The sequence below is a fragment of the Ekhidna sp. ABH4_415 genome (assembly GCF_056161305.1).
In genome coordinates, this window is sequence record NZ_JBSWYW010000006.1 from 1 (window position 1) to 57,671 (window position 57,671).

General features: G+C 41.7%; 46 protein-coding genes (1 of these 46 running past the window's edge). 29 read left to right on the forward strand and 17 right to left on the reverse strand.

Features of this window, described 5'->3' with window-relative positions; all coding sequences use genetic code 11:
- The 3 genes from ACXAH9_RS11190 to ACXAH9_RS11200 form a co-directional block, all read left to right on the forward strand.
- The coding region (locus ACXAH9_RS11190) for a C1q-like domain-containing protein (protein ID WP_474894950.1) at positions 1-1,050 on the forward strand (1,050 nt) is incomplete at its 5' end.
- A gap of 2 nt (positions 1,051-1,052) precedes the next feature.
- A complete protein-coding gene (locus ACXAH9_RS11195; protein ID WP_474894951.1) occupies positions 1,053-2,270 on the forward strand; it encodes a T9SS type B sorting domain-containing protein in 1,218 nt (405 codons plus the stop codon).
- Complete coding sequence (locus ACXAH9_RS11200; RefSeq protein WP_474894952.1) at positions 2,267-3,304, forward strand: PorP/SprF family type IX secretion system membrane protein; 1,038 nt, start codon at positions 2,267-2,269, stop codon at positions 3,302-3,304. The genes ACXAH9_RS11195 and ACXAH9_RS11200 overlap by 4 nt, the downstream gene beginning before the upstream one ends.
- Here ACXAH9_RS11200 and ACXAH9_RS11205 read toward each other — a convergent pair.
- Together ACXAH9_RS11205 and ACXAH9_RS11210 are read right to left on the reverse strand one after the other, a co-directional pair.
- Positions 3,301-7,356 (reverse strand): OmpA family protein, encoded by a 4,056-nt coding sequence (locus ACXAH9_RS11205; RefSeq protein ID WP_474894953.1) that lies wholly within the window; start codon positions 7,354-7,356, stop codon positions 3,301-3,303. The genes ACXAH9_RS11200 and ACXAH9_RS11205 overlap by 4 nt on opposite strands.
- A gap of 10 nt (positions 7,357-7,366) precedes the next feature.
- Positions 7,367-10,339 (reverse strand): CHAT domain-containing protein, encoded by a 2,973-nt coding sequence (locus ACXAH9_RS11210; RefSeq protein WP_474894954.1) that lies wholly within the window; start codon positions 10,337-10,339, stop codon positions 7,367-7,369.
- 161 nt (positions 10,340-10,500) lie between these two features.
- Between ACXAH9_RS11210 and cysS the strand changes: the two genes are divergently transcribed.
- Positions 10,501-11,985, forward strand: coding sequence for a cysteine--tRNA ligase (gene cysS / locus ACXAH9_RS11215; protein WP_474894955.1), 1,485 nt, complete (start codon positions 10,501-10,503; stop codon positions 11,983-11,985).
- 12 nt (positions 11,986-11,997) lie between these two features.
- Here cysS and ACXAH9_RS11220 read toward each other — a convergent pair whose 3' ends face one another.
- Positions 11,998-15,594, reverse strand: coding sequence for a BamA/TamA family outer membrane protein (locus ACXAH9_RS11220; protein WP_474894956.1), 3,597 nt, complete (start codon positions 15,592-15,594; stop codon positions 11,998-12,000).
- Complete coding sequence (locus ACXAH9_RS11225; protein WP_474894957.1) at positions 15,591-16,502, reverse strand: SdiA-regulated domain-containing protein; 912 nt, start codon at positions 16,500-16,502, stop codon at positions 15,591-15,593. The genes ACXAH9_RS11220 and ACXAH9_RS11225 overlap by 4 nt, the downstream gene beginning before the upstream one ends.
- Positions 16,503-16,579: 77 nt before the next feature.
- Between ACXAH9_RS11225 and ACXAH9_RS11230 the strand changes: the two genes are divergently transcribed.
- Both ACXAH9_RS11230 and ACXAH9_RS11235 read left to right on the forward strand, forming a co-directional pair.
- Positions 16,580-17,197 carry an HD domain-containing protein gene (locus tag ACXAH9_RS11230; RefSeq protein WP_474894958.1) on the forward strand — a complete coding sequence of 206 codons (618 nt, stop codon included), beginning with the start codon at positions 16,580-16,582 and terminating at the stop codon, positions 17,195-17,197.
- Positions 17,176-17,799: a Pycsar system effector family protein gene (locus ACXAH9_RS11235; protein WP_474894959.1), complete on the forward strand. Its 624-nt coding sequence runs from the start codon at positions 17,176-17,178 to the stop codon at positions 17,797-17,799. The genes ACXAH9_RS11230 and ACXAH9_RS11235 overlap by 22 nt, the downstream gene beginning before the upstream one ends.
- Here ACXAH9_RS11235 and ppk1 read toward each other — a convergent pair.
- Together ppk1 and ACXAH9_RS11245 are read right to left on the reverse strand one after the other, a co-directional pair.
- Entirely contained in the window at positions 17,793-19,769 is a 1,977-nt protein-coding gene (gene ppk1 / locus ACXAH9_RS11240; RefSeq protein WP_474894960.1) for a polyphosphate kinase 1, read from the reverse strand. The genes ACXAH9_RS11235 and ppk1 overlap by 7 nt on opposite strands.
- A gap of 2 nt (positions 19,770-19,771) precedes the next feature.
- The gene (locus ACXAH9_RS11245) at positions 19,772-21,034 is read right to left on the reverse strand and encodes an adenylate/guanylate cyclase domain-containing protein (protein ID WP_474894961.1); all 1,263 of its coding nucleotides are present in this window, start codon (positions 21,032-21,034) and stop codon (positions 19,772-19,774) included.
- A gap of 101 nt (positions 21,035-21,135) precedes the next feature.
- Here ACXAH9_RS11245 and ACXAH9_RS11250 point away from each other — a divergent pair, with 101 nt between their 5' ends.
- The 3 genes from ACXAH9_RS11250 to ACXAH9_RS11260 are packed head-to-tail and all read left to right on the forward strand — an operon-like array spanning position 21,136 to position 24,987.
- Entirely contained in the window at positions 21,136-21,966 is an 831-nt protein-coding gene (locus ACXAH9_RS11250) for an N-acetyltransferase family protein (protein WP_474894962.1), read from the forward strand.
- 3 nt (positions 21,967-21,969) lie between these two features.
- The gene (locus ACXAH9_RS11255; protein WP_474894963.1) at positions 21,970-24,354 is read left to right on the forward strand and encodes a bifunctional UDP-N-acetylmuramoyl-tripeptide:D-alanyl-D-alanine ligase/alanine racemase; all 2,385 of its coding nucleotides are present in this window, start codon (positions 21,970-21,972) and stop codon (positions 24,352-24,354) included.
- A gap of 9 nt (positions 24,355-24,363) precedes the next feature.
- The gene (locus ACXAH9_RS11260; RefSeq protein ID WP_474894964.1) at positions 24,364-24,987 is read left to right on the forward strand and encodes a DUF2306 domain-containing protein; all 624 of its coding nucleotides are present in this window, start codon (positions 24,364-24,366) and stop codon (positions 24,985-24,987) included.
- On the opposite strand, the gene ACXAH9_RS11265 is transcribed toward ACXAH9_RS11260, so the two are convergent.
- Positions 24,970-25,098, reverse strand: coding sequence for a hypothetical protein (locus ACXAH9_RS11265; protein WP_474894965.1), 129 nt, complete (start codon positions 25,096-25,098; stop codon positions 24,970-24,972). The two genes, ACXAH9_RS11260 and ACXAH9_RS11265, sit on opposite strands and share 18 nt — an antisense overlap.
- Before the next feature lie 58 nt (positions 25,099-25,156).
- Here ACXAH9_RS11265 and ACXAH9_RS11270 point away from each other — a divergent pair, with 58 nt between their 5' ends.
- Both ACXAH9_RS11270 and purE read left to right on the forward strand, forming a co-directional pair.
- Positions 25,157-26,299, forward strand: a complete 1,143-nt coding sequence (locus tag ACXAH9_RS11270) for a 5-(carboxyamino)imidazole ribonucleotide synthase (RefSeq protein ID WP_474894966.1) — start codon at positions 25,157-25,159, stop codon at positions 26,297-26,299.
- Positions 26,299-26,790 (forward strand): 5-(carboxyamino)imidazole ribonucleotide mutase, encoded by a 492-nt coding sequence (purE, locus tag ACXAH9_RS11275; RefSeq protein ID WP_474894967.1) that lies wholly within the window; start codon positions 26,299-26,301, stop codon positions 26,788-26,790. The genes ACXAH9_RS11270 and purE overlap by 1 nt, the downstream gene beginning before the upstream one ends.
- 1 nt (position 26,791) lies before the next feature.
- Here purE and ACXAH9_RS11280 read toward each other — a convergent pair whose 3' ends face one another.
- The 4 genes from ACXAH9_RS11280 to ACXAH9_RS11295 all read right to left on the reverse strand — a co-directional run bounded on the left by ACXAH9_RS11280 (position 26,792) and on the right by ACXAH9_RS11295 (position 31,766).
- Complete coding sequence (locus ACXAH9_RS11280) at positions 26,792-27,778, reverse strand: TerC family protein (RefSeq protein WP_474894968.1); 987 nt, start codon at positions 27,776-27,778, stop codon at positions 26,792-26,794.
- 105 nt (positions 27,779-27,883) lie between these two features.
- Entirely contained in the window at positions 27,884-29,392 is a 1,509-nt protein-coding gene (locus ACXAH9_RS11285) for a sodium:proton antiporter (protein ID WP_474894969.1), read from the reverse strand.
- A gap of 65 nt (positions 29,393-29,457) precedes the next feature.
- A complete protein-coding gene (locus tag ACXAH9_RS11290) occupies positions 29,458-30,690 on the reverse strand; it encodes a Glu/Leu/Phe/Val dehydrogenase dimerization domain-containing protein (protein ID WP_474894970.1) in 1,233 nt (410 codons plus the stop codon).
- Positions 30,691-30,725: 35 nt separating this feature from the next.
- Positions 30,726-31,766, reverse strand: coding sequence for an anhydro-N-acetylmuramic acid kinase (locus tag ACXAH9_RS11295; RefSeq protein ID WP_474894971.1), 1,041 nt, complete (start codon positions 31,764-31,766; stop codon positions 30,726-30,728).
- Positions 31,767-31,791: 25 nt separating this feature from the next.
- Between ACXAH9_RS11295 and ACXAH9_RS11300 the strand changes: the two genes are divergently transcribed.
- From ACXAH9_RS11300 to ACXAH9_RS11335, 8 genes are read left to right on the forward strand one after another with little or no spacing between them, the layout of a single operon-like run.
- The gene (locus tag ACXAH9_RS11300) at positions 31,792-32,511 is read left to right on the forward strand and encodes a type III pantothenate kinase (RefSeq protein WP_474894972.1); all 720 of its coding nucleotides are present in this window, start codon (positions 31,792-31,794) and stop codon (positions 32,509-32,511) included.
- Positions 32,511-33,755: a BamG family beta-barrel-assembly machinery protein gene (gene bamG / locus ACXAH9_RS11305; protein WP_474894973.1), complete on the forward strand. Its 1,245-nt coding sequence runs from the start codon at positions 32,511-32,513 to the stop codon at positions 33,753-33,755. The genes ACXAH9_RS11300 and bamG overlap by 1 nt, the downstream gene beginning before the upstream one ends.
- Before the next feature lie 13 nt (positions 33,756-33,768).
- Positions 33,769-35,088 carry a tetratricopeptide repeat protein gene (locus ACXAH9_RS11310; protein ID WP_474894974.1) on the forward strand — a complete coding sequence of 440 codons (1,320 nt, stop codon included), beginning with the start codon at positions 33,769-33,771 and terminating at the stop codon, positions 35,086-35,088.
- Entirely contained in the window at positions 35,066-35,710 is a 645-nt protein-coding gene (gene lptC, locus ACXAH9_RS11315) for an LPS export ABC transporter periplasmic protein LptC (protein ID WP_474894975.1), read from the forward strand. Before ACXAH9_RS11310 ends, lptC begins: the two co-directional genes overlap by 23 nt.
- Complete coding sequence (locus tag ACXAH9_RS11320) at positions 35,707-35,934, forward strand: hypothetical protein (RefSeq protein WP_349564101.1); 228 nt, start codon at positions 35,707-35,709, stop codon at positions 35,932-35,934. Before lptC ends, ACXAH9_RS11320 begins: the two co-directional genes overlap by 4 nt.
- A complete protein-coding gene (locus tag ACXAH9_RS11325; protein WP_474894976.1) occupies positions 35,927-37,210 on the forward strand; it encodes a hemolysin family protein in 1,284 nt (427 codons plus the stop codon). The genes ACXAH9_RS11320 and ACXAH9_RS11325 overlap by 8 nt, the downstream gene beginning before the upstream one ends.
- On the forward strand, positions 37,211-38,215 hold the full coding sequence (locus ACXAH9_RS11330) for a 1-acyl-sn-glycerol-3-phosphate acyltransferase (RefSeq protein ID WP_474894977.1): 1,005 nt from the start codon (positions 37,211-37,213) through the stop codon (positions 38,213-38,215).
- Positions 38,212-38,667, forward strand: a complete 456-nt coding sequence (locus ACXAH9_RS11335) for a GNAT family N-acetyltransferase (RefSeq protein WP_474894978.1) — start codon at positions 38,212-38,214, stop codon at positions 38,665-38,667. The genes ACXAH9_RS11330 and ACXAH9_RS11335 overlap by 4 nt, the downstream gene beginning before the upstream one ends.
- On the opposite strand, the gene ACXAH9_RS11340 is transcribed toward ACXAH9_RS11335, so the two are convergent.
- From ACXAH9_RS11340 to ACXAH9_RS11355, 4 genes are all read right to left on the reverse strand, one after another.
- Positions 38,664-39,515 carry a toxin-antitoxin system YwqK family antitoxin gene (locus ACXAH9_RS11340; RefSeq protein WP_474894979.1) on the reverse strand — a complete coding sequence of 284 codons (852 nt, stop codon included), beginning with the start codon at positions 39,513-39,515 and terminating at the stop codon, positions 38,664-38,666. The genes ACXAH9_RS11335 and ACXAH9_RS11340 overlap by 4 nt on opposite strands.
- 18 nt (positions 39,516-39,533) lie before the next feature.
- Entirely contained in the window at positions 39,534-42,098 is a 2,565-nt protein-coding gene (locus tag ACXAH9_RS11345) for a M14 family zinc carboxypeptidase (RefSeq protein WP_474894980.1), read from the reverse strand.
- 177 nt (positions 42,099-42,275) lie between these two features.
- A complete protein-coding gene (gene htpG, locus ACXAH9_RS11350; RefSeq protein ID WP_474894981.1) occupies positions 42,276-44,165 on the reverse strand; it encodes a molecular chaperone HtpG in 1,890 nt (629 codons plus the stop codon).
- A gap of 109 nt (positions 44,166-44,274) precedes the next feature.
- Positions 44,275-44,778, reverse strand: coding sequence for a DUF4293 domain-containing protein (locus ACXAH9_RS11355; protein ID WP_474894982.1), 504 nt, complete (start codon positions 44,776-44,778; stop codon positions 44,275-44,277).
- A gap of 143 nt (positions 44,779-44,921) precedes the next feature.
- Between ACXAH9_RS11355 and truA the strand changes: the two genes are divergently transcribed.
- The 3 genes from truA to ACXAH9_RS11370 are packed head-to-tail and all read left to right on the forward strand — an operon-like array spanning position 44,922 to position 48,042.
- Complete coding sequence (gene truA, locus ACXAH9_RS11360; protein WP_474894983.1) at positions 44,922-45,710, forward strand: tRNA pseudouridine(38-40) synthase TruA; 789 nt, start codon at positions 44,922-44,924, stop codon at positions 45,708-45,710.
- Between the two features lies 1 nt (position 45,711).
- Entirely contained in the window at positions 45,712-47,481 is a 1,770-nt protein-coding gene (locus tag ACXAH9_RS11365) for an ABC transporter ATP-binding protein (protein WP_474894984.1), read from the forward strand.
- Positions 47,482-47,502: 21 nt separating this feature from the next.
- Positions 47,503-48,042, forward strand: coding sequence for a hypothetical protein (locus ACXAH9_RS11370; RefSeq protein WP_474894985.1), 540 nt, complete (start codon positions 47,503-47,505; stop codon positions 48,040-48,042).
- Here the strand turns inward: ACXAH9_RS11370 and ACXAH9_RS11375 are convergent, their stop codons facing one another.
- Complete coding sequence (locus ACXAH9_RS11375; protein WP_474894986.1) at positions 48,043-49,827, reverse strand: ABC transporter ATP-binding protein; 1,785 nt, start codon at positions 49,825-49,827, stop codon at positions 48,043-48,045.
- 127 nt (positions 49,828-49,954) lie between these two features.
- On the opposite strand from ACXAH9_RS11375, the gene ACXAH9_RS11380 reads away from it, so the two are divergent.
- From ACXAH9_RS11380 to coaE, 7 genes are all read left to right on the forward strand, one after another.
- Positions 49,955-51,055, forward strand: coding sequence for a Glu/Leu/Phe/Val family dehydrogenase (locus tag ACXAH9_RS11380; RefSeq protein ID WP_474894987.1), 1,101 nt, complete (start codon positions 49,955-49,957; stop codon positions 51,053-51,055).
- 88 nt (positions 51,056-51,143) lie between these two features.
- Positions 51,144-52,310 carry a transcription antitermination factor NusB gene (gene nusB, locus ACXAH9_RS11385; RefSeq protein ID WP_474894988.1) on the forward strand — a complete coding sequence of 389 codons (1,167 nt, stop codon included), beginning with the start codon at positions 51,144-51,146 and terminating at the stop codon, positions 52,308-52,310.
- A gap of 12 nt (positions 52,311-52,322) precedes the next feature.
- On the forward strand, positions 52,323-52,619 hold the full coding sequence (locus tag ACXAH9_RS11390) for a YtxH domain-containing protein (protein ID WP_474894989.1): 297 nt from the start codon (positions 52,323-52,325) through the stop codon (positions 52,617-52,619).
- Between the two features lie 97 nt (positions 52,620-52,716).
- Positions 52,717-53,250, forward strand: coding sequence for a DUF1573 domain-containing protein (locus ACXAH9_RS11395; protein ID WP_474894990.1), 534 nt, complete (start codon positions 52,717-52,719; stop codon positions 53,248-53,250).
- A gap of 82 nt (positions 53,251-53,332) precedes the next feature.
- On the forward strand, positions 53,333-53,659 hold the full coding sequence (yajC, locus tag ACXAH9_RS11400; RefSeq protein WP_474894991.1) for a preprotein translocase subunit YajC: 327 nt from the start codon (positions 53,333-53,335) through the stop codon (positions 53,657-53,659).
- A 13-nt stretch (positions 53,660-53,672) separates the two neighbouring features.
- Positions 53,673-54,605 carry a YbbR-like domain-containing protein gene (locus ACXAH9_RS11405; protein ID WP_474894992.1) on the forward strand — a complete coding sequence of 311 codons (933 nt, stop codon included), beginning with the start codon at positions 53,673-53,675 and terminating at the stop codon, positions 54,603-54,605.
- Positions 54,595-55,194, forward strand: a complete 600-nt coding sequence (gene coaE / locus ACXAH9_RS11410; RefSeq protein ID WP_474894993.1) for a dephospho-CoA kinase — start codon at positions 54,595-54,597, stop codon at positions 55,192-55,194. Before ACXAH9_RS11405 ends, coaE begins: the two co-directional genes overlap by 11 nt.
- On the opposite strand, the gene ACXAH9_RS11415 is transcribed toward coaE, so the two are convergent.
- Positions 55,180-57,671: the 3' portion of a WG repeat-containing protein gene (locus ACXAH9_RS11415; RefSeq protein ID WP_474894994.1), read on the reverse strand. Its footprint extends 70 nt past the window's final position; the window shows 2,492 of its 2,562 coding nt (coding positions 71-2,562); its start codon lies off the right edge, out of view — the gene reads right to left on this strand; the stop codon is at positions 55,180-55,182. The two genes, coaE and ACXAH9_RS11415, sit on opposite strands and share 15 nt — an antisense overlap.

The window sequence follows — 57,671 nt, forward strand, 5'->3', positions numbered from 1 at the left end:
AACGTAACGGATCCTGTTGGCAACCAGGATGCAGCGACGAAGGCATATGTAGACACGCAGGTAGGGAACCAGACGTTAAATGAGGCGTACATCGATGGCAACACGATCACCACTTCACTCGCTGAAGGGGATGTAGTGATCACGGGAACCGAGCAACTGGTGGTATCTACTACCAATGGAGTGGATGTAACGAACAATGCAACTGTGGGCGGTACCCTTGGAGTGACGGGTGTAACCACATTGAATGGCAATGTAACATTAGGTTCGGATAATCTGGATGATATCACTTTGAATGGAGAATTTGTAAACAATCCGGTCTTCAATAGAGGTACGGCAAGCACAACCCTAGATTTTGGTACTCCGACAGTTGCTAATACGATCAATATCCCAACATTTGATGATGCTGATGATATTACCACTATGGTAGGAACAGATTTAGCTCAAACACTAACCAATAAAACCATTGACGCAGACAACAATACCATCACGAATATTGGATCTGCTGAGATCACTAACTCATCTATAGCAACAGCTGATATCGGTGATGATCAAGTAACGGCAGCAAAGATTGGAACTGCAGGAGCAGGTGATGCAAATAAAGTTCTGGCAACAGATGCTTCAGGTAATCCTTCTTTTGTTGGACCGGTTGCGTTTGAAGCATATTTAACTGCAGGATATACACCTGGCGCCTCTTCAACAATCACTTTTGACAATGAAGTAACAGATACAGGAGCAGATTTTGACCCATCTACCTACACGTTCACAGCTCCGGTGACAGGATTATATCATTTTGAAGTACAGGTAGATATCATCTACAATAGCGCAGCACCTATAGATGGATCATATTCCTTAATGGTGAATGCTGCTGAAGTTGCAAGAGCAAATGCGATTGGGGCAAATTCTGGAACTGGCTCATATCCGGCAACATTAGTTTTATCAAAAACGATTTTATTGAACGCTAATGATGCTGTAACAGTCCAAATGAATATTTCTAGGGGTGTTAACGGAACAAGGCCAAGAACATTCTTCTCAGGTTATTTAATTCGTTAATGATGAAATGTCTTAGATACATATCACTTTTCTTTCCACTGACCCTTTTCGGGCAGATGCATATCCAAGGTAATGCCCTTGTTCATGTAACTGAAGGCGCCAACCTGGAGGTAGGGGGAGACCTGAACAATGAAGGCGTAATTCAGAATGTTGGAAGAATTACACTTTATAAAAATTGGATTACTAACGGAAACTTCAATGGAATAGGGGGCAGTATACAGTTCATTGGATTATCTGACCAGTTAGCTCCAACAGGTGAGTTGACCACCAGTGAACTGATTATTAACTCCCTGGGAAATGTAAGTTTTCCCGGATCGGAATATACAGTGTTGGATCGTTTAGACCTTCAATTTGGTAATATCATACCAAATGAAAATACTCGGTTTGTACTTGATCAGAATGCGCAGGTTTTTGGGGGTTCTATTGATTCATATTTTGAAGGACCCCTGATAAACAAAGGAAGTGGAATTAAAATATTTCCGCTTGGATTTAACGGCATTTACGCACCACTCACTTTGCTGGATGTTTTTGGGGTTGATACAGAAATACAAGCTTCATATTCTCGTGATAATCCGGTGGATCCTATTCCAGGAGATAGTGTTCTTGGTGTTTCGCACCGAGGGCTTTGGGAGGTAGAATTGTTAAATGGTGGAACTGACGCTACACAGGTTGAATTACAGTTTAGTGAAGAAGACTTAAGCGATTTCAGGCTTACTAACAACATTAGGCATAGGGTAAACTCACCTGTTATTGCTTATTCCGCCAGTCAGGAAGGAGCCTATGAATCTCTTGGGCAAGAGTCATTACTTAATTCTGATACGCTTACGTTCGGAACGATAATTGGAAAGGAGCCTCTGGCGTTGAGCCTTGGTCAAAAACTGTATCTTGCCATGGCGTTAGCGCCACGGATTCCAGATGTAGGCCTTTATTATATCCCCGAAGCTTTTTCACCACAAGCCAGTGACTCAAGGAATCAGACTTTCCGTGTGTTTGGGGAGGGAATTCAAGAAGATGGGTTTGACCTGCAAATTTTCAATCGTTATGGAGTTAATGTTTTTTCCACTCAGTCATTTGCTGAAGCAAATCAGGTTGGATGGGATGGAGAAAATCAAAAAACAGGAGCTGACGAACCAACTGGGATCTATTACTATACTGTCAAATTTAGATTTAGGACGGGTCGACCTGTTCAAAAGTCAGGGATCTTTTACTTGATAAGATGAAACGAATTGCCACCATATTCTTTTTGATCTCTGCCTTTCTTTTGAATGGACAAGATGCTCAATTTTCACAGTACTATGCTGCATCTCTGTATCTGAACCCTGGATTCAGTGGGATATACAATGACGCATCTATTCACATGAACCACAAAAGACAGCTACAAAGTGTTGATGTAATCAATGAGTTGACACAGGTATCATTCATTTTTCCAATTAAACCTAATGGACCCTATGAAAGGTCAATTGGAGGAGCAGGGATCATGGCCTTCAATGAGAAAAGTGGGTTTCGTGGAGTATACGAGAAAAGCTCGATTTTTGCCAACTACGCACATAATATCAAGTTCGGGTTGTTAAGTACTTATCTGGTTTCTGTTGGTGTTCAGGTGGGTTATGAATTGAGGAAACTAGATTTTAGCAACCTCTCCTGGGGCTCTCAATACAACCCATTTTTTGGTTACGACAACACATTACCTATTCCGGTCACAGAGTTTAATGATCAGCAAAACAACATTGTGGTGAATGCTGGTGTCATGTATTATTTTAATCCGGAACGAAATTATCTACTTCATACTTACAGTGGGTTTTTGGGAATATCTGCCACGAACTTAAACAGGCCAAACACATCATTTACTACGGACATTGAAAGTGATGCCCCAATGCTTTTTAAGTATAATGGTGGTATTGAGTTTAAGTTCGACAAGTATTTTATTATGCCCAGCTTACTCTACCTGAACCTAAGAAACAACCATCAATTTAACGCTGGGTTGAACGTGGCATACTCCCCCAGCGCGGGTCGGTATCGCGCTAAGGGCAGCCAGTTACTTTTTGGTGTCTGGTATCGGTTGAGAGACTCATTTATTTTCATGGGTGGCGTCAAGCTGCAGTCACTCGTTGTTAGAGTGAGCTACGACATGAACAGCACTTTGTTTGATCCGAACAGAGACATTGATCTTGCTCAGAACTCAATGGAGATATCGATTCAATACTCATTGTCAAAAAATGCTAATTCAAGAAGAGCGTCAAACCCACTCTTCTAATTCTTCTTATAGATAATCAACCTTTGACCAGGTGTTAAACTTGATGAGTTTAGTCTATTCTGCTCCATAATTATTTCTTCGGGAACGTTGAATTTTTTTGATACACTCTCCAGTGTCTCACCTTTTTGTACGAAATAAACAAAATCACTATCGTTTTCTATGTCTGCAGGTACGAGCAAATCGTAGTTTGGTGTTACTTCCTGCTTAATTCGAATCGGTTTGTATGCCTGAAGGTCTCCACCCTCAAGTCCGTTTATCCTTCTGATATCAGCATCTGAAATATCCATTGAACCTGCTAAGCTTGCTATGGTGGCACCTGGTCTCACCAGGAAGAATTTGCCAAAATCTTTACGACCTTTACTAATAAGTCTCACATCTATCCGCCTATTTAGCTGTCTTCCGAATGGACTGTTATTATCAGCGATCGGATTTTCAGAACCGTGCCATATAACAGAAATATCAGATTTATCTATTCCCTTTGAAATGAGATAATCCCTTGCAGAATATCCACGATCCTTACTTAACCCAAGGTTGTATTCTGCCGATCCTGTGGCATCTGTATGAGATTCAATTTCAATTTTAGACCCCCCGTTTTCGAAAGCCGCCGCAACGTCATCCAAAAGAATTTTTACTTCAGGTCTAAGTTCTGATGCATCCACATCGAAGAATGCTCTAGTAGCATTGGTAACAAGGGTAGCGGTTTTGGTTCTCCTGCCTTCCACTACGAAATCTTCAAGGGATACAGATTCTGCATTATTGGCTTTTTTGAAGGTTAAATCATACTTAGCCGGATGTACTGTGAATTGAAATTCGCCGGCTTTATTTGTATACCCTTCAATCACAGTCTTGTCACTATCAAAAGATATAAGTGTGATAGAATAGGAAGAAAGCGGACTGCCTGAATTACTACCAACAAGACGGCCATTAATTATGATTTCATCATAGCCTTCAATTTTATTGATAGGTAGTCCAATCCGGATCTCATCCATTTCTTCAGAAGCCAGAATGTCTTCTGCACCAAGAATTTTTTCTGCACCTGTATGCTCGATATTTTCTGAGGCAGCCAGGGCCATTATATCCACAGGGGCTGTGTCCACATCTTTGGCATCTACAGCGAGATTGTCAGTTAGGATTCGTTGGTTGTTGAATCTGAACTTTTTAATCTTTTCCAGAAGGTCATTCTCACTAGCGGATAACCTGCCCCGCGCATTCGCATCTTGCGGTGGAAGAACATATTTACCATTTCTTTTTGGGAGACCTTTGTCCAGCACTATTCTACTGATAAAGCCTTTTCTATCCTCGGCCAAATTATCGTAATAGACAAATGCATCACGTACATAAGCCTGCTCATTTGGCTTGATCTCCTTACCAGAGATTTTCTTAGCCAATGCTGCGGTATAAACCCGCTCTTTGCTCGATAGTTCAGACATTCTAAATTCATCTCTTAATCTCAGTGATCTGTCTGAGTATTTGAGTGTGATGTAATCCAAGGCGATTGTGTTATCAATGGCTCTCTTTTTAGCATCACTCAAAGATTCATATTGATTAATATCAGCTTGTGTAAGGGTAGCAGATGGGTCTCCTGTGATAGGTTGTCCGCTTTGAGTAACAACTGGAGTTGCCGGGTTCATGAATACAGGCTCAGGCTGTGTCATATAAGAGTCATAAGCAGACCTCACAAATCGTTCTACCGCTCTTCTCTGATCCTCATTCAATTCAGGACGCATCTCTAACAGCTTGCTAATCGTTTCATCAGCATTGTCTCCAATCGCAGACTGAATTTCCGATTGGGAGAAGGTAGTTTCTGTTAAGTAGATACTCGAATTCGCAAGGTTCGAAATCTGTTTAAGAAGGAGTTTATCCAATCTGTTCTGATCAGCAGAGTTCTTATTTTTGAAAACCTCCAGATCTGAATTTTTGATGTTTTTATCAAAACTCTCAAGATCTGACACCATAAAAGTGCTAGCAATTGACTTTAATCTTTCCTTGTCAATATCATCAAGAGATTCGTAATAGTCACGGTCTTCCTGAAGGAGCTTATATTTTTCCTCGTTGCTCAATCCAATCAATCGCTCTCTAACTGCCGCATTCACATCTTCCACAGCATCCTGATTGTCTCTTAGGAAAACTTTCTCATTCATATCTAATGAGATGGCTCCAAGGTTTCTTTTTTGCTTAAGATATTTAATAGCAATACCATCGATGCTTTTTTGCTCCTTTGGAGCGAATGAGTTGTAGGTAGGAGTAGCAGGCCTAAAAGCCTGAGCATTTTTCAATCGATCTGAAATAAGCACATCGATTTTCTCCCTTTCATCCGAACTAACTGAGCTATAGAAACCAAACACGTCGTTGGACATGCTCACACTGTTACCCATACCTTGTTGTTCCAGATAAGTGGTCACGATGTTATCCACCTTTCTTCTCTTGTCCACACTTAATTGCTGGTAATAATAGTCATCTTCCGTGCGAATGGACCGAATCATATTGCTGGTCATTTTTCGCACTCGAGCTTTCACAATTCGATCAATTCTTTCCTTATCGTCTTTGCTAAGTGCATTATATACCGCAAGCTGCCTGTCTGTTAAGATCAGATCAACATCTGAAACAGATGAGGAGAGCATTCGAGATATGATTTGATTGATTATCTCCGTTTCGTTGCTATCAAAATTATAGTCGTCAGTAAACAGGGAGTTTCTTCCTGCGATTGTTCCCTCACTTGATACCTGCGAAATGATGTTTCTTTTAGATTCGATATTAAAACCGTAAATATCAAACTGGCCTACACCTTCTTCTCTGTTGGAGGATAAGTATCCCTTGTTATTACCTAAGAAAAAGAAAATATCATCCCGGAATGAGTTGAAAGGGATACCTGCATTGTAAATTTCTGCTGATTCAAACTTTGATCCGCGAGCGACAAAGATGTCATATCCACCAAATCCCCTGTGTCCATCAGACGCAAAAAAGAGCACTCGTTCTTCAGCATCGTAGAATGGTGAGATCTCATTAAATGGTGTGTTTATTTGATTGCCCAGGTGCATTGGGGGCCCCCAATTATCACCTCCTGAATTGATACTCATATATAAGTCTAATTTACCCAAACCACCATCTCTATCTGAGGCGTAGAATAGTGTGTCTCCACCTGGTGTTAGACTAGGGTGTTTGGAGTTAAACTTATATTCATTGATGTTATGATTTAACGGTTGTGGCTCTGACCACCTGTCGCCCTCTAATCGGGACATATAAATGTGGCACACTCCACCCTCTTCGTCACAATTAGTATAGTAGAACTTATTCCTTTCTCTATTGAAAGTGCCTGATCCGTCTCCATATTTGGTATTAATGATTTTCTCGAATCTGTCTTTGGGGTCATATTCTTCCCAGCTTCCATTCCTATTCGTAAACCTAAATATGTCAGCGAATGCTTCTCCAAATTGGTTGTCTACCAGACTTCCTTTCCCGCTGCTTCTGGCGGATGTAAGACATACTACTCCATCATCTCCGATGCTAAATGCAGCATAGTCGTTGTACTCGGAGTTTAGCGGTGCACTTAAAGGTTGAAATTGATAATCTGGATGCACCATGGTAATTTGATTAAGTGCAAGTTGGCAACCATCTATTTCAATTTTCGCTTGTTTATAGAAATAGCGATATTTTTCAGATTCGTGATCTCCATTCGCAACCAAAAGTCTTCGGAATTCCTTGAAGTTTTTAAGAGCCGCATCATATTGCCCTTTGAGTTTTTGCATCTGAGCATGGTAATAACCTGCAAGCGGGTAGCGGGAATCTTGACCGTCTGAGGTAACCATCTCATAGTAATACTCTGCATTTTCATATTGCTGAGTTAATCGATAGCACTCTGCTAGCTGGTACTGCGCTTTTATATTTTCCGCATTTTCATCTAAAGCTGCTTTGTAATAGCGAATGGCTCCCATATAATATCCATCCCGAAAATCTTCATCACCCGAAATGGTTAGAACTTGAGATCTGCGCTGATCTTGAGCTATAGCTCCAGAGGCAATCAATAGTGCGAATAGAAAAACAATCTTTTTCATTTCTTTAAGTTTATTCAATACCTGTAATCATAAAACCACCCCATATCCTGGGGTCAGGATATTTAGCTCGTAATTCAAGTTGTGCATGTTTTAACGAACTTCCGATCTTTTTGGTCTCATTGTATTTTTTATAGAAGAGTGTTAATATCTCCTTAGTAACATCTTGTTCTGACTTTAATACCCTCATCAGTAAGTTATGGGCACCTGCTACCATGAATGCTCTTTGTAATCCGTATGATGCGTTAGCAGTGCTTGAGTTTGTCTGGTTAACGATATCAGAAACTACCACTAGCTTAGTTTTTGTTAAATCAAGATTCATGATTTCATGTGTACTTAGAATCCCATCATTTTCTGAAATCGTACGAATTCCCTCCAAAAACCTGGAATAAGATTCTGAGGCACCTGAAAGATAGATTCCGGATTGAAACAATTTACTAGTCAATGGGCTTTTCGTTCTGATGTATTTGAATTTGTCTTCAAAAAAACCATACGCATCAATGTGGAGTACCGTTGGATTAAATGCTGATCTAATTCTTAATTCATTGGCATTTTCTCCTTCATAAGACCTTACACTCCAACCCACAGGATCAAAAACTTCTTCACTTAAACCTGAAATAACAGGCAGCTCTCCAAGATCAGCCGGATCGCTGATTTCACTGCTTACGTAATCTGGGTTGGAGAAAATGTATGCGCGTTGGCTGTACACGACTGCATTTTCCCGAAACAGATCGTGTGGACTGGAAAGGTTTGTAACCAGGTAGTCATCTATCACATGGTTTTTACCTGAAGTTTTAAAAACGTTTGGGTTGATTCCGTGAAAAATACCATCTGATCCCAGTCGTACAAAATCTACATCTTTAACACGGTCATGAATGGGCTTCCAAAGGAGCTCAAAAGAACTCTTTCCTTCGGTATTCCCATTGAGGTAGTCTCTGTATTTGTTTAAATATTGTGGATCGGTAGTTGCTTCTGTGCCAATAATTTCGAATACCGGCTCATCCTGATTGGGCAGGAAAATCACTGCCAGATACTTGGTATAATTAGTAAAGCTGAACAATGTACCCTGGGCTTGATCCAAAGATTCAAACTCTCTTATTTGGATGACCTCTACAAAGGCCTCATTCGGTCGAACTTTTTGCTGAACAGATTGCCAGTTTTCACGAAAACGCTGAAGTGAGCCTTCGAAGTTATCGATACGTGAAATCAAATTATCCTCTAATCTTTCAATTCGGGTCTCTTCATATTGGAGGTTTATATTTAAGTCTTCCAGTTCATGGATGCCCATTTGGAAATAACTCGCGAGGAGCCGTTTATCCGACTGCCACTGACGGTACAATTCTTTGAGCTCATAATCATCGCTCTCCTGAACTTTTTCCAGCACCTTGTCTGAGGTGCTAAATAATATTCCTTTGGTTTTGACATGAAAGTCATAAATATTCTTGATCAGTTCTGGTTTTTGATCTAGTAAACCGAAAGCAATGAAATTATATCGATCAATGCTTTTGATGATGCCATCATAAAAGGATTGGCGATCTATCTCACTCATAATCGGGAATAGTGTATGAATGCGGTCTATTTGAATGCTAATCGATTCACTGAAATATTTTTCTGCGTTGGAATAGTTTCCTATTGCAAGCGCATGCATGCCCATGTATTCCAGTGCGCTTCCATATGCAGGATGATTTTCTCCCAGCACTCTGGCACGGATTTGAACGGCTTCCTCATAGAATTTCGAAGCTTCGCTTTCTCTGCCATTAGCACTACATAAAATGCCAAGGTTAATCAAGGTTGTGGCATAATCCGGATGCTCCTTGCCATATATACGTTCATCTATTTTTAGTACTTCCCGATAATATTGTTCAGCCAGGTAAGTGTTTCCTAGTTTTCTTTCAACACGGGCAAGGTTATTAAGTGCATTAGCGTAATACGGATGACTTTCACCAAACTTCAGTTTATAAGTTGTAAGTGCTGCATTGAACATATCACGGGCATCTACAAAATTTCCCTCAGCAATGGCCAGTGCACCAAGATTATTTTTGGCAGTAGCATAAAATGGATGATCAATCCCTACATTTTCTTCACATTCTGCAACCACCTCATTGAACATTGCCTTGGCATTTTCATATCGGCCAAGCTGATGATAAAGGATACCAAGATCATTCAAGGTTTCTATAATCAGAATGTCAGCCTCATCAGGGATCGTTCTTTTAAGTTTCAATACCGTTAACAAGGTTTCTTCTGCCTCATCGTATCGACCCATCCTTTCAAAGAAAATAGCTAAATGTTCAAGAGATTCAGCACGCTGGACGGCAAAGTCAGGCCCTAATGACTCGTAAATAGTGGTACTTAAGTTGATGAATTTTTCCCCTTCTTCCGGATCTCCGGTAAAAATGAGAATTCTACCTTTATGCATACATATCTCTGCAAAATCGGGTGAAAGGTCATTCCCGGAAGCAACAAGTTGCTCATAGCTTTCATTATAGATACTCAGTGCAAGGGTGTAGGATCCTGCTTCTTCATACACAAAACCAAGTTTCGATCTTGCGATCCAATATTGAGCATTGGCGTTTGGAAGTTTTTCTAAAATATCAAGAGACTTTTGGATGTATTGCCTTGCCAGATCAAACTCCACCTGATCGAGGTAAAGCACTCCCATATTTAAAAGCGCTTCTGCGTAATCACGCTGGTTAGGAATTCCAGCTTCCTCGTGATAAAGTATCGAAAGGTTCAGGTATCGTTCAGCTTCGAATGGATCAAGCAAGCTATAGTGTAGATAACCTAGATGGTTATAGACCTGTGCACGCTGATGATAGGTCAAATCATCTTCATAGTTTTCAATTATTCGCTTAAAACTGTCTCTGGCTCTTTCCCAATGATTTCTCTCGAGGTTTTGAGTAGCCTCAGAAATTTGAGAATTGATGTTTTGGGCATATGATAGCCCCAAAACCATCGAAAAAATTATACAGGCGAGTATGTTTTTCATGGTGGTGGAAAAATACTTAAGAACAAAGCTACATGGATAATTAGCAAATGATGAATTAAGTATTGAATTAAAGGAGGAATTTTTTGGAGTTAAAAAGGTTTAAGTAACCTGAACGTTAAATTTTCGGTAAATGCCTTTCTTTGCCAGACAAAACAGGACACATGATTGGAAAGCTAAAAATCTATAATTCCCTTACCAGACAAAAAGAAGAGTTCCAACCACTACACCCACCACATGTCGGGATGTACGTTTGTGGCCCTACAGTTTACAGCAATGTACACCTCGGAAATGTTCGAACTTTTCTAAGCTTTGACGTAGTATATCGTTATTTACAATTTATTGGCTATAAAGTGCGATATGTGCGAAATATCACTGATGTAGGCCACTTATCGGATACTGGAGAGGATAAAATCTCAAAAAAAGCGAAGCTGGATCAGCTGGAACCAATGGAAATCGTGCAGATGTATGCCAACGATTTTCATGATGTCATGAAGCTTTTCAATGCGATCCCGCCAGACATAGAACCATCAGCCATTGGGCACCTCATGGAGCAAATTGAGATGACGAAAAAGCTGATTGAGAATGGTTATGCGTATGAGTCGAATGGATCGGTATATTTCGACGTAGAGAAATATCATAACGCCTCAGATCATGCGTATGGGCAGCTTTCAGGAAGAAAAATCGAAGACCTAATGAGCGAGACCCGAGATCTGGATGGAGGGTCCGATAAAAGGAACCCATTGGATTTCGCCCTCTGGAAAAAAGCTGCTCCCGAACATATCATGCGGTGGAAGACCGAATGGAGTGATGGTTTTCCTGGTTGGCACCTGGAGTGCTCAGTAATGAGTACCAAATACCTTGGAGAAGCGTTTGATATTCACGGAGGTGGTATGGATTTGCAATTTCCTCACCATGAGTGTGAGATTGCGCAGAATGCCGGAACCTACGGAAAGGGTGGCGCTAAATATTGGCTGCATACTAATATGCTTACCGTGAATGGACAGAAGATGAGTAAGTCATTAGGTAATTCTTTCTTACCTAGAGAACTAATGTCTGGAGATCATGAACTACTGGAGCGTGGATATAGTCCAATGACTGTGCGATTCTTCATGATGCAATCGCACTATGCTAGTACATTAGACTTTTCCAATGAGGCGCTGGAAGCGTCACGCAAAGGATATGTTCGGCTTGCCAATGGGATGCGGATCATGCATGAAATGGAGTGGAAGAAAGATGATGGCGGACTGAACGAAAAGCAGGTAGAGCAGATCAATAAAATCTGTGATAACTGCTACTATGCCATGAACGATGACTTCAACACTGCCCTTACAATCGGTCACTTGTTCAACCTTGTGAAGAAGATCAATTCGCTGCATACCGGTCAATTGAAATACGGTGAAATTGGAGAGGAAACCTTCAAGCGAATGAAAGAAACCTTCCTAGGCTTTACCGAAGAGGTGCTGGGTCTTAAGGTTGAGGCTGATGTTGATTACCAGGCTCTCATTGAAACGATTTTGGGTGAGTATAAGGACGCCAAGTATAACCGGGACTTTGAGCGGGTAGATAAATTACGTGCTGAGCTCAAGGCACAAGGCATAGTGGTAAAGGATATGAAGGAAAAGATTGAATGGGCATTTGAGGAATAGCGTTTCGCGAAATCAAAAGAAAAAGCTCATATAAAACGTAGGCAGATTCTCATCCTCCCCAAAGGCATAGTTCACATTCAGGACCACAGTGTTGAGAGGACTCAGCCAGATGCCCAATCCTTTTCCCTGATGCCATTCATTGGAGTTTTCTCCATCAACCCACACTCTACCCACATCATGAAAAGCCAGCAGCCCGAACTGTCCGGGGAAAATGTAGCTTCTGAAAGACGCGATTTTTAATCGCAGATCCAGATTGTGATAAAAGGAGGATTGCCCATAAAAACGTGTTCTTCGGAAACCTCTAAGATTGGTACGTCCTCCAAGGATGCTCGCATTGAAGAAGTCCAAGTTATCAGTCGGAATATATGACGCACCCAATCGATTGGCTATAACTAATCTGGATGGGAGCCGGGTTGTAAGATAAAAGGCCCACTCAGCATTGTATTTAGTCGTATTTTCTGAAAAGTCAGTAAGTGCTTCCAGGTGTTCTATTTCTGCTCTGGCTGTCATTCCTGCCTGAGGTAACACCTTATTATCCCTAGAGTCAAAAACAATACCGGTGGCGAAGCGTGCATATCGGTTTTCCTCAAAATCATTTACATCTGTGGCTTGGTCAGAGATGAAACGATTGGCCGTGTTTTCTACCTCTACTGATTTGTATCCTGTACTAATGTAGAATTTAGCTTTTGCTCCCACCTTCCTGGATACCCCCACATTCAAATCCAGCCGATCCATGCGAACCCGGTAATAGTCGATTGGGTCATCGTCAGGGGATACAAACTCGTCCATTAAGAATTCTGTCTCGTTTCCAAATCCAAAGTAGTTATTTACGAAGTATGGTTCCTGCCATAGCACCGATGTATTCAAGTCCCAGCGTCCAAGAGCATCTGTGTAATCACCTGTATAATCGAATTGGTATGATCCTGTCTCAAAAGCGCCAATGGCCTTGAAGGTATGTTTTGCCGCAAAAGGCTCTTTTCTCCAACCGTGCTTGGTGTACGCAAATCCTCCACCTAGAAAAATTCCATCATCCGGGTTAATGGCGGCAGTGACCAGAGGCATTAAGATGTCATACTTGAAAGCTTTTCTGTCGTATCGGTTGATGTCCGGTCTGTTACTTAGCTTTAATATGCCTTTGGAGTTTCCCTGAACCAGGGTGATTTTATAGCGATCGTAAACCTTTACTTTTTTCAGTCTCTCATCGGCATTTCCATTGATGACCAGGTCCTTATCAGTACCTCCAATGATCCTAACATTGATTTTTGAGTCAGCTCCCTTTATCTCGAACACATCCTCTCCGTCAAAACCGTAAAGCCTGATTTCTTTGGTCTCGTCAGCCTTGAACAGGCGCTCATAGATAACCTGCTCCAGCTCTCCATCCTTTTTTCTTTTCCGAACGGTCACTTTCGCTTCTTCATCACCCAGGTGTTCCACTAGAAAATATTCATGCTTGTCAGAGCCGGTGATTTCCACTTCTTTGGATAGAAATAGATAAAGCTCCCAGGCATAAGACTCCATATTTTCTCTTCTGGCTTTCAGCCCTTTTTTGATTCGTTCCCCTGTGATCTCTTGAATTTGATCAGGCCATTGGGCAATCGCATGGTCAATAACATCATCGGTCAGGTTTTCTTTTAAAAACCGGATCTGTTCTTGCCAGTCGTTCCAGTCTGGTTCATTCATAAATGTCCGGTCAAAGAATCTTGCATTCTGGCTCAAACCAGGTGCCCAATCTACCTCTTCATCAAACCCTTCAATTTTTGGTAAGGCCCACTTTCTAGCGGCAATTTTTGGAATGATTCCCTCATTGATGAAGAAGGCCTGATCCCGATCTCTTGGGATAGGTCGATAAATATTTCCTTTTTTCTTGTCTATCTGCGCCCAGCGCCACTGATCATCGTGGCGGTCCCAGTCTCCAATCCAGAGGTCAAACAGCCGATTTCTCACCACAAAATTTTGGTCTACCTCATTGTCATTATCCTCTCTCAGGTTTTCAAGGACTGTATCGGTCCCGTCAATATCTTCTCCACCGCCAAAATGAGGATCACGAGAGGCTGCTTCATTGGGTCGCTCTTCATAAAGTGCAAGCGTGCCAGCAAATGTGCTTCGAAATTGACCCAGCCGTGGATCATCCGGGATGAAAACCGGCTTAGGATTGGTGTGATAGATGCCAACAGGCTCTGCGAGGTGGGGTACTATGAAAGCACCGTAAGGGTGAGAGGCAGAAATCTGATCTTCAACAATGTCCTGAGCGAATGTTTTTTGCAGTGCGGAAGGAATGGCATTTTCAGGATACTTTTCAATAGAACGGAGCACATATTGTCGACCATCTTTGGCTTCCATCCTCAAAGATTTGGTTTGCATTCCCCCACCTTTTTTCACCACTTCCAATCCGCCTTTTTCAGCGCCTATATCAAAAACCTCAACCTCAACAGGAGTGCTCCATACACCTCTGTAATTCTTGCCCAGCCACCGATGTTTCCCCTTATCTCCTTCATATTTTTTGCTGGCAACTACGGTGATTGTGCTATCGGAAAAATATAGTAGCTGCTTTTCGTTCAATGTTTCTTTCAGGTCTTTTTCATAGAGATTCGTTTGAAAAAGAGGCCCATCATTGATGCCGAAGTATGATACATCAGCACTGCCATTATCATCCAAATTAAGTAAGGCAAAACCTTGCTCCTCTTTCGCAAATAAACTTCCCTTTCCCTTTTTCACATGAGAGGTTTTAGAGCCTGAGCCGCTAACAATAAAGTGATGACCATCTTTTTGAATCAGCTGCAGCGAATGCTCGTGACCGCAGGCGTAAATCACATCTTCGGCTTCATTCATAGCAGCCACCACCTGGTTCATAACTGCCCGGTATTTAGGGTGGGTGTTATCCTGAATATTACCAATAAACCGGCGAAAAAGTGGCTGAATGCTACCAAGAACTGGCAGTGGTTTCATTTGATCTTTAAAGCTGAAATTCCCGTGATGCTCGCCATAGGTATAAATGGGATGATGCGCTGCGATGAGGATATGCTTTCCTTTGTTTCGATTAATGATGGTTTTCAAGTCCTCCAGCGCCTCAATTGTGGACTTGTTTTCGCAGTTGTCATCTTCGTCTGGCTTGTCCCAGCCATGCAGAAAGTACTGCGTATTTAGTATAACAAGCGTTGATTTTTCACTCATTGGGATTTCAACAGGTCCCGGGCAACCACCTAAAGGCAGCAATACATCTTTTCCATCAAAATACTTGCGAATGAATCGCTCCATATTCAGAGCATATTGCCATCCATACTTTCTTCCCTGAGCCCAGTCATGATTCCCGGGGATGATATAAGCCGTACCCGGAAAAGCCTTCATTACCTCCAACTGGGGAATGAGTTTTTTTTCCATCTGCTCCCTTTTAGGATCCTCTCCATCAGGCAACCCTTTTGGGTAAATGTTATCACCTAGGAAGATCAGGAAATCATCTGCTGTGGCACCTTTGATTTTTTCTTTGAGCATTTCCAGGTTTGGGTCAGGCGATTTTGGCTCACCCGCATCACCAATCAAATAAACTTGCTGCCCCCACGAGAGCGATGGAAGAAGGAAGAATAGCAAAAGCAGTCTCATGGGTTTGTTCATTGCATGTCAAATTTTAAGATGTAGCCCCTATCACCCTCACCTTCGCTGCTGATGTACATGTCCCCGTCAGGAGAGAAACAGATGCCCTCTGGCTGACCAAGGATTCGAGGTGATATAGGATAAGTACCCAAAATTTTTCCCTGGGGAGAAGCTACCACTAGCATCTTACCGACAGAAGATAGAATGTAATAATGGCCTGAAAGAGGATGGATGGCAATCGCAGAAGGTTTAAATTTTATTCGTTTCCTTTCATAATCAAAGTCTTTGTTTTCTTCCCAAAACCTTTCCAGTTCTTCAGGACCAATTATAAAAATGGGTTTTTTGGAAAGTTCTTTTCTTTCAAGGTGAAAGGAATAAAATGCTCTTCCTTTAATCTTTTTTTCTCCTATGTGTCCTTTCTCTTTACATGCGATTAGAAGAAGGTTTCGCTGCGGATCATATCCAAGGCCTTCGGTATCATTGTCATTATGAAGGGGGGTCTCATATTTTTTTGATGTGACTTTTTTCTCCTGGCCGTATTTAAAATGGAAGATATCTCCATCGTGTTTGAGGACATATATGTCATTATCAATGAGTTCTACGCCTTCATAGTCGTCCGACTTGTAAAACTGGATGGAGTGAACAATTTCTTTTTTCGTGAGGTCATACTCAAAGACCTTCCCGGACTCATCATCAACCGCAAGAATTTGTGATGGAGTCTTGAAAGTCAATCCCGAAATTTCTTCCAATACATAAGGTAAAAAATGTTTTTCACTTGGCCCTTTTAGGTCATATGTAAAGTCCAAATGGGTATCGACCAGAAAGAGGCTGTCGGCATGTTGACCAAAAGAAGAGGAGGAACAGCCTGGAGTGAAAGAAACCACCGCAAGGAACAATAAAACAAGTGTTGTGTTCTTTATTAAATTCATTGGTCGATTTAAAATGTCAAGCCTACAACACTAAAATGCCTAATTTTTGTTCTATTTTGTGAATTGATTTGGAAAGAATGAAGTCGAAGAGTCAAATTCTGGGTCTGGTTAAAGATTATGCTATCAAGGTATTGACCAAAAATTTGCCTGATGACATGACTTATCATTCTATCAATCACACTCTGGATGTGGTGAATTCTGCAGAGGAAATTGCTGAGGAGCAACACTTAAGTGAAGAGGAAAAGGAGGTCATTTTAATATCGGCCTGGTTTCATGATATTGGCTACACGGAGGGAGCCGAAAGTCATGAAAAAAATGGTGCTCGTATGGCTCAGGAGTTTCTGAGGAAACACAATTATCCGGAAAAGAGAATTGAAGAAGTGGCTGGCTGCATCATGGCGACTCAAATGCCACAGAATCCGAGGAACATGCTGGAGCAGGTCATCTGCGATGCTGATATGATGCATCTGGCAGATCACAATTATTTTGCAAAAGCAGATTTATTACACAAGGAATTGGAGAAAACGAAAGTTTGCAAGATACCTGAAGCGGAGTGGCTGGAGATGAATCAGGAGTTTTTGGATAAGCACTGTTTTTTTACCGAATATGCCAAGAATAATTACGAATCTGCTGTTAAGGAAAACCTTAAAAAAATACGGGATCGGCTAAAATCATGGAAGAAAACGAAAAAGTAGAAGAACTTGAAGAGAAGGTCACCAAGCTGAAGAAGAAGGTGAAAAAGGCGAAGGAACTCAAGCCGACACGTGGCATTGAGACGATGTTTCGTACCACTTCAAAAAACCACATGGAGCTTAGTGCCATCGCTGACAATAAAGCCAATATTATGATCTCGATCAATTCGATTATTTTGTCCGTGCTGGTGTCTGTGTTAATCAGAAAGCTGGAAGAATATCCGCATATGACTGTGCCGGCGATTATGCTTACGCTGGTGTGTCTCACCACTATCGTTTTTGCTGTACTAGCCACCCGACCAAACGTTACCAAAGGCAGATTTAAGCATGAGGACATCATCAATAAGCAGACGAATCTTTTATTCTTTGGAAATTTTCATCGAATGAAATTTGAGGATTACGAATGGGGAATGAAAGAGATGCTGAAAGATGCTGATTACCTCTATGGAAGTATGATCAAAGACATCTATTTCCTTGGAGCTGTCCTAGGAAAGAAATATCGTTTGCTCAGGATTAGTTACACCATTTTCATGTTCGGGTTTGTGCTGGCCATTCTTGGCTTTATCGTTGCGGAGCTCTTCTTCAAGTCTCCTTACCCTTATTGATCTTTCAGGTAATTGTATGTCGCCATTTGCGCTCTTATTTTATGCTCGAGCTTTGGTCTTTCGTTTTCCATCTTTGGAGAAAGCCACACTCCTTTAATGTCGTCTTTCCATTGGAATTTTAAAATGGTCAGAATCTCCTGTTTCATACGATCATTGATGATAGGAAAGCAGACTTCAATCCTTCGATGCAAATTTCGATTCATCCAATCGGCAGAGCCGAGGTATATCTCCTGCTCATCATTATTGTGAAAATAAAACACCCTTCCGTGCTCCAGGTATCGATCGACGATACGTTTCACTTTTAAGTCTTTGTCTGGAATCAGACAGCAAATGCTGCGTACGATCAGTTTTACATCTACTCCCTTGCTGCTTGCCTCTTCCAGTTTTTTAATCAGTGTTTGTTCTTGCAGGTTGTTAACCTTTAAGATGATACGTGCCTCCCGTCCCGCTTCTGCATGATGAATCTCACGATCTATCTTCTCAATGAACTTCTCATAGGCTCCAAACTGGGAAACAAGGAGTTTTTGAAAAGGAGGAGGAGTATACTTGGTAAGGAGGTACTGAAAGACGTGATGCAGTTCTTTTGTCAATTGGTCATCGGAAGTCAGCAGCCCATGATCGCAATAGATCTCAGATGTTTTTTCGTTTAAGTTTCCAGTTCCAAAGAACCCATACATTTTTTTCTTTTTTCGTACCAGAGCCACTTTCGCATGGACTTTCAATCCCGGAAGGCTATAAATGATTTTAACTCCTGCTGCGCGCATTTTTCTTGCCCAGTCCAGGTTGTTTTTCTCATCAAATCGGGCTTTGACTTCCATAAACACTGATACTTTTTTTCCATTATTCGAAGCGCTTATAAGAGCTTCTGCAATGGTGGATTTCTTCGCCATTCGGTAGAACGTCACATTGATTTCTTCTACCTCCGGATCAATGGAAGCTTCATTGAAAAACTGAAGGACATAATCATACGACTGATAAGGGAAATGAAGCAAATGATCCTGCTCTTCGAGTTTTTTCAAAATGGATCTGGAGCCTTGCAAAGTGGGTGCTGGCGCGTAAGGCTGATGTGGATAATTTAATTCCGGATCGTTAATGTTGATCTGAAAGAAATCATTGAGGTTATGATATCTGCCTCCTGTGACTACATCATCTGAGGATAGCTGAAGCTGACCAGTTAAAGTAACCAACATTTCATCTGGCATTTTGATGTCAAATAAAAACCGCGCAGGAGTGCCCAGGTTTCTCTTTTGAATTTGCTTCTCTATTTTCCTTACCAGGTTTCCGGAATACTCATCGTCAATCTGAAGCTCTGCATCTTTATTTAGTTTAATTGAGAAAGCCCCTTTGACTTCCTTCTTCGGGAATATCAAATCCAAATGCAAGCGAATCACATCGTCTAAAAAGATGTAGTATGTATCACTCCCAACCTGAAATTGTGAAAATCGAGAGAGATGATCTGTTGGAATGTTTAGGATAGAAATATCATCACCAGCAAAATGGACAGCCATGTAAATGGCCTGATTATCCAGAAAGAGCTCGGTATTTTCATCCAATTTTTTTGGTTGCAAAAAGGCTGAAACATACGTCTTAAAGTAGTTGAGTAAGTCACCATTTAAATCAGAAGGAATCTCAACTGTATCTGTACAAATGAAGTGACCTTTATCTTTGAGCTGATCAATAATCTCGCGCATTGCGTGACCATATTGATCGAGTTGATGACTCACTTCCTGATGAATATCCGCTAAAAGTGTTTTAGCATCAAAATCAAGCCTCTTGTTGATCTTTTTCTTATCGATTCTTTTAATATTACGAATGTCAGCTACTCTAACCCGAAAGAACTCATCGAGATTGGAGGAGTAGATTGCAATAAATCGCAAACGTTCCAAAAGTGGGACACTTTCGTCCATTGCTTCCATTAGAACACGGTAGTTGAATGAAAGCCAACTGAGATCTCTGTCGAAGTATTTCACTATCAGGCCAGTTTGATTATTTCCATTTCCTGATCAATTCCCTTGAGCTTTACATGGCCTATGGAAATTCCATTCGTAGCAAGGTGTTTCACATCATTGTAGAATTGGGAGGAGACCAACCAGGAGCAATTATAATCTTTTGTGAGCTGTTCTAGCCTCGCAGCAGTGATTACCGGAATGCCAGATATAGAAAATTGTTGGCGGGTGCTATTACCAATGTTTCCGGCAATTATTTCCCCATTGTGAATGCCTATTCCTACCTTGATTTCTTCGTTCCATTCAGACTTATTCATTCGGCTTACTGTGGAAAGGATATCTCGTGCTGCTTTAAAGGCATTCTCAGGCGCATCCCCTTCTTCAGAGGCAAAGGAGGCCATAAGACCATCACCCATTAGCTGATTGATCATGCCATTATTTTCATGAATGCAATCCATGATGGGACCAAAAAAGCGATTCTGAAATTTATTGACCTCTTCAGGCGAAAGCAGCTGCACTCGTTTCGTGAAGTCTCGAATATCCAGGAACAAAACAGAAGCTCTGATCTTGAAGCTGGCCCCATCTGTTTGTGTTAGGGCTTGCACTACTTCTTTGGAAACCTGCTTGCTGAATAGCGATTCAATCTCATCACGCTCTTCCTGCGTTTTAATGGAGATGGTCAGCCTTTTATTTAGTTCCTTGGCAACAAGTCCGGCACAAATACCCGCAATAAAAAACATGATTGCTTTGGTGTAGTAGACAATTGAAGGAAGCATGGAGCTAGTATCATATGTATCAAAAGTCCAGTAAATGATTCCAACATAGATAGTTGCGATAAGGGCGCCATTGAGAAAGCTGATCCAAAAGTTCAAGTAAAGTGCTGAAACGATAATGATTGGAACGAAAATGAATATAAGCGGAGAGTCAAGAAAAATGCTGTTTCCTTCCCATTTTATAATAAAATAAAGCCAAATGAAAGGCACCACTGAGTCGGAGATCACTGAATAGTATTTATACCAAATAGGAAGAGGGTTTTCGCAATCCGCAATTTTCCCAACTATCCACCTGGAGAACAAAAGGATGACTATAAAAACGGCAGCCGTAAGAACCCCTAATTTTATACTTCTACTGTCAATAAACGTATCCGAAATGGAGGTAGGGAAGAAAATCATGTTGGTCAATAGCAAGATCAACACAATGAGAAGGATGCCAATAAAAATCTCCAGCCTCCGCTTTTCGGTTTTTACAACCTCCAGGTCAATGCATTTTTCTAACTCGTCTAGTTGCATGAGGGGTTTTCCTTTTGGTCAGATAAGCGTAATTTTATTAATGCCCAATTAATAAGAGCAAACAAAGGTCTGTAAGTTCCTTTAAGTCTTAAGTAAATTAGATGAATATACGATTATTAAATGATGAGGATTTAATCCCACTATACCGAACGTTCACCTCAGCATTCGCAAAAAATGAGGTACGATTCGAACCCTCTCTGGAGGAGTTTAATTACCGTATCCATAAAAAGCTATTACTTGATCGTGTGATTTCTGCAGCGGCATTGGATGGAGATGAGATGGTAGGGTTTATTCTACATAGTTCCAGTTTGTATCAGGGAATCCCCACGGCATACAATGGCGGTACAGGAGTTCTTCCGGGTTTTCGGAACCAAAATGTTGCTGCACAGATTTATGACTATCTGATCCCACGGGTTCAACAAAAATCGCTTGCACGTATTCTATTGGAGGTTGTGGAAACCAACATATATGCTATCGCTCTTTATGAAAAAATTGGCTTTACATTTAAGCGCCGGTTTAAGTGTTACAAAAAAATAAAGGACCTTGATGCGACATTAGAGGTAGATGTAAAGGAAGGAGATATGAAAGATGTGGATTTTTCCTTTATTGATTTTCATCCTTGCTTTTTGGATAGCGAGGAGCATTTGAAACGAGGAAATGAAAAAGTGTTGATTACCAGGAATGCGGAGGGGAGTCTTACTGGATACTTGATCATGCAACCACATCTGGGTCGAATCTCACAAATTGCAGTGGATCGATTACATAGACAAAGTCGAATTGGCCAGTCATTGATCAGAAAAGCACAGACGCTTACAGATAAGCCATTAACTATTATGAATATTCCTGAAGATGAGATTGGTTTCGATGTTTTCTTAAAGGGTTGTGGATTTGAAAATCAGGTCAATCAGTTTGAAATGGAATTGATAATTTAGGTGATGCTTTTCTCACAGCTGCAAAAAATCACCGGAGGTAAATGTCAAATCTCAAAGGATGCGGAGATCATTCATTTTTCAACTGATACTAGAACCATCTCGGGAAACAGCAATGAAATTTTTGTGGCAATAAAGGGGAAAAGAGATGGGCACGAGTTCATTCCGGCAGCCATTTCACAGGGAGTTCAAAATTTCATTGTAGAAAAAGAGGTAGACCAAACAGGCCTCAATGTCCTGCAAGTCAATGATTCCGTGGAGGCACTTCAGATGATAGGGACTCATCATCGAGCGGGGTTTGATATTCCAATGGTTGGGATCACGGGGAGTAATGGAAAAACGACAGTAAAAGAGTGGCTTTCAACCATCCTCTCAGAAAAATATTTTGTTGTCAAAAGTCCTAAAAGCTTTAACTCTCAGATTGGAGTTCCTCTTTCATTGTTGGAGATTAGAAAAGGTCATGAAATTGGTGTTTTTGAAGCAGGAGTTTCTAAAGTTGGTGAGATGGAGAAACTGGGAGAGATTATTAATCCTACCATTGGGATTTTCACCAATCTGGGAGAAGCACATGATGATGGTTTTGAATCCAAAGATCAAAAACTACATGAAAAGTTAAAGCTATTTGAAGGATCACGAAAAGTCATTTGCAGGAAGGATTCAGCATACTTTAATTCGATTGAGGAAGATTTAGGAGAAAAAGTGAAGGCCTGGAGTCTGGGAGAGGGGGCAGATTATCACGTGAAGTGGGAGCATGGAAAAATTGAGATTAATGATGCGATATATACGACTGATTTTGACACTAAAACACAATTGGAAAACCTGACGCATGCAATAATAACAGCCAGTGAGTTGGGATTAGATCGAGATCAAATTCAAAAGGGCATTGATTTGATTGAGGGGGTACCAATGAGACTTGAATTGAAAAAGGGTATCAATGGGTGCTACATTTTGGATGATTCATATAACAACGATGAAGCTGGGCTTAAAGTGGCGTTAGATTACCTGGAATCCCATAAACAAAACCCGAAACGAACGTTGATTTTATCTGATATTCTGCACTCGGGAAAAGAGGATAAAGAACTCTATTCGGATATAGCCAGTCTTATGCAGTCGCGGAATGTCTCACGCTTAATAGGAGTGGGAGAAAAGATTAAAGCTTCATCAAAGCTCTTTCCTCAGGGGTCACTTTTTTTCGAGAGCACAGAAGAGCTTCTTGAAAATATGCCTCCGTTCAATGAGGAAATGATCGTGGTGAAAGGTGCAAGAAATTTTGAACTGGAGCGAGTAGTCCAACGGCTGGAGGAAAAAAGCCATGGTACAGTACTTGAGGTAAACTTTGAGGCACTTCTTCATAATTTGAACCAATACAGAGCACTATTAAAGCCTACAACCAGGCTAATGGTGATGGTAAAGGCCAATGCCTATGGGAGCGGGCTTCTGGAAGTGGCAAACTTTCTGCAACATCAGCGGGTAGACATGCTGGGTGTGGCATATGTAGATGAGGCCATCCAATTGAGGAAGAATGGGATCAACATTCCGATCATGATCATGAATCCTCACATCGAAAGCTTCGAACAGTTTGAACGATATGATCTGCAGGCAGAAATTTTCAGTATTTCACATTTAAAACGCTTACTTAAAGACACCAGGGAACACCCGAAAATACACATCAAAATTGACACGGGTATGCATCGGTTAGGATTTTCCCCTGATCAATTAGATGAGTTAATAAATCATTTAAAGGCTAACACTCAGGTGAAGGTTGAAGGGGTTTTTACACACTTTTCCAGTTCAGATATGGTAGATGAGGATGCATTTACAATCAATCAGGCTCGGCTCTTTGATGAAGCATATGCACGAATCGAAGAAGTCATTGGCTATTCCCCAATCAGGCATACATGCAACTCACCCGCTATGGTTAGATGGCCACAGTATCATTATGATATGGTCAGGCTAGGTATCGGGCTGCATGGGTTTGATCCGACCGGCAAACTTGATTTAAGAAATAGCAGTCAATTAAAAACAGTTATATCTCAAATTCAAAATCTGAAGGCAGGTGATACGGTAGGGTACTCTCGTATGGGTAAAATAAAAAGAGATAGCAAAATTGCCATCCTTCCGATAGGATACGAGGATGGCTACTCACGATCTTTTGGCAATGGAAATGCTTTCGTGGAAATAGACGGTGAGTTGTGTCCTACGGTTGGAAATATTTGCATGGATATGACAATGGTAGATGTGACTGATGTAGATGCAAAAGAAGGTGGCGAGGTAGTGATATTTGGAAAGAATCCAACCATCAAGGAATTAGCCAAGTGGGCGCATACCATCCCTTATGAGATTCTCACGAATGTAAGTAACAGGGTAAAAAGAGTTTTTATTTCTGAGTAAATTCATGTCATGAAAACACGCCCAATCATAAAGTTCAGAAATGGTTTTTATGGCTTTTTGTGTGTTGGAGTAGCACTTTATGCCCTTTCACATTTGTTCAGAGAGGACTTCTATTCCTTTAAAACCAATGGCGTAGCTGAGCTAGCAACCTGGCGTGTGGCATTTCACATGCACTTTCTGGGAGGAGCTATTGCGCTAGGGATCGGATGGCTACAGTTCCTAAAAAATTTCAGATCAAAACACTTGAGTCTTCATAAAAAAATTGGATATGCTTACATAGTAGCTATTGTTTTATGTAGTTCACCGGCTGCTTTTTACATGGCATTATACGCCAATGGTGGTTTTAATAATGTGGTAGGATTTGGGATGATGGCTATTTGCTGGTTTGGGTTTACGGTCATGGCTTTTATGAGCATCCGGAAAGGTAGCATAGACGCACATGAGCGATGGATGATCAGAAGCTTTGCTGTCACATTGGGAGCAGTGACCCTAAGGATATTCATGCCAATGATGATAATAATGGGAATTTCAGAGATTGAGGCGTATCAAACCATTGCCTGGTTTTGTTGGGTGCCTAATCTCTTCGTAGCGGAGTGGATTATCCAGCGAAAATATTTACCCTCCGCATCCTAGAAATTTTTTGAAGTCAACATCTTTCGGAAATCCCGTCTCTTCTTTTTCTTCTTTCGCTTTGTTTTCTTCCTTCCTGGCTTTTTTATCCGCTTTTTTCTTCTTTTTTTCCATACCCTAAGTTGCTTATTTTATTAAACAACAAAAATTACGGGAAGGTTATCTTTGCCGTATGCCAAAAGAAGACATCACCGATATTAAAATAGGGGTACTGGGAGGAGGCCAGCTGGGCCGGATGATGATCCAGAGTGCCATAGATTATAATCTTGACATTTCTATTTTAGACCCTGATGAAAATGCTCCTTGTGCGCACCTGGTTAAGAACTTCACTGTAGGCAAGCTCACTGATGAAGAGCTTGTCTATCAATGGGGTCAGCAGTTTGATTTGATAACGATCGAGATAGAAAATGTAAGTGTTGCAGCTCTGAAGCGATTGCAGGATGAAGGTAAAAAAGTGTTTCCTCAACCTGAGATCATTGAGTTAATTCAGGACAAGCGAAAACAAAAGACTTTTTATAAAGCCAATCGAATTCCTACTTCAGACTTTGTGCTAACGGAAAATGCGAAAGATGTAGCCGCCCATAAAGAGATGCTTCCAGGGGTAAATAAGCTGGGCACGGAGGGATATGATGGCAGAGGGGTACAAATGATAAAGACAGAGGCAAACCTGGAAAAGGCATTTGATAAACCGGGTTTATTGGAAAAGCTGGTTGATTTTGAGAAGGAGCTAAGTGTAGTTGTGGCGAGGAATGAAAAGGGAGAAATGAATTGTTTCCCTGTTGTTGAGCTTTCGTATCACCCGGAACAAAATCTGGTTGAATTTTTATTTGCTCCGGCTCAGATCGCAGAGAAAACTGAGCAGAAGGCGTATGCGCTAGCCAAAGATGTAATCGAAAAGCTCGACATGGTTGGGTTGTTGGCTGTTGAAATGTTTCTAACCAAAAAGGGTAATATTTTGGTGAATGAAGTAGCCCCACGCACGCACAACTCAGGTCATCACACAATCGAGGCAAATCTCACCTCTCAATTTGAACAGCACCTGAGAGCCATTCTTAATCTGCCACTTGGTTCTACGGAGCTGGTTACACCAGCAGCAATGGTAAATTTACTGGGAGAAGATGGGTTTACCGGAAATGCACGCTATGAAGGAATGGAAACCTGTATGGCAATGAAGGGAGTTTATGTGCATCTTTATGGAAAGAAATTAACCAAGCCCTTTCGAAAAATGGGTCATGTCACAATCACTGACGATTCCATTGAAAGCTTGAAAGTGAAGGCTCGAAAAGTAAAAGAATCATTAAAAGTAAAAGCGTAATGGCATCACCAAAAGTCGGGATTATTATGGGCAGTAAGTCAGACCTGCCTGTCATGCAACAAGCTGCCGATATATTAGAAGAACTGGGTGTGGAGTATGAGTTGACAATCGTTTCTGCTCATCGCACTCCCCATCGCATGATTGAATATGCTGAGGAAGCAAGAGGTAAAGGACTACAGGTGATCATTGCAGGAGCTGGTGGAGCCGCACACTTACCTGGTATGGTGGCATCACTTACCACACTTCCGGTGATAGGCGTGCCGGTTAAGTCGAGAAACTCCATTGACGGGTGGGATTCGATACTTTCAATTCTGCAGATGCCCGGAGGAATTCCTGTAGCGACTGTTGCACTAGACGGAGCAAAAAACGCAGGGATTTTAGCTGCTGAGATTGTTGGTGCTACAAATGGCACAATTGCAGATAATCTTCAGAAATACAAAGACAGTCTCCGTGACAAAGTCATGGATAGCGTAAAAGACCTGGAAAAGTAGCTTATTCGTCTGCAGGTAATTTCTCCTGTATGATTTCTTCCGGATCTTCCTCTTTTGGGAATATGAGAGAAAACACGATAGCCAACACCAGTGCTCCTATGATGATGCTGAAAGAGAGGTAGATCGGCACATGAATATCAAATATTTCCGCAAGCATCTTCGCTCCGATGAATATCAGAACAATTGATAGCCCTTTTTGTAGCAGGTAGAATTTGTCCAGCACGTTAGCTAGTAGGAAAAACATCGCCCTGAGTCCCATTACGGCGAAAATATTAGAAGTATAAATCACGAACTCATTTTGGGTAATCGCGAAAGCTGCCGGAATGGAATCAACTGCGAAAATAAGGTCTGTGGATTCGATAAGAATGATCACAAGGAACAGCGGAGTAAACAAAAGCTTCCCTTTTTCACGAATCCAAAATTTTCCTCCTTTATCCGAGGTACTCATTGGGAGTACTTTCTTAGCGGCCTTAAGTAGTGGATTCTTCTCCGGTTCTAATTCCATATCATCCTCATCGCTGAAAAGTTTAATCCCGGAATAAACAAGAAATACACCGAAAACATAAAGAATCCAATGGAACTCAGCGATTAAAAGAGCACCTACGAAAATGAAAACCGCGCGGAAAACAATGGCCCCAAGGATACCCCAGAAAAGAATATTGTGATAGTATTCTTCTTTAACGTTGAAATATCTCAGAATCAACAGAATAACAAAAATATTGTCAACCGATAGTGCCTTTTCTGTTACATAGGCAGAGAAAAACTCCAACGTGGCAGCAGGACCTTCTCCATAGAAATAAATTAGAATACCGTATCCTACTGAGACCAAAACCCAAAAGATCGACTGCTGAATCGCCTCCTTTTGAGAGACTTTTTGATGCTTTTTATGGAAAACACCCAGATCGACAATCAGAAACAGGACGATGATTACACCGAATACTCCAAAGAGGAGTCCTTCATTTTGTCCCGTAAATAAGTTTAGCAGCATTTTTTTCGGCGATTATTAATAATGAGGGCGCATTCCAAATTAAGTAATTAAGCACAAATAAAGAAAAATTTATTCGATATGGGCTTAATTACTTTCGGGGAAATGTTAATGCCCCAAAAAGAAAATGAGCCAAATAATAATAAGCATTGGCAGTAATATAGGTATCGAATATTTGATGATGTATGAAAAGAATGATGGCATTTTGATACCCACTTGCTCTGCTATGGATTTTACCATGAAGTTAGGGCCATTTCCGATGTAGGTAAATGCTCCAAAGAATACTGCTCCTAATGAAATAGCCATGAGTGAAAGGAGCGACTCCCGATATTCGTTGTTAGCAAAGGCAATAACTTCCTGAATTTTATTTACGTCAGCACCTACACTTGCCATGGAGGCAGTGAGGAAATTTACATACGTAGGAGCGTTATCCAGGAACCCACTTAAAACCCCCGTTCCCCAATAAAGTGTGCTTGGGCTTATTAGCTTTTCTCCTTGAGGAGATTGTGCAAATTCACTTACAAGTTCCAGAGCAGGCATCATGGTGAAAAAGATTCCTATGAATAGGAAAGCCACTTCCCTTATTGGCTCGAAGCTAAATTCATTACCCTGAATGGCCTGAAGGTCGGAAAACTGGTAAGAACCTAATGCTGCCAGCAGCATGATGATTTCGCGGATGTATGAGAATTTTTGACCTTCGTACTCAATCCCCGGAACCCACTCAAAAACATTGGGGTCTAAGAAAACAGCCCCAACCACGACCGCAAGCCAAATGAAGTTTCTTCGCCCTTTCAAAGAAACCTGACCTGTTGGCGTTTTTATTTCATCTTCTTCACCTCTCATCTTGGCATAGTCTGCCTTATTTCTGATGTCAAAGAAATAAAAGAAGATCAGGAGAATAATACACCCAATCACCCATGGGACGAAGTTGTGAATAAGTGTCCACTCGAAGGGTATTCCCTTTAAGAATCCCAGGAACAATGGCGGATCACCAATAGGCGTGAGTGAACCACCCACGTTACTCACTATGAAGATGAAGAATACAATGTGGTATGGTTTTATTCGGTTGCTATTCAGACGAATGAATGGTCGAATCAATAGCATAGATGCTCCGGTTGTCCCTATGATGTTGGCAATAACAGCCCCTATTGCTAAAATGATAACATTCGTTCGTGGTTTTGCCTTTTTATCTACTACAATCAATATTCCTCCTGAGGCAACAAAAAGACCAGTCAGTAGCGCAATAAATTGGATGTACTCTGCAGTTGAATGAACCGGACTATGAAAATTACCTAAATAGAACAGGTAGTACGTGCAGACCAGAAAAGCGAGAATCACTGAAATGACCGGATAACTTTTATGCCAGAAGTGAGGGTAAAAAAGTGGTCCGGTAGCGATCATGAGCAGCAAAAGCACAAATGGAATGACGCTCCAAGCGGCTGGTTTTTTGGAATGATGCCCTTCTTCATCTTCTGCGTCATGTTCAACTTGACCCTCAGATTCATGATCAAGAGTTTGATGCGATTCTTGTTGCTCCTGAACTTGCACTGAATCGCTGGCTTGCGCCACCTGGATTGCACACACGAATAAAATGGCAACAAGAATTCTACCGATCATACTTAGGCGTTACTGATTAATAATAAAGTTATCATTAGCGCAGACAAAAACAAACCTACTGAAAATCAAACAAGCTTATTTAACGAAATAGTAAAAGCGGTTTCAGCAAGGTTTACTCGGGTGTTATTCTCTTTATGTACGGCCTGAAGTGCATCTCCGATTGTTTTAGAACAATCGGTAAAAATGTCCGCATCAGTCAGCACACTATCATTTTTTGGATCCATAAGGAAAGCGAAAGTCCTTGCCATTCCACAATTAGCAATAAAATCCGGAAGCAAAGAAACTTTCTTATCTACATATTCTGCAATAGGACCGTAAAATATCTCTTTATCCGAGAAAGGTACATTTGCTCCACATGAAACCACCTCCAGGTCATTGTTGATCATTGTTTCGGCTTGTTCTTTTGAAACCAGCCTGGACGCTGCAGCCGGAATAAATATTTCCGCACCTACTGACCAAATCTCTTTATTAATCTGATCGAAAGGAATCATATCATCTGCCACCAGTTTGTTTCCTTCCTTATCGTGGAAAAGTTTCTTGATATCGTCCAGATCATATCCCTCCGTATTTAAAAGGCCTCCTTCACGATCGATGATACCTACAATCTTAACACCGTATTTGGCAAGATAGAGTGCTGCTGTGGAGCCTACATTACCCCATCCCTGAATGATGGCACGTTTTTGACTGATTTCACCTCCCCAAATTTGATAGTAATGACGAACTGCTTCGGCCACACCGAATCCGGTTATCATATCTGCAACCACATATTTTTTGGGAGAGTCAGGAATGTACTCCTGATCTTCTAAAACCTTGGACACTCCTTGTCTCAATCTACCCAGCATGTGGATTTTAGTGGGTTTACGAGGGTTGTAGTGTCCGTTAACGATTCCTTCCTGAGGGTGCCAAAGACCAAAATCTTCAGTAATAGGAATCACCTCATGAATCTCATCCACATTCAAGTCTCCACCAGTACCGTAATAGTTTTTCAAAAGAGGATAGACCGCATGGTACCATCTCTTAAGCACTCCTTCTTTTCTTGGGTCATTCGGATCAAAGTTGATCCCAGATTTTGCGCCACCAATTTGAGGTCCTGAAACGGTAAATTTGATTTCCATTGTTTTGGCAAGCGACTCTACTTCTCTTTTATCCAGACCCTTTCTCATTCTGGTACCGCCACCAGCTGCACCACCTCTTAGAGAGTTGATAACTACCCATCCTTCTGCTTCAGTTTCAGGATCTGACCATTCAAAAACAATTTCCGGCGTTTTATTTTCAAATTTCTTAAGAAGTTCTTTCATCGTGTTGCTGTATTTTGAGGGCGCAAATCTAATCATTAAGGAAGATGAATCACACCCGAGGAGGTGTCTTTAGTGGCGCCAGTTACCGTCGCAAGTACATTGATTTCATTTCTAAGTCGCTTTAAAGCCAGAAAAGCAAAAATTAGTGATTCCTTAAAGTTGACAACTTTTGGTTCCGGCACTTCAATATCCCACCCGGTCAATTCATTTTTTATTGTCCTAATAAGAAAACCGTTTAAAGCTCCTCCTCCGGTAACTAGCATGCTGCCTGGAGATTCTAAGAAGACGGATTTAGCAACTTGTTCAGAAACGATTTTGCAGTATGTGTAGAGCCCGTCTTTTGGTTCAGTTGCATCTAGTATGTAGGTGCTTATAAAGTTGTTCGGCAATGATTTAGGAGGCAGTTGCTTGAAGTAATCGATTTGAGAAAATCTGGAATAGAAATCTATGTCAAGCGCTCCCTGAGATGCCAACTCTCCGTTATGGTCATAAGGGTGACCAAACTTTTTGGCAAAATAGTTAAGCACCTGATTACAAGGGCAAATGTCCCATGCTGTCTGATTTTCACGCACAGAGATGTTTGCAATCCCACCCAGATTAAGGCAGACATCATATTTCCTGAACAATGTAAAATCACCAAAAGGAACCAATGGAGCGCCCTGCCCACCATTCAGAATGTCTTCATTTCTAAACTCAGCGATTGTTGGGAGGTTTATGGTTTTGGCTATCACATCACCTCTGCCAAGTTGCCAGCTAATCTTATTTTCAGGTTGGTGAATGACCGTATGACCATGTACACCAACTAAATCGATGTTTTCAATTTCGGAAGAGAAAACCGTGATCTTTTCTCCAATCCATTCCCCAAATTGGTGGTCCAGTGTCTCTTTTTCGGTTTGACTAAGCGCTTCTGCACCTTTGAGAGCATCATAGATTTCCTTATCGTATGGGATAGTTTCACACTTTCCTAACTGATATTTCCATCCGTCATTTTCATTTTTGAAAATCACATGTGACAGATCCAGGCCATCCATGGACGAGCCGGCCATTCCTCCGATGATTGAATAAGTTGTTTTCACTTCCTTTGCAGGTAATTATACGTCTATGGATGAAAAGATAGAAGTTATATTGATAGATGTGGGCAATAGCTCAGTGAAAACCACTGAGGTTGTAAATGGAGAATTTTTGAATACGCGGGTTTGGACAGAAGAATTGTCTTCTGTTCTTGCGCACTATTGGGCTACTCCAATAATGATTTCTTCGGTGAGGAAATTACCAGAAGAACTAAAGCTAAAAGATAATATCACTGTATTGTCTCACCTAATCAAACTCCCAATCAAGCTAGACTATGACACACCAGAAACCCTGGGAGCGGATAGAATAGCTGCTGCAGTTGGGGCAATGGAAACGTTTCCTGAAGAAAATAATCTGATCATTGATCTGGGGACGTGCATGACCATCGATTTAGTAGAAAAGGGAGGGATCTTTAAAGGGGGAGTTATTGCGCCCGGATTAAAGATGCGCATGAAATCAATGGCTCATTTTACAGATAAACTCCCTGATATTTCTTCAGAATGGGAGCATATTATGTCTGGCGAACTGGGAAAGTCGACAAAACAATGTCTTTTTAGTGGTTCTTTTTGGGGGATTATTCATGAAATAAATGGCGTTTTACAGACATTGAAGCATGATTTCACAAGTCTTAACACGATATTGACAGGAGGAGACGCGCATTTCTTTGAATCCAAACTAAAAGCTCACATCTTTGCTGGCTCAAAAATTGTGCAGAGGGGTCTATACCGAATTTGGAAGTATCAGCAATAATGAAAAGGATTTTAGCAGGGGTTGCCTGTTGTTTTGTTTTAGGACTATTTGTGCAGGCACAGTCTATCTACTCATTTGAGGGGCTTGGAAGCCTCAACCACCAGGGTATGCCTAACAATGTAGCGATGGGTGAGGTAGGTATTGGAACTCCCACAATCTGGCACATTAACACCCAGAACCCGGCCAATTTAGTTTATAATACATTCAGCACTTTTCAGGTGGGCCTGGAAGTAGACAGGCGAAGATTTTCAGGAGAAGGGATTTCCGGAACAGACACGGACGGTGGATTAAGATTTTTAGGTTATGCATTTCCAATTATGCCTGGCAAATGGTCCTCATCTTTCGGAATACTTCCTTATAGTTCTGTCAGTTATAATACCTTCTCAGAAGGGACCGTGGATGGAACGAATGGCGATGTGGCTCAGATTTCTGACAACCGTGGAGAAGGAGGACTTACAAATTTCTATTGGGCCAATGGATTTAAAATAAAGAGTAAACTTCTTGTAGGAGTTAGAGCTACTTACACTTTTGGCTCAATTGAAAAGTCATCAACTATTTCAATTGGAGGAGCTGATGTGGCTGTGAGCAATGTAACGTATGAAGAATTAGAATCATACTCTGACCTTAACTTTCTATTTGGCTTAGGCTACAAACATGTACTAAACGAAGAAACCTCAATCAATTTTGGTGCGACCTTCTCACCAAAAACGCCATTCAACGGCAGTTCTGAACTTTCTCTAATCAGACTTTCTAGCTCTGGATCTGAGCTTGAAACTGTTGATGTGGGTACTCAAAACATTCAATTTGACTTACCAGGAACCTTTGGGTTTGGGGTGTCATACCAGAAACTAAATAAGTACATCATTGGATTTGACATTGAAACGCAGGGATGGGAAAGTGCAGGATCAGAGAGCCAATCGTACAATAACAGCTTAAAGGTTGCACTAGGAATTGAGTGGACACCAGACTATGATAATGTATCATCATACTGGAAAAGGGCAAAATATTCTGCGGGATTCAACTATCATAAGCTCCCTTATATCGTAAATAATCAGGCACTTACTGATTTTGGTATTAATTTTGGTGCCTCTTTACCAGTTAGTGGCTTTTCAAGTTTGGATTTAGCCTTTAAATGGGGACAGCTTGGAGAATCATCTAATGGTTTGATTAAGGAAACCTATTATAAAGTTGTTATAGGAGCAACCATCAACGATAGATGGTTCATAAAAAGAAAGTATGACTAGCAAAAAGTGAGTTATGAAGACGATTACTAAAATACTCGGAGCGGCTTTTATCCTATCATTTGCCATCAGTGCTAATGCCCAAAACGGTTGGAACTGGGGAGAGCAGGTAGATGTCGCCAAAGAAAAAAATGTGCTTTACACAGACGCATTAAAAGCTAAAAACTACAAAGCAGCTGTTGAGCCGCTAAACTGGTTATTAACCAACACCCCGGACCTTAATCCTTCCATTTACATTAATGGAATAAAGGTATATGAAGGTCTGGCAGAAAAAGCTACTGATGCTGCAAAGAAGGAAGAGTACGTTCAGAAAGCCTTGGATCTCCATGATAAGCGGATAGAGGTTTACCCTGAAGACAAAGCTGATATCATCGATAGAAAAGCAACTTTTGCTTACACATTCTACGGAAGAAATAAAGCTAAATACGCTTACTTATACGACTTGTATACGCAAGCATTTGAGGCCAATGGAGCTGACATGAATAGCGGAAACCTTGTGGCCTATATGCTTGTAGTCTATAAGCACAGGGTTGCAGGAGGTCCTTTAAGCGACGAGGATGTAATCAACCATTATTCGGCTATTTCTGAAGCTTTGAATGAGCAAAAAAGCAGAGTTACAGGAGAGAAGAAGAAACGATATGATAAAATGTTGGATCAGGTGGATAAAATCCTGACTGCAACAAAAGTGGAAATTAGCTGTGATTTTGTTGAGGAAAAACTAGGGCCTAAGCTTGATCAGGGCAATGACCTTAACATGGCGAAAAAGATTTTCGGATTGATGCTTAAAGGAAAATGTCTGGATAGTCCGCTTGCATTGAAAGCTGCTGGAATTGTTCAGGAGAATGAGCCAACGTATGGTGTGGCCAAGTTTATGGCACAGAAAAATGCACAGGATGGAAACGATGCTCAGGCGATTGAATTTTTTCAGGAGGCTGCTGGACTTACCGATGATAATTCAGAAAAAGCCGAAATGTATGTAAGCATCGCTCGTATTCAAATGAAGAATGGACAAAAGTCAACAGCAAGAAATAGTGCGAGAAGAGCACTATCATTTGACCCTTCATACTCTGATGCATATAAGGTCATTGGAGACCTCTACATGAGCAGTTTCAATGACTGCAAAGAAGAACAAAGCCAGGTAAAGGACAGAGCGGTTTTCATTGCAGCATACAACGAATACAGAAAAGCAGGAAACAGTGCTGCTATGGCTGCTGCCAAAGCCCAGTTTCCTTCTATTGAGGATATTTTCAACGAAGGAATGGAAGAAGGCCAATCGATTACGGTTGGATGTTGGATCAATGTGACTGTAGCACTTGAAAGAAGACCAGCTAACTAATATCAAATCAATCATAAACATATTTGCGGCCTGGGAGTCAATTCCGGGTCGCTTTTTGGTTTTAGGCCTTTGGGTCATATTACTTGCTTGTGATCAGCGGAAGGAACTGATTGATGCCCCTCAATATGACGGTCCTCTTTCTTCCATGGATAGCGCCACCACACTTTTAAGTGATTCGGGTATTGTGGTGATGAAAATGAAGGCAGCCGTTCAGAATAATTTTGAGAATGGAGATCGGGAGTGGCCAAATGGACTCTTTATTGAGTGGTTCAATAGCAGAGGACAAGTATCCAGCTATTTTTCTGCTAACTATGTGTATTTTACCCAGGCAGAAAATCTGTATCGGGCAGAAGGAAACGTGATCGTAAGAAGCAATGTGAAACAAGATGAACTCAATACTGAAGAGCTTTTTTGGGATCAGGGAGATGAGAAGTTTTACACGGATAAATTTGTTACTATAAAATCTGAAGATGAAGTGCACACGGGTGAGGGGATGGAGTCAAATCAGGATTTTACAGAGTACCGAATCTTGAAACCAAGTGGGACGTTTACGCTTGAAGATGACCCTAACAGGCCTGCTGAAAGAAACGTGCCACTGCGGCCAATCGATACCGAACAATGAAACTATTTGACATCATACTCTTCGTTTTGGTCTTTGTCACCTTTATCATTGGTATAGATCAGGCGATCGTAGTAGGGCTTGCTGAGTCCTACTGGATTTTTATGTTTAGTCTGGCCCTCTTATTTTTATATGGTTATCGCAAGGGTCAAAGACAAGCCCGTGAAAAAGAAGAGATAAAAAAGGCCTCTAAAAAACAAAAGAAAAAGAAGCGAAAGCATGGATGATCCATTTCCCTATTTGATCATACTCATCTGTTTGTTGTTTTCAGCGTTTTTTTCAGGAATGGAAATTGCGTTCGTATCAGCTGATAAGCTTCATATTGAGGTACTAAAGAAAAAGGGATCTTTTGGTGGCAAGATTCTAGCGCTATTTACCGGCAATCAATCGCAATTTCTAGCCACTATGCTGGTAGGGAATAATATTGCTTTGGTTCTTTACGGTATTTATATGGCGGCTTTATTAGAGCCGGTCGTGATTTCATTTCTTCCTGCAGCAATCGCATCTGATGTTACAGTGCTGATTGTTCAATCCATCATTTCTACTGCATTGGTTTTACTAACTGCAGAATTCCTCCCCAAAAGCCTTTTTCTCATAAACCCTGACTTTTCTCTTAGGCTATTTGCTTTACCTATGGGTGTGGTATATGTGCTCATGTATCCCATCGTATTTTTAGTTGTGAAAATCTCGTCTGTGTTTATCTGGCTTGTTGGTTATAAGCTATCTGATGAGAAACCTGTTTTTGGATTAACAGACTTGAATAATTACATCAAAAACAACATCCTGAACATTAAAGATGAAGAGGAGGCGGAGATTGATGCCAAGATTTTTAATAATGCAATTGAATTCAAGACGATCAAGGTAAGGGAGTGTATGATTCCACGAACTGAGATCGTTGCAGTAGATGTAAATGACCCCATCGATGAGTTGAAAGAGCATTTTGTAGAGAGCGGCCATTCTAAAATTTTAATTTACAAGGAGTCTATTGACGATGTGATTGGCTACTGCCATGCATTGGAGCTTTTTAAGAAACCGGAGGACATTAAATCAATCCTGGCAGAAGTTCCAATTGTACCGGAAACCATGTTGGCCAATGAACTACTGATTCAGTTCATCACTGACAGGAAAAGCCTCGCTCTGGTGGTTGATGAATATGGTGGGACTTCAGGGTTAGTGAGTATCGAAGATGTGATTGAAGAGATATTTGGAGAAATAAGGGATGAGCATGACGATGAATACCTGACAGAGCAACAACTGGATGAATTCAACTTTATTTTCAGTGCGCGTCATGAAATAGATTACCTAAATGACAGGTATGAACTGGCTCTTCCTGAGGGAGAATATGACACCCTTGGTGGATTGATTTTTGCCTATCATGAGGACATTCCTGAGGTGAATGAGGTCATTGAAATTCCTCCATTCGTTATCACCATTTTCACCATGGAAGAAAATAGGATTGATAAAGTGAAGCTCACGCTTATAAATACCGAAGAGCTTGTGTAGATGACGGCCTTTTATGCTTTCGTCAGGACTTTCATTAAGCTTACGCTTCGGTTGTATTTTAGGAGAATTAGAATTGAAGGGATTGAAAATGTTCCGAAAGACACACCACTTCTCATAACTCCTAATCATCAAAACGCACTTATTGATGCGCTTCTTGTAGGTGCTTTCACTCCGATTCCATTACGTTATCTCACTCGCTCGGATGTTTTCAAGCCATGGCTGACACCACTTTTAAAACGAGTGAATATGATGCCGATCTATCGCATCCGTGACGGTTACTCCAAGTTGTCGTTGAATGATCATGTGTTTGCTTCATGCAAAGAGGTTTTTAAGAAAAAGGGCTCTGTCTTAATTTTCCCCGAAGGCAATCATGGCAAAGAATATTTTTTGAGACCTCTGACTAAAGGAGCAGCCAGGCTGGCCTTACAATCTCAAGCAGAGCTTGATGATGACTTGATGGTTTTGCCCGTCGGATTAAATTTTTTCAACCATCGCAAGCCACAATCCACTGTGCTAATAAAATACGGTGAGCCTGTTTTGGTCAAAGAGTTTCTGAGCGCATATCAGGAAAGTCAGACTAGAGGGCTCATCAGCATGAGGGATGCAATCATAAAAGGGATGAAGCGAACACTCATTATTCCAGATCAAACAGAAGATTATGAGGAACGGAAAAGAGCAATTTTTCAGGAACAGCACGAAGACCTCTCATTCACAGAGCTAAAGGAGATCGATTTATCTGAAGTTAGTGTAGAAGATGGCAGAGCATCTAAACACTGGCTGGCTAAGATTTTGAATCCGGTTCCTTTCCTTGTTATTCATCATGTAATAAACAAGGTAGAGGATGTAGTATTTCATTCTACGCTAAAATTTGGAGTAGGGATTTTTGCATTCCCAATATGGTGGGCCATCATTTTTTTACTTCTCTCATTGAGTGTGGGAATTAATATTGCCATTCTCGCGGTTATAGTAATGGTCACTGGCCTATTCTATAGCTATCAAAGATGATCCAGATTGTCAACTACCAACCCAGCCATGCCTCTGCGTTCAAGGAACTCAATGCAGCATGGATCAACAAATATTTTGAGATGGAGGAGTCAGATCGAAAAATGCTCAATGACCCACAAGGCTATATTCTAGACAAGGGGGGTGCGATTCTCATTGCTTTAATGGACAAAAAACCGATTGGCACATGTGCTCTAATAAAGATGGAAGAAGGCGTTTATGAGTTGGCTAAAATGGCCGTTTCTCCTGAAGCACAAGGTCAAAAAATAGGCTGGAAGATAGGGGTGGAAACTATCGAAAAAGCAAAAGAATTAGGAGCAAATCGTGTTTATCTTGAGACTAATAGCGTTCTAAAGCCGGCTATTAGCTTGTATAAAAAACTTGGATTCAAGGATACGGAAGGATATTGTTCTCCCTATGCACGATGCAATGTGCAGATGGAATTGATTCTTTAATTCTGCCCCCTCAAGAATTTTTTTCGATCATAGATCAGTACGCCTTTATTGTCCCACTCCCTGGCGATGTAGGGGTTGAATTTAAAATCAAAAGGATCTTCCGGATAAACAACTTCACGCTTTACCCGGCCGCCATCGTAATACTCGCGCCACAGGCCCACACGATACCCATGCTTATAATTACCTCTTACTGCAACTGATCCATCTTCATGGAATGCCCAGTATTCACCATCCTTTTCTCCGAAATGAACGGGGATTACTTCCTTGAGCTTAGTCTTTTTGAAATCGTAATAGGCAAGTTTTGACTCCTGTGGCCAGCCCTTCCACCAATAGGATTTGTCCTGCAGAATGTCATGACGATTGAACCGAACCCATCGACGGTGCTTCATCCCTTTATAGTACCACCCTTCTTCCAGCACCTGATCTCCCAACATTTTTTTGTAGGGTCCATGCAGCACTCCAGCATTCCGTTTGTCCACTCGTAAAGAGTTCATGATTTTTTTCTTTTTGTAATCGTACCAGTAGAAGTCTGCTGCGTACTCAGGGGGACCTTCATATGCTTTCAAAACATGGAATATTTCGAATACGACATCATTCCCAAAGCCTGTTCGAGTAAACCCTTTTTTTGTTTTGATGCCGAAATAGACGTTGCGTTTTTTCTTTTTCTTCTTCTTTTTGACCGGACCAACCTCACCATCATCTTTTTTCTCTTCTTCCAGGTCCAGGGTGAGAGGGGTATCATAATCAACCTTGAAGAGATCTTCCAATGATTCCTCATCTTGAGAGAAAACAGAAAGCCCCATAAAAATGAGGCTTAGTGTCAATATCGATTTTATCTGAATTTTCATCCAGTCATTCTTTCGTTTTTATTCACCAGCACCGCGGCTGATCGCTTCTCCAAAAAACAACGCATTCATGAAGATTTTATTGGTGCCATACCAGAATGCTCTGAAATTTGGATTGTCTGCTAAAGTAATCACTTTCCCGCGACCTACGTTCGAAACGGTTGCTGCAGGAGAATTCCTGAATCGCTCCAGGTTCTCTTCAGAAACATAGCCTGAAAGCAGAGGGTTCTCGGTATAAACAAATGGATTTGCATATACATTCTTTGACTTTTCCATTACCAGGTTGTGATTCCTGAAAAGAGGCATACGATCACTCTCCATTCCATATGCTAGTGGATGGGTTAGGTCTACTTTAGCTTCAAAGATTGAACCTCCGGTGACCTGAGCACCACGTTCCTCATTCAGGTTTTCATATGCCTTGAATGGCTCCTCTTTTTCCTCGTCTTCATCATCTCCATTCACGTATTTTACACTGGTAATTTCTGCATCAGAGAGCCATTTACCTCCATTTTTCCACGCGATGACCATGCCACCTTGAGAGATCCACTCTTTCAGGTTTTTCTTTTGAGAATCGCTGATAGAACCCCACATATTGGGAATAATGATGCGGTTGTATCTGGATAGATCACGACCCAATCGATCTACTGGCAACTTGGTCACTTTCATTTTGTAGCGTTGGTCTAGCAGGTGCCACACCTCGCCAGCCTCATAACTGCTAACCCCACCCTCGACTAACACCGCAATTTTCGGTTCTCTCATTGTGGTATTGCTTCGGCTTCCCAGATCTACACCAGACCTGGCCAGACCAGTGTTCAGTGCGTATACATTTACACCATCTTCATTCACGATTTCATCTATGGTTTGCTCAATTAAGGCTCGTTTGTTTTCCTGAACACCGACTGGTATAATCATCGTGCCACGCGGATACGCTATGTTTGCATCGCTGTGTGTTTCGTTCAGCATTTGCACGACTACTTTCTTACTCAGCAGTCGGTTGATTGCCTTGAAAGCCAGGTATCCATGTGGCTGGATCGCGTAAGCATAGGCCCCCTTTTCACCTACCAGCTCGCCCTGTGGCATGTCCACATACTCGAGCGGTTCACTCATTGTCAATGATCCAATTTCTCTGCTACCTAGCTCGGCATATGGGAGGTTGAACGCCAGGGGCATGGTCCAGGTAGAGACATCATAAAACAGGCTGTCTGTAAAAGATGTCCGTGTTTCAAAGATCGCCTTTGCCAATCGATACTGCTCCTGGTTCATTGGCACGACATAAGCCTGGTCTTTCTTGAATGATTTGCCATTTTTACTTATGTCTCTGCTTAGCGGATAGACATCAATTTCATGCTGGATGAGCATCTTAGCGAGTTCATAGTTTCTGTATGGGTCTTTCTCTGATCCGAAGACATATGCTTTCACAGCATCTCTTGAGGCGAGATTAGATGCTCCCTGATAAAACTCACGCTGGTAATCAAGGAATTCTTTTCGGTGTGCAATGCCTGAGGCAAGTGTTGAGAGTGATGCAGTGAAATGGTTCCTCACCCCCATTGGGAAGGTCAGCACCCCGAAATCGTTTTCCTGCGCATGTCCCCTGCTGCTGGCCTGCTCAAATAAAATTCCAACACTTCCATTTACGTCCGGGTAAGTAGACCCTTTGCCGATGTAGAAGTCATCGAAGCTTTCTTCACTGTAATAAAGTGAACCAATTTTATCCAGATATTCTGCATGGTATTTCGCCATTTTATGTGTGAGGTCTACGTTCTTATCTGGTGTCCACGGGAATTTTCTCGATGGAATTCCGGGCTGAAAAAAGAATGTGGAGTTGGTGCCCATTTCGTGATGGTCTGTAAGAATATTAGGTTTCCATTCGTGAAAGCGGGCGATTCTCGCTCTCGATTCCGGATGTGCTAGTGGCAGCCAGTCCCTGTTCAAATCGAACCAGTAGTGGTTGGTTCTTCCTCCAGGCCATGCCTCGTCATATTCCCGATCGTTTGGATCTGGATTGATGGTATGCGAACGATGCATATTCACCCAGCTTGAAAAGCGATGCAACCCGTCAGGATTGAATGATGGATCGATTATAATAATGGAATTCTCCAGCATTTCGTCAATTTCTCCACCGATTGCGGCTGCCAGGTAATAGGCAGTCAAAAGTGAAGCGTTTGAGCCACTCGCTTCATTTCCATGAACGGAGTATCCCAGCCACATGACGATTGGCATTTCTTCTGTATTCAAGGCTGAGGAGGCTGATGGGTCAGTTAATTTTTTGTGGTCTGCTTTGATCTGATCAAGGTTGGCCAGATTTACCGGAGAAGAAACAGTAATTTGAACAAGCGGACGCCCCTCATAGGTTCGCCCAATTTCTTTCAGGATCATCCGGTCTGAAGCTGCTGAAACTTCCCGCATGTAGTATAATAGCTGATCATGACTGACATGCCATTCCCCCGGATGGTATCCCAGCACTTCGTAAGGGGTGGGGATGTCCGGATTGTATGAAAGTCCTGCTGGAAGGTAGTAGGTCATATCTACCTGGGCAAAGGACACAAAAGAAAGAATCGTCAAAAGTATGGTGAGCTGCTTCTTCATATTGTCAAATTTTTAGGATGACTAATCTAAGAAAATGGAGATGGAGATAAAAGAAGGGTTTGATGGGTGGTTTAAAAACATATAAACCCACTCAACTGAGTGGGTTTATATTCAAGTGTCATGCTGAACTTGGTTCAGCATCTAGACCCTGAAACAAGTTCAGGGTGAATTCCAGTTTTATGCCAGGCTCAACTCCACACTTCGGTTCACAAAGTCCGTAAGTGATTTTCCTTCCAGCATGCCTTGCGAGAGCAAGGCAAGATCGTATGCCTGCTTCGCCAGCTTTTGCTTTGCTTCATCTGAGTCAGCTTCCAATATCTTCTTCGTCATCGCGTGGTTCGCATTCACAGATACTGAAAGCGTCATTGGCATATCGCCAAACATCATAGGACCACCACCGGTCGCCTGCATGTCTTTCATCCGTCGGATAAACTCCGGCAAAGTGATTGTCACCGGCAGGTCATCTGTCGCCATAGGCTGAACAGCAACACTGTTGTTTTTGTCATTGATCGCTTTCTCAAAGATTTCTTTGATGGTCTCTTGCTCTTTATCAGAAAGCACGGACTCTTTCTTTTCATCTTTGTCAATCAGCTTGTCGATCACATCAGCATCTACACGTTGCAGCTGGAACTTATCATTCTTCTGCTCCAGGTGATTGATAAAGTGTGGATCAATCGGACCAGACAGCTCAATCACATCATAGTTACGCTTTTGGGCGGTATCAATGTAACCGTGCTGCTTGTCTTTGTTGGTGGTATATAAGGCCACCACATTTTTATCCTTATTGGTCTGATTTGTCTCGATGTGCTTCTTGTACTCTTCAATGGTAAAGTGCTTACCCTCGAGGTTTTTCACCAATGCAAAATCTTTTGCTTTCTCATCAAACTTCTCTTCGGAGATCATGCCGTATTTCACAAATACGCCAATGTCTTCCCATTTTTCTTCGTATCCTTTTCGGTCGTTTTTGAAAAGCTCACCCAGCTTGTCTGCCACTTTCTTGGTGATGTACCCGTTGATCTTCTTCACATTGGAATCCGATTGTAAGTAGCTTCGAGATACGTTCAATGGAATGTCCGGTGAGTCAATCACTCCGTGTAATAGTTGCAGGAATTCCGGAACAATATCTTTCACCTCATCTGTGATAAATACCTGACGAGAGTACAACTGAATTTTATTTTTCTGCAGATCGAAATCCTTTTTCAATTTAGGGAAGTAAAGCACTCCTGTTAGATTGAATGGATAGTCTACATTCAGGTGGATCCAGAAAAGTGGATCTTCACTGAAAGGATAAAGTGTCTTATAAAAATCAAGATAATCCTGATCCTTCAGATCGCTAGGAGACTTGGTCCAGATTGGGTCGGTATCGTTGATGATGTTATCAACTTTTACCGTTTTGTATTTTGGCTTGTCATCCTTGTCTTTACCATCCTCGACCTGCTCTTCTTTCTGTCCAAACTTGATTGGGATTGGTAGGAACTTAGAGTATTTGTCAAGGATACCCTGCAGTCGGTGTTCCTCAAGGAACTCTTCTGAGTCATCCGCAATGTGAAGGATGATATCTGTTCCTCTCTTTTTGCGTTTCCCTTTTTTGATTTCAAAGTCCGTATCACCGGTACATGTCCAGTGTGCAGGTTCAGCACCTTCCTGGTGAGAGAGTGTATCGATTTCTACCTTCTTCGCCACCATAAATGCCGAATAGAAACCAAGACCAAAGTGACCGATGATCTGCTGATTGTCAGCTTTGTCTTTGTATTTCTCTACAAACTCAGTAGCACCGGAGAATGCAATCTGGTTGATGTATTTCTTGATCTCATCGGCGGTCATACCGATACCATTATCAGAAATGGTGATTGTTTTTTTCTTTTTATCGAATGACACTTCGACAGTAAGATCTCCCAGCTCGCCGGTATATTCACCCAGCTGTGCCAGCTGTTTGATCTTTTGAGATGCATCTACTGCGTTGGATACCAACTCACGAAGAAAGATCTCGTGATCGGAATACAGGAATTTTTTAATGATCGGAAATATGTTTTCCGTGTGTATTGAGATTGTACCTTTCTCTGCCATCGTCTGATTACAATTTTTTGTTGTTACTCAGACTCGCTAAACTCAAATTCTATTCCAGAGGTAGAAAACTGACATGTTGGCAGGAAGCACAGCGTCTTTTTCACTTTAGTTACCTAATCCGATCCGCACTCCTCACGAGTTTTTCATCTTTTCGGATGAAGCGGTTGGCCAGAAAGTTATTTAGCATGGCTACAATGGGAAGGTAGAATCCAATTAGGAATGTGCCTTGCATTTGAGGGTCAAACAGCTGATTGGCTTTGTTAATGTATAAGTATGATCCTACAAGTGTTGCTGCGGTGATCAGGGAAAAAAGCGCATTCAGTTTCACCTGTGTCATGCGGTTTTTGTAGCGGGTGATGGAGAATAACATCACCAATGCAGCAGCCACAGCTCCAACTGATAGTAAAAATGTACTCTGTGTTCCAAGTAGTTGCACTTCGCCACTCTCCACGATGTGCTGTTCGTACCGAAGTTGGAAGGAATCCATGATGGCATATTCTCTTGTTTCAGCCTCAAAGTTCTGATCTGATTTCTCCCAGATCGGGAAGAAAAGTAAAAGAATCATCGCAATCGCGGCGATGGTCATGAAGATGGTCTGTACTCGTTGTAGCATAATATTTTTTTAGTTAGTCGGCTCTTGACTCGATCGTCATGCTGAATTTATTCCGCCGTGGAATAGTCAGCGTCTTTTCTGCTTTTTTTAAGATTCTGAAACAAGTTCAGAATGTCCTTACAACTTAATAATTGCAAATATGAATGGAAACGCTCATCAAATGGAAGGAATCCTACAATTTTGTCGCTGTGAGGTATTTCATGGATATCAGTTACCGGGGAACAAACTATAGCGGCTGGCAGACTCAGCCTAACGGTGTGACCGTACAGGAAGAAATAGAAAAGGCCATTTCAACCATATTGCAAATTGAAACAGCCATTACCGGAAGCGGGCGAACTGATGCAGGTGTGCACGCCACTCAGCAGGTCGCGCACTTTGATGCAGAAACTATTGACCCTGATAAATTGGTATTTAAACTCAATTCATTTTTAGGTCCAGACATTTCCGTAAATGGAATTAGGCCGGTGAAAGACGATGTGAGCGCACGTTTTGAGGCGACCTCCAGAAAATATCATTACCACCTACACCAGGCAAAAGACCCGTTCAAAACCGGCCTTTCTTACTACTTCCGACCCCAACTTGATATCGACTTAATCAATAAAGGATGTGAAATAATTAAGGGATGGCAGAACTTTGAGTGCTTTAGTAAAGTTCATACCGAGGTGAATCACTTTAATTGTGACATCTTTCAGGCCAGATGGGTTCAGGATGGCACCAATCATTTGTTTGAAATAACGGCCAATCGTTTCCTTCGTGGAATGGTGCGTGCAATTGTCGGTACGCTGATAGACGTGGGGTTGGGAAAGACCAGCCTTGAGGGTTTGAAAAACATTCTTGAAAGCAATGACAGAAGTGAAGCAGGACGAGCCGTGCCTCCGGCAGGATTGTATTTGCAAGAGGTGATTTACCCGGAAGACATTTATATCAACTGATTTGGAAAAAGAAAAAGCGAGCGGAAATATTGTTGACCTCACGGTTTTAAAGAGACTCTTTGTCTTTGCTAAACCCTACATCGGGGTGTTTTACTTTTTGGTGTTTCTCACCATTGCACTGAGTATTGCAGGGCCACTCCGCCCAATGCTGATCCAAAAGGCGATTGACAACAATGTTGCACAAGGTGATTATCCTGGACTGGTGAATATGATCCTGCTTTTGATCGGGTTGCTCGTAATTCAAGCAATCATTCAGTATCTGCACACTTTTTACTCAGGGTGGTTAGGGCAAAACATCATTAAAGACATTCGGATCAAGCTGTATCGTCACATTCAAAGCCTTAAGCTGACCTTTTTTGATAAAACACCCATCGGGAGGTTGGTTACCAGAAACATTTCGGACATTGAGACACTGGCGGAAGTCTTCAGTACAGGGATTGCCGGGATTATAGCGGATGTCATGCAGCTGTTGGTTATCCTGGGGTTTATGTTCTGGATGGACTGGTCACTTACATTGGTAAGCTTGTCGCTTCTCCCGATTCTACTTTTTGCTACCTACGTTTTTAAAGAAAAAGTGAAGGTAGCTTTCAATGAAGTTCGGGCTGCTGTTTCTAATCTCAACTCGTTTGTGCAGGAACATATTACAGGCATGAATATCGTGCAGATTTTCAATAGTGAGCAAAGGGAATTCGAGAAGTTTAAAGAAATCAATAAGGAGCATCGTAAAGCGAACATCCGATCAGTACTGTATTACGCGACCTACTTTCCGGTGGCAGAGGTTATTCAGGCCGCAGGTATTGGGTTGATTGTGTGGTATGGAGGCGGGCAGATGATCCAGGGAAATATGGAGTTCGGGATGCTGATTGCGTTTATCCTCTATTTGCAAATGTTCTTCCGACCAATCCGTATGATCGCCGATCGATTCAATACCCTGCAGATGGGGATTGTGTCATCTAATAGGATACTGAATTTGTTGGACAATCAGGATCACATTCAAGACAATGGCACACATCAGCCGGAACATGTCACCGGAAGCGTTAAGTTTAGGGATGTCTGGTTTGCTTATGTGGAAAATGATTATGTGCTAAAAGATATTTCCTTTGAGGTAAATGCTGGAGAAACCATAGCGCTGGTAGGTGCCACGGGAGCCGGAAAGTCTTCCGTGATAAACTTATTGAGCCGATTTTATGAAATCAACAAGGGTCACATTTATGTGGATGACACAGATGTAAGAGAATACAACCTGCAAAATCTCAGAAGCCATATCGCAGTGGTGCTTCAGGATGTCTTCTTGTTCTCGGACTCCATTTACAACAATATCACGCTTCGAAATCCTGATATTTCCAGGGAGAAGGTATTGGAAGCAGCTGAAATGGTTGGTGCGCTTCCATTTATAGAAAAGTTACCTGGTGGATTGGATTATAATGTGCAGGAACGAGGAGCCACCCTTTCAGTGGGCCAGCGCCAGTTGATTTCCTTTGTGCGAGCCATGGTGTACGACCCTAAAATCATCGTATTAGATGAAGCCACCTCATCGGTAGATACTGAAACAGAGGAGCTAATCCAGTCAGCCATCCAAAAGATGATGCATGGACGAACTTCTATTGTTATTGCCCACCGCTTATCAACGATCCAAAACGCCAACCAAATCCTGGTGTTGGACAAGGGAGAGATCGTGGAGCGAGGCAGTCATGAGGAGCTGCTGAGAAAAAACGGTCATTATGCCCACCTTCATCAGATGCAGTACAAAGAGGTAGCCAAGGCTGTATAATTCACCTGTATATTTGAACATATGAAGCGAGCAAAGCAGATATATCTGGCGATCATCATTGTATGCCTGATCATCATTGCCTGGAGTACCTACTACACCCTTGGTGGATTTGATCCGGTGGAGGTTTTTGTGATGGAAGGGAAAGAGCGAACGGTCATAGGGAAGGAATATATCGAAGAGTATCAATACGCTAATTACTCACAAAGACTAGAAGAAACGAAGGCTGCCATTGATTCAGGTATTCTGAAAGGCATGCTTACCTATGTTGAATTTAAAAATGATAACATTGGTGAGGATTCTGTCCATTACTTCGTTGGCGCTTCAGTAGATGAGGTAAAAAATGTGGTTATGCTACCGGCTGGTTATGATTACAAGGAATTCAAGACGGATAAGGTGCTCAAAGTATTCATCACTCAGCACACACTGGTTCGACCTACTCCAGAGGAAATTGGTGAGATCATGGAGGTGAAAGCTATCGAAGAGGGAGTTGTACTTCAGCCGGTATCTTTTGAGCTTTATTATAAGGATAACAGCCTAAGTGTTGAATACTGGGCCAAGTGATCAGGCCACTTCCTCTCCAGCCAATTGCTTGTCATGAAGCTCCTTATATGCTCCATTCCTTGCAAGGAGTTCATCGTGTGTGCCTTGCTCTACCACTTTGCCATCATCAAGCATTACTACCTTATCGGCAAGCTTCGCTGAAGACACTCTGTGTGAGATGATGATGGAGGTTCTACCTTGCATGATTCGCTGCATGGCATTGAGAATGGCGTTTTCTGTTTTAGTATCCACAGCCGAGAGTGCATCATCCAGGATCAGAATTTTAGGCTCTCTTGCGATTGCACGTGCAATCGATACCCGCTGTTTTTGACCTCCGGAAAGCGTAATTCCTCGCTCTCCCAGCCGAGTCTGGAATCCATTCTTAAATTCTTTGATGTTGTCAAGTACATCAGCATCAGCAGCTGCCCGCTCTATTTCCTCCCGGCTCATTTTTCGGTTACCAAAAGAGATGTTATTCTCAATCGTATCTGAGAAAAGAAAAACGTCCTGAGGTACATATCCAATCTGGCTTCTAAGAGAAGAGAGGTTATAATCTTTCACTCCAACTTGGTCAATTTCTATTTTACCACTATCAATGTCATACAGCCGGCAAACCATATTAGCGATGGTGCTTTTACCAGATCCCGTTGTTCCCACGATGGCGATAGACTCTCCGGGCTTTACCTCAAAAGATATATCCTTCAATGCATGAATACCTGAATCCGGATATGTGAAATTCACACCATCGAAAACAATGTGTCCTTCAATTTCTCTTATAACTTCCTTCTCAGAAATAATATCTGTCTTCGTATTCAAAAATTCATTGATCCTTCTTTGGGAAGCAGCCGCTCGTTGGATGATGGAGGTGATCCATCCCAGTGCGGTTACCGGCCAGGTCAGCATATTCACATAAATGATAAACTCTGCAATGTTACCGGTGCTTACTTCTCCATTAAAAACCTGAATAGATCCGACCCAGACCGTGAGGATAATGCTCAGTCCAATGAGCCCCATGATGAGTGGCATGAACAAAGCCTGAACAAAAGACAGCTTAAGTGATTTGTCCCGGTAGTCTACACTTTCAGTTTCGAAATTATTAGCTACTTCCTCTTCTCGCACGAAAGCTTTTATTACCCGAATGCCTGAAAATGCTTCTTGTACGTAGGTAGATAATCCCGACAAGCTTTCCTGAATTTCAGTTGATCGCTTATTGATGATGTTGCTTACGAAGTAAATGCTCACGGAAAGCACCGGCAGTGGAAGAAGTGAGTAGAGTGTAAGCATTGGGTTGATAGAGACCATGTATGGGATGACCATCAGGAATAGGGTAAACAGATTGATACCGTACATGATGGCAGGGCCAATGTACATACGCACCTTACTGACGTCTTCGGAAATACGCGCCATCAGGTCGCCCGTATTGTTTCTTCTGTAAAAGCTTAATGGTAGGGTTTGATAGTGCTCATAGATCTCGTTTTTCAGGTCATACTCTATGTGACGAGACATCACAATGATGGTTTGTCGCATGAAGAAAAGAAAAACACCCCTGAGAAGCGCCGATACCAAAATGAGTATTGCAAGTATCACAATGCTCGACCCGATAATCTCCACTGTATCACCTTGCAAGTCAAAGCCGTCAAAAGATGAAAAAATATCGTAGCTACGACCTAAAATATCGAAAGCATAACGCACTATTACTGCGGGAACAATTGCAAAGAAATTTGCAATAATGATGAATAAGGCACCAAATATTAGGTGAAACTTATACTTGAGCAGGTATTTATTTAGGTATCCTAGGTCTTTCACAAAATTTTATAAAGGCCTGACAGCCAATGCGTTTTGGTTAAAATAAGATATTTTTGCAGCCCTATTTCTCTATAGTGCAACTGCACCCGAGAAAGAAGGTTCAAAATTAGATTAAAGTTCATTTACAATGTTAGATACCCAACCCCAAGTAAAATCGAATAACGTATTCGATCAAATGGCAGACCTTCAGCACGAGCAGGTAGTTTTTTGCAGAGATGAGGAGACTGGCCTTAAAGCAATCATTGCTATTCACAATACCGTTCTTGGCCCCTCAATGGGCGGTACCCGTATGTGGAATTATGCAACGGATGAGGAAGCTTTGAATGATGTTCTCAGACTTTCGAGAGGGATGACCTTCAAATCTGCTTTAGCCGGATTAAACATCGGTGGAGGAAAAGCGGTGATCATTGGTGATGCCAGAAAAATGAAAAACGAGCCTTTGATGCGACGATTCGGCAAGTTCGTGAACAGCCTAAATGGAAAATATTATACGGCCGAAGATATGAACATCACCATGCGAGATATTGAGTATATGAGCATGGAGACACCATTCGTAGTGGGCAAGCCTGAATACATGGGAGGGTCAGGGGATCCAAGTCCCATGACTGCTTATGGCGTTTACATGGGAATGAAAGCCGGAGCAAAGAAAGCTTACGGGCTTGATTCACTTGGGGGAAAGAATATTTTGGTTCAGGGAGCTGGCCAGGTAGGAAAATATTTGGTTGATCACCTGATCGAGGAGAATGCCAATGTGTTCATTGCTGATATTTTTGAAGATAAGATCAAAGCCATCACAGACAAGCACGAAAAAGTTTCTGTAGTAGATCCTAATAAAGTATTCCAAATGGAGATGGATATTTACGCTCCGTGTGCAATGGGTGCTACATTGAATGACGACACCATTCCTGAATTAAAATGTGCAGTGGTTGCGGGCGCTGCGAATAACCAGTTGGCTGACGAAGAAAAGCACAGCGCAATGTTGAACGATCATGGAATCATTTACTGCCCAGATTTCTTGATCAATTCAGGTGGAATTGCCAATGTATATCACGAGTATCTGGGCAACTATCACAAAGATCGGGTGATTGCTTCAACAGAGCACATTTATGATGTCTGCCTGAATGTATTGAATCACTCAGAAGATAATAAGATTGGGTCGCATGAAGCAGCACTTGAGTTGGCACTTCAGCGAATCGAACAGGTGGGAAAAGTAAAACTTGGAGAATAAAGAATAATCTCACATCTTCAGTTGCCGAAAGTGGATAACTGTAAAATTTTGAAATAAGGAGAAGTAAGAAGGCCAAGGCCGAATAAACATGCTAAACAGAAGAATACTTAGAGTAAAAGCCATGCAGGCACTATATGGATATTTCACAGCGGTGGAATCCATAAAAGAGGTGAAAAGAAATGAGCTGGAAGAAATGCATGCACTGGATCCTGCCAAGCATGATTTTGCTGATAAGGCGCATTTTGAAGCCCGGAAAAAGCAAGCGGTAAAGCTATTTAACCAAAACCTGCTTATAGGCAAAGTAGAGAATCCAGCTGACGCAGAAGAAGAGGTAGTAACAAATGTGAATGCGGCCCTTTCTGAGTTTGAAAGCCTGATTCATAAAGAAGCCAGAGCCAGAAAAAACGATATGATGAAAGAAGCAGAGAGGCTTCAAGATACATATTTGAAATTATTGCTTCTACCGATAGAAATAGAGCAGCGAGAGAAGCTGGACAGTGAAAAAGAGGACAAAGCTTATATCGCCAAGGAAAAAAAGAAATATCCATTTATTGGTAATGAGCTGGTCAGGCAGCTAAGGGAGTCTGAACTCTTACAGAGAGAGGCTGCAAGGGCAAGTGCTTCCTGGGATAACGAGCATGACGATATTAAATCCTGGTATCGGGAGCAAATTCGTACTGCTGAACCATTACAACACTTCTTTGGTGGTAAAAAACCTGAAGATTTACCTGAGAATGATATTGTTTTGGAGCTTTTCAAACGCGTTGTTTTCAAAAATGAAGCGATTACCTCTTACCTGGAAGCCAATCACCTTCACTGGGTGGAGAATCAGCCTATCGTCAAAAGCATGGTGGTGAAAACCATTAAGGCCATGCAGGACGGAGAGGGATTTGAACTGGCAGAGCTGACCAAAAATGGGGAGGAGGATTTCAAATTTCTGGAGCGACTTTTCAATGACGTAATTAATCAGAATGAATTCTTAGAGGAAGTGATTCAAAGTAAAACGATGAACTGGGATGTGGATCGAATTGCTCTTACTGATCGGGTGATTTTGAAGCTGGCATTGGTGGAAATGATGAACTCACCCAGCATTCCGATTAAGGTTACCATTAATGAAGCCATCGAAATTTCAAAGATGTATAGCACACCAAAAAGTAAACAATTTGTAAATGGTGTTTTGGATGTACTCTCAAACGAGCTAACTTCGAGTGGTAAAATTCGTAAGAGCGGTAGAGGCCTTATCGATAACAAGTAAACAATAACGACAATGAGCAGATCAGGCGGTTCTTTTTTCGCATTTTTATTAGGAGTAGTCACTGGTGGCGTACTCGGAATCCTTTATGCTCCGGATAAAGGGACTAACACGCGTGATAAACTCACCTTCCAACTTGATAAGTTGAAAAAGCAGCTTGAAGGGTTTGTGAATGAAGTTGCAGAAGGAAAAGATGTTTTTGGTAATGAAGCCAAAGATCAGGGTGAGAAGATCGTAAAAGATGCGAAAGATAAAGCAGAGCGTTTGTTGGATGACGTAAACGGCCTCATTAGTCAGATTCAAAAGGATTAATCACCTTCCTTTAACATTTCATTAAGACTTTTGAAACCATATCTTTCGTAGATTTGTATTGCATCTGGTAAGAAAATAATTAATAATAAGTAGAGTGATGAAAATAGCAAAAATCTTTTTAGGAGTGATTGTGGCAGCTGTAATGGTAAGCTGCGGCAATAAGGAAATGGAATCTAGAATTACCAAACTAGAGGGCAGAGTTGCAGCATTGGAAGGAAAAGGTGGGGTGGCAAGAGCTAATCCTACTGCTCAACCAGTCGCTGTGAACAATAATACTCCGGCCACACCAGCAGAGAAACCTGACGGTCCACTTCCAGCGTTTCAGTTTAATGAGAAACTTCACGATTTCGGTACCATTAAAGATGGAGATGTGGTAGAGCATGTTTTCTCTTTCGTAAATGAAGGAGAGGCTCCATTGATTATTTCTGATGCGAAAGCAACCTGTGGATGTACTGTGCCAGAATGGCCAAGAGAGCCGATTCCGGTTGGAGGAAAAGGTGAAATCAAAGTTCGATTTAACAGTAAGAACAAGCCGGGTGTACAGAACAAGACTGTAACACTGACAGCCAATACATGGCCAACGACACAACGTCTACAAATCAAGGCGAATGTGGTGAAGGAAGGGCAGTAAGCCACTCAATAGCACATCAAATTTTATTAACATTGCCCCTCGACGTTTCAGTCGGGGGCTTTTTTATTTCAAATAATACAACATGAACACAGTTTTACTACAAGCAGGAGGAGGAAGTGACTTCACTTCTTTTTTGCCGATCATCGGGATGATCGCGATTTTTTATTTCTTTTTCATCCGTCCACAGCAGCGAAAGCAAAAAGAAACTAAGAAATACCTGGAAGAGATTAAAAAAGGAGATATGGTTGTGACAGTGGGAGGAATCCATGGCAAAATTGTGGAAGTATCTGATTCTACCGTTTTAGTTGACGTGGATCGAGGCACGAAGCTATTGGTGGAAAAAGCATCTATCTCTCTTGAGGCAAGCAAAAGGTTGAGCGAAAAAGGAGACAAAAAGGACAAGAAGTAACAAAACACGTATTATGGCATTGCCCAAACTATTTGGAAATTGGAAAGTGGTGCTGCTCTCATTTTTGGGAGCAACCATTTTCTGGTTTTTTAGTGCTTTGGGCAAAGACTATAACTCAAGGATCAGCTATCCTATTGAATTTATTTACGATAAAGACAGTCTGGTAGCGATCACACCACTACCGGAGTATGTAGATATAGATGTTTCAGGAGGAGGTTGGGATCTTTTTCGTGAATCCTTTTGGTTTGGTAGTGACCCCATTGTTTTTGAGTTGGATAACCCTGCTGCTATTCGTTATCTAACTCGACCCACAATTTTACCCATCATTTCGGATCAGTTAGATGAGTACCGTATCAATTTTCTATTTACGGATACACTTTTCATCGATATTGACAGGAAAGTATCTAAAAAAGTAATGCTAAGGGTTGATTCTGCTACTATCAGCATGGATGAAGATTACAGGATCATCTCACCTATAAAATTGATACCGGATACTGCCATCATCCACGGACCCACAAGCTTTATTGATACGCTTGAGTCTGGTTATACATTCAAACTGGCGGAGGAGAGTATTGATAAAACATATGATCGATTTGTAAAACTAGGCTTACCAGAAGCTTATGATATTTATTCAGACCCCCCCACTGTAAATGTAAAATTTGAAGTAGATCGGTTTGATCAGCTGGAACTCAACACCACAGTAGAAATGCAACACTTCCCAGCTGATTCCTCGGTTTACGTTACAGACCCAAAAATCATTGTTCGGTTTGTGGTGCAGCAGGAATTACGTGAAGACTATTTTGCTAATGATTTCAAAGTAGTGGTGGACTATAACCTAATCAATCCGGCAGATTCTACCGCTCCTGCTATTGTAGTGTTTCAGCCAGAACATGTAATTGAGGTTGAGACCATTCCTGATTCTTTAGCTATCACCTATGCCAAATAAGCCACTCATAGTTGGGGTGACCGGAGGAATTGGCTCTGGAAAGACCACCGTATGTAAGGTCTTCGAGACGCTGGGTGCAAGGACTTATTACGCTGATGATCGTGCCAAATGGCTCATGGAAAATGATAGTGAGTTGATTAAAAACATAAAAGCATTGTTTGGAGAGGAGGCATATAGTGAAAACAAACTCGACCGAAAGCACATTGCAAGTAGGGCATTCAAAGATGATTCATTATTAGAGCAGTTGAATGGACTAGTCCACCCTGTCGTAGGTCACGATGTGGGGAAGTGGATTGAGGAGAATCATGATGCAAAGCTGTTGCTAAAAGAAGCAGCACTACTCTTTGAAACTGGATCATATAAGGCTTTAGACAAAAATATTCTGATCACAGCTCCTGAAGATATTCGGATACAGAGAGTGGTTTCCCGAGATAGTCACCGATCTGAGCAAGATGTTAAGAACATCATCGAAAATCAAATGAAAGATGAGGAGAAGAGATCACTCGCTGACTTTGTGATTGAAAACGATGGGAATCAATCAGTCATTAAGCAGGTGATGAGCGTTTATCAAGAGCTAATCGTCGCATAATATCTGATCAAATTCCTCACGAGTATAGGCTTTTGAGAGAATAAGCCTGCCCTTCTGGTCTATGTAGCTCACGACATGAAACCCTGCTTTATCTAGATGCTGATCTGAGAAAAATAGTGGACTTTCTTCCGTCCCGATGTTAAAAATATCAGTGAACTCTGGCTTGAGCAGTTCACCAAATCGGTTGCTGATTAAACCGTATCGTCCGTTTTTAATAAAGCGGTAAACAGTATGCAGGTCGTTTTCTACTACCAAGCGCATACTTTCGAATGGCTCATAAACCGGTTCTTCGTTTTTGTCTATCACCCAATATTCCTGACCGTCCTTTACCAAATAGGTAGTGTCATTCCATTGAATAACTTCATCATAGCTGAACGATAACACTTCCTGACTGGCATAATCGATGATGCCGAACTTGCCTCCCTTTTTTGCCAGGTAGTTTTGACCAAATCGAACCAATCGAGTCTGGTAGCCTGTCTCAATCAACTCATTAATCAATGGGTCATAGCACCCTATTTTCCCGTCAATAAGTGTCAATACCAAACCGTCCTTTTCATCAATGCTGTCAAAGACGGGATTCAAGATCCATTCTCCGGAGGTGTGCATTAAACCCTGCTTGCCTCGAATCTGTACTCGGACCAGTGTATCATTCAGGAAGCTGGTTTTTTCAAAGCTACCGGAGATGGCTACCTCCCCTCGTTCATTATAGATGGTGGTCCCTTCCATATCCGCAACACTTACATATTGGGGGCGACTGGGAAGTACCGTAATCGTTTCATCATCTAGCGGAACCTGATTACCCGTATTGAACACCAGGTGCTTTTCTTCATCCTTTATTACAAATGCTGAATGATTATTTAAAAGCTTTATGGAATCATACTCGCGTGAGGGTAGCAGACTCCCTTTTCTGGGTAGTAGCATCCAGTCCTGGTCTGTTTTCAGGGCTAGCCAACCATCGTTTGACTCCAGGTAGGGGAAATATTTATCCATAAGATCCTGCTCGGATTGATTGTAGAGTCGATAGCCCTGATCTGATCGCAGGTACCACCCAGACATTTCAGGATAGATCTCGTATTCACCCCAGGGGATTAAGAAGTGAAGGGTTGAATCCAGCAGACATTCACGCTCATCACGAAAGCCTATCAGCGCATTCTCATTTACCAACTCTATATCATCAAATTTAAATTCCAGAGACAGCCCTCTTTGTTCTATTTCATCTAAAATCAATGCTTCTGTATACACGGCAAACAAGCCTTCTTTTTCAAAGATCCAGAAACTACCCTCTCTAAAAATATCATCATAGATACTTTCTGTAATGTGAAGCCCCAGGTAGCTGATCAATCCCCATTTTCCATGCTGCTTAACTTTTATCCATTTCTCAGAAAGCAACTCAGCTGACTCTACGGGCGCAGCAATTATTTTAAAACCACTTTTATGATACAGGTACCAGCTGTCAATGTGTTGAATCAGACCAATGTCCGTGCTCAGATTTTGATAGTCTGAAACTGATGTTAGAATTGGCGCTCCATTTTTAGTCGTTATCTCGCCACCTGTTTCATTTTCAACGAACAACCAGCTGTCTGTTGTCAATATGCATTTGTAAGATGGAGATATATCGGTGAACTGAGGTGTGATCTGCAGATTTCCTGACTGATCAAAGAAACCAATTCGACTTTCACTCACCACTGGAAAAAGCTGTAATTGCTGATGCTTTATGGCAGTGGTTAACGAATCTTTTAAAGGGTGGACGGCCATACTGGCGTCACTATCCAGAAAAAATAGTACGTCAGCAGCCCGCTTCTTTAATGCAGGCACTGCGGAGAGTGAAATAAAAGAAGTATACTTTTCTGTAGCGTGAGAGGCGGTGGACACCTTCAAAATGTATTGCTCTACTTTTTTCCTGTGTCGGGAGTAGGGATACTTATCCAGATAGGAATAATAATCTCTGAGCGTGCCTGAGCTCTCAAGTGATTGCCAGCGCATTAAATCTAAGATTGAATCAGCTTTGGGTCTAAATACCGATACAGGGTGATCAGCGATGAAATCGATAAGGGCTGTTTGTGATTTCATGCTTTTTGCCACATTATATTCAATGCTATCTTTTTTGAAAATGAGTATTTCATCGTAGACAGACTGGGGATAGATTTTTTGATACTTAAGGATGTTATTAATCGTTAGGTCTTTCAGGGTATTTTGGAAAGCCTGGTCCCTAATTTTTTCATACAGCAATCTAATTTGGTCGTATGTTACTCCATCTTCGAGAAGATCCCCCTTAAGTTCTTGAGAAGCATTTTCATAGGCCTGCATGGATTTTTCAATAGCTACTCTTGCTGTGTCTATGTTGTATCCACTGAAGCTATTATCGAAGAATAATTTGGCGTGATAATAGCTTATCCCCGGGTTGTCAGGTTCCTTTTCATAGCCTTTGGAGATCAGCTCATAGGCTTTCTCATACTCCTTCTTCTCCATCGCTTTTT

Coding starts and splice junctions, on each gene's coding strand:
- ACXAH9_RS11195 (WP_474894951.1), top strand. CDS start 1,053: ATGAAATGTCTTAGATACATATCACTTTTCTTTCCACTGACCCTTTTC.
- ACXAH9_RS11200 (WP_474894952.1), top strand. CDS start 2,267: ATGAAACGAATTGCCACCATATTCTTTTTGATCTCTGCCTTTCTTTTG.
- ACXAH9_RS11205 (WP_474894953.1), bottom strand. CDS start 7,356: ATGAAAAAGATTGTTTTTCTATTCGCACTATTGATTGCCTCTGGAGCT.
- ACXAH9_RS11210 (WP_474894954.1), bottom strand. CDS start 10,339: ATGAAAAACATACTCGCCTGTATAATTTTTTCGATGGTTTTGGGGCTA.
- cysS (WP_474894955.1), top strand. CDS start 10,501: ATGATTGGAAAGCTAAAAATCTATAATTCCCTTACCAGACAAAAAGAA.
- ACXAH9_RS11220 (WP_474894956.1), bottom strand. CDS start 15,594: ATGAACAAACCCATGAGACTGCTTTTGCTATTCTTCCTTCTTCCATCG.
- ACXAH9_RS11225 (WP_474894957.1), bottom strand. CDS start 16,502: ATGAATTTAATAAAGAACACAACACTTGTTTTATTGTTCCTTGCGGTG.
- ACXAH9_RS11230 (WP_474894958.1), top strand. CDS start 16,580: ATGAAGTCGAAGAGTCAAATTCTGGGTCTGGTTAAAGATTATGCTATC.
- ACXAH9_RS11235 (WP_474894959.1), top strand. CDS start 17,176: ATGGAAGAAAACGAAAAAGTAGAAGAACTTGAAGAGAAGGTCACCAAG.
- ACXAH9_RS11245 (WP_474894961.1), bottom strand. CDS start 21,034: ATGCAACTAGACGAGTTAGAAAAATGCATTGACCTGGAGGTTGTAAAA.
- ACXAH9_RS11250 (WP_474894962.1), top strand. CDS start 21,136: ATGAATATACGATTATTAAATGATGAGGATTTAATCCCACTATACCGA.
- ACXAH9_RS11255 (WP_474894963.1), top strand. CDS start 21,970: ATGCTTTTCTCACAGCTGCAAAAAATCACCGGAGGTAAATGTCAAATC.
- ACXAH9_RS11260 (WP_474894964.1), top strand. CDS start 24,364: ATGAAAACACGCCCAATCATAAAGTTCAGAAATGGTTTTTATGGCTTT.
- ACXAH9_RS11265 (WP_474894965.1), bottom strand. CDS start 25,098: ATGGAAAAAAAGAAGAAAAAAGCGGATAAAAAAGCCAGGAAGGAAGAA.
- ACXAH9_RS11270 (WP_474894966.1), top strand. CDS start 25,157: ATGCCAAAAGAAGACATCACCGATATTAAAATAGGGGTACTGGGAGGA.
- purE (WP_474894967.1), top strand. CDS start 26,299: ATGGCATCACCAAAAGTCGGGATTATTATGGGCAGTAAGTCAGACCTG.
- ACXAH9_RS11280 (WP_474894968.1), bottom strand. CDS start 27,778: ATGCTGCTAAACTTATTTACGGGACAAAATGAAGGACTCCTCTTTGGA.
- ACXAH9_RS11285 (WP_474894969.1), bottom strand. CDS start 29,392: ATGATCGGTAGAATTCTTGTTGCCATTTTATTCGTGTGTGCAATCCAG.
- ACXAH9_RS11290 (WP_474894970.1), bottom strand. CDS start 30,690: ATGAAAGAACTTCTTAAGAAATTTGAAAATAAAACGCCGGAAATTGTT.
- ACXAH9_RS11300 (WP_474894972.1), top strand. CDS start 31,792: ATGGATGAAAAGATAGAAGTTATATTGATAGATGTGGGCAATAGCTCA.
- bamG (WP_474894973.1), top strand. CDS start 32,511: ATGAAAAGGATTTTAGCAGGGGTTGCCTGTTGTTTTGTTTTAGGACTA.
- ACXAH9_RS11310 (WP_474894974.1), top strand. CDS start 33,769: ATGAAGACGATTACTAAAATACTCGGAGCGGCTTTTATCCTATCATTT.
- ACXAH9_RS11320 (WP_349564101.1), top strand. CDS start 35,707: ATGAAACTATTTGACATCATACTCTTCGTTTTGGTCTTTGTCACCTTT.
- ACXAH9_RS11325 (WP_474894976.1), top strand. CDS start 35,927: ATGGATGATCCATTTCCCTATTTGATCATACTCATCTGTTTGTTGTTT.
- ACXAH9_RS11330 (WP_474894977.1), top strand. CDS start 37,211: ATGACGGCCTTTTATGCTTTCGTCAGGACTTTCATTAAGCTTACGCTT.
- ACXAH9_RS11335 (WP_474894978.1), top strand. CDS start 38,212: ATGATCCAGATTGTCAACTACCAACCCAGCCATGCCTCTGCGTTCAAG.
- ACXAH9_RS11340 (WP_474894979.1), bottom strand. CDS start 39,515: ATGAAAATTCAGATAAAATCGATATTGACACTAAGCCTCATTTTTATG.
- ACXAH9_RS11345 (WP_474894980.1), bottom strand. CDS start 42,098: ATGAAGAAGCAGCTCACCATACTTTTGACGATTCTTTCTTTTGTGTCC.
- htpG (WP_474894981.1), bottom strand. CDS start 44,165: ATGGCAGAGAAAGGTACAATCTCAATACACACGGAAAACATATTTCCG.
- ACXAH9_RS11355 (WP_474894982.1), bottom strand. CDS start 44,778: ATGCTACAACGAGTACAGACCATCTTCATGACCATCGCCGCGATTGCG.
- truA (WP_474894983.1), top strand. CDS start 44,922: ATGGAAACGCTCATCAAATGGAAGGAATCCTACAATTTTGTCGCTGTG.
- ACXAH9_RS11370 (WP_474894985.1), top strand. CDS start 47,503: ATGAAGCGAGCAAAGCAGATATATCTGGCGATCATCATTGTATGCCTG.
- ACXAH9_RS11380 (WP_474894987.1), top strand. CDS start 49,955: ATGTTAGATACCCAACCCCAAGTAAAATCGAATAACGTATTCGATCAA.
- nusB (WP_474894988.1), top strand. CDS start 51,144: ATGCTAAACAGAAGAATACTTAGAGTAAAAGCCATGCAGGCACTATAT.
- ACXAH9_RS11390 (WP_474894989.1), top strand. CDS start 52,323: ATGAGCAGATCAGGCGGTTCTTTTTTCGCATTTTTATTAGGAGTAGTC.
- ACXAH9_RS11395 (WP_474894990.1), top strand. CDS start 52,717: ATGAAAATAGCAAAAATCTTTTTAGGAGTGATTGTGGCAGCTGTAATG.
- yajC (WP_474894991.1), top strand. CDS start 53,333: ATGAACACAGTTTTACTACAAGCAGGAGGAGGAAGTGACTTCACTTCT.
- ACXAH9_RS11405 (WP_474894992.1), top strand. CDS start 53,673: ATGGCATTGCCCAAACTATTTGGAAATTGGAAAGTGGTGCTGCTCTCA.
- coaE (WP_474894993.1), top strand. CDS start 54,595: ATGCCAAATAAGCCACTCATAGTTGGGGTGACCGGAGGAATTGGCTCT.